This window comes from Bacteroidia bacterium, assembly GCA_040880525.1.
Classification (GTDB): Bacteria; Bacteroidota; Bacteroidia; order CAILMK01; family JBBDIG01; genus JBBDIG01.
On sequence record JBBDIG010000057.1, the window covers coordinates 1 to 57,671 of the forward strand.

General features: G+C 45.9%; 52 protein-coding genes and 1 tRNA gene (1 of these 53 running past the window's edge). 29 read left to right on the plus strand and 24 right to left on the minus strand.

From position 1 onward, the window contains the following. Window positions 1–154: 154 nt before the first annotated feature. The 4 genes from WD077_15330 (at window position 155) to WD077_15345 (ending at window position 6,039) form a co-directional block, all read left to right on the plus strand. Window positions 155–703, plus strand: coding sequence for a hypothetical protein (locus WD077_15330; protein ID MEX0968603.1), 549 nt, complete (start codon window positions 155–157; stop codon window positions 701–703). 187 nt (window positions 704–890) lie between these two features. After that, on the plus strand, window positions 891–3,296 hold the full coding sequence (locus WD077_15335) for a TonB-dependent receptor (GenBank protein ID MEX0968604.1): 2,406 nt from the start codon (window positions 891–893) through the stop codon (window positions 3,294–3,296). Between the two features lie 41 nt (window positions 3,297–3,337). Further along, window positions 3,338–4,675: a phosphatase domain-containing protein gene (locus WD077_15340; GenBank protein ID MEX0968605.1), complete on the plus strand. Its 1,338-nt coding sequence runs from the start codon at window positions 3,338–3,340 to the stop codon at window positions 4,673–4,675. A 194-nt stretch (window positions 4,676–4,869) separates the two neighbouring features. Next, window positions 4,870–6,039, plus strand: coding sequence for an ATP-binding protein (locus tag WD077_15345; GenBank protein ID MEX0968606.1), 1,170 nt, complete (start codon window positions 4,870–4,872; stop codon window positions 6,037–6,039). A gap of 15 nt (window positions 6,040–6,054) precedes the next feature. Here WD077_15345 and WD077_15350 read toward each other — a convergent pair whose 3' ends face one another. The 13 genes from WD077_15350 to gldA all read right to left on the minus strand — a co-directional run bounded on the left by WD077_15350 (window position 6,055) and on the right by gldA (window position 20,547). Then, on the minus strand, window positions 6,055–6,381 hold the full coding sequence (locus WD077_15350; protein MEX0968607.1) for a gliding motility-associated C-terminal domain-containing protein: 327 nt from the start codon (window positions 6,379–6,381) through the stop codon (window positions 6,055–6,057). Next, window positions 6,357–7,271, minus strand: coding sequence for a hypothetical protein (locus tag WD077_15355; GenBank protein ID MEX0968608.1), 915 nt, complete (start codon window positions 7,269–7,271; stop codon window positions 6,357–6,359). Before WD077_15355 ends, WD077_15350 begins: the two co-directional genes overlap by 25 nt. 101 nt (window positions 7,272–7,372) lie before the next feature. Next, entirely contained in the window at window positions 7,373–7,561 is a 189-nt protein-coding gene (locus WD077_15360; protein ID MEX0968609.1) for a hypothetical protein, read from the minus strand. A 641-nt stretch (window positions 7,562–8,202) separates the two neighbouring features. Continuing rightward, on the minus strand, window positions 8,203–10,614 hold the full coding sequence (locus WD077_15365; protein ID MEX0968610.1) for a PKD domain-containing protein: 2,412 nt from the start codon (window positions 10,612–10,614) through the stop codon (window positions 8,203–8,205). A 582-nt stretch (window positions 10,615–11,196) separates the two neighbouring features. Further along, entirely contained in the window at window positions 11,197–11,703 is a 507-nt protein-coding gene (locus WD077_15370) for a hypothetical protein (protein ID MEX0968611.1), read from the minus strand. A 602-nt stretch (window positions 11,704–12,305) separates the two neighbouring features. Further along, window positions 12,306–12,938, minus strand: a complete 633-nt coding sequence (locus WD077_15375; protein MEX0968612.1) for a DUF4190 domain-containing protein — start codon at window positions 12,936–12,938, stop codon at window positions 12,306–12,308. A 74-nt stretch (window positions 12,939–13,012) separates the two neighbouring features. After that, window positions 13,013–13,486 carry a pantetheine-phosphate adenylyltransferase gene (coaD, locus tag WD077_15380; protein MEX0968613.1) on the minus strand — a complete coding sequence of 158 codons (474 nt, stop codon included), beginning with the start codon at window positions 13,484–13,486 and terminating at the stop codon, window positions 13,013–13,015. Window positions 13,487–13,574: 88 nt separating this feature from the next. Beyond that, window positions 13,575–14,912, minus strand: coding sequence for a dihydroorotase (locus tag WD077_15385; GenBank protein MEX0968614.1), 1,338 nt, complete (start codon window positions 14,910–14,912; stop codon window positions 13,575–13,577). Window positions 14,913–14,922: 10 nt separating this feature from the next. After that, entirely contained in the window at window positions 14,923–16,041 is a 1,119-nt protein-coding gene (gene dnaN / locus WD077_15390) for a DNA polymerase III subunit beta (GenBank protein ID MEX0968615.1), read from the minus strand. Window positions 16,042–16,112: 71 nt separating this feature from the next. Further along, the gene (locus WD077_15395) at window positions 16,113–17,105 is read right to left on the minus strand and encodes a DUF4340 domain-containing protein (protein ID MEX0968616.1); all 993 of its coding nucleotides are present in this window, start codon (window positions 17,103–17,105) and stop codon (window positions 16,113–16,115) included. Next, entirely contained in the window at window positions 17,105–18,814 is a 1,710-nt protein-coding gene (gldG, locus tag WD077_15400) for a gliding motility-associated ABC transporter substrate-binding protein GldG (protein MEX0968617.1), read from the minus strand. The genes WD077_15395 and gldG overlap by 1 nt, the downstream gene beginning before the upstream one ends. Continuing rightward, a complete protein-coding gene (gene gldF / locus WD077_15405) occupies window positions 18,808–19,536 on the minus strand; it encodes a gliding motility-associated ABC transporter permease subunit GldF (GenBank protein MEX0968618.1) in 729 nt (242 codons plus the stop codon). The genes gldG and gldF overlap by 7 nt, the downstream gene beginning before the upstream one ends. 78 nt (window positions 19,537–19,614) lie before the next feature. Next, window positions 19,615–20,547, minus strand: coding sequence for a gliding motility-associated ABC transporter ATP-binding subunit GldA (gldA, locus tag WD077_15410; protein ID MEX0968619.1), 933 nt, complete (start codon window positions 20,545–20,547; stop codon window positions 19,615–19,617). Between the two features lie 118 nt (window positions 20,548–20,665). Between gldA and WD077_15415 the strand changes: the two genes are divergently transcribed. After that, window positions 20,666–21,181: an Lrp/AsnC family transcriptional regulator gene (locus tag WD077_15415; GenBank protein MEX0968620.1), complete on the plus strand. Its 516-nt coding sequence runs from the start codon at window positions 20,666–20,668 to the stop codon at window positions 21,179–21,181. 8 nt (window positions 21,182–21,189) lie between these two features. On the opposite strand, the gene WD077_15420 is transcribed toward WD077_15415, so the two are convergent. Then, on the minus strand, window positions 21,190–21,753 hold the full coding sequence (locus WD077_15420) for an HAD family hydrolase (GenBank protein ID MEX0968621.1): 564 nt from the start codon (window positions 21,751–21,753) through the stop codon (window positions 21,190–21,192). 20 nt (window positions 21,754–21,773) lie between these two features. Here WD077_15420 and WD077_15425 point away from each other — a divergent pair, with 20 nt between their 5' ends. Continuing rightward, window positions 21,774–22,511: a polyprenol monophosphomannose synthase gene (locus tag WD077_15425; protein ID MEX0968622.1), complete on the plus strand. Its 738-nt coding sequence runs from the start codon at window positions 21,774–21,776 to the stop codon at window positions 22,509–22,511. On the opposite strand, the gene WD077_15430 is transcribed toward WD077_15425, so the two are convergent. The 4 genes from WD077_15430 to WD077_15445 all read right to left on the minus strand — a co-directional run bounded on the left by WD077_15430 (window position 22,508) and on the right by WD077_15445 (window position 27,492). Further along, window positions 22,508–23,725, minus strand: coding sequence for an FAD-dependent oxidoreductase (locus WD077_15430; protein MEX0968623.1), 1,218 nt, complete (start codon window positions 23,723–23,725; stop codon window positions 22,508–22,510). The genes WD077_15425 and WD077_15430 overlap by 4 nt on opposite strands. Before the next feature lie 239 nt (window positions 23,726–23,964). Then, the gene (gene pbpC, locus WD077_15435) at window positions 23,965–26,355 is read right to left on the minus strand and encodes a penicillin-binding protein 1C (protein ID MEX0968624.1); all 2,391 of its coding nucleotides are present in this window, start codon (window positions 26,353–26,355) and stop codon (window positions 23,965–23,967) included. Between the two features lie 34 nt (window positions 26,356–26,389). Continuing rightward, window positions 26,390–26,941: a DnaJ domain-containing protein gene (locus WD077_15440; protein ID MEX0968625.1), complete on the minus strand. Its 552-nt coding sequence runs from the start codon at window positions 26,939–26,941 to the stop codon at window positions 26,390–26,392. Window positions 26,942–26,943: 2 nt separating this feature from the next. Further along, window positions 26,944–27,492, minus strand: a complete 549-nt coding sequence (locus WD077_15445) for a hypothetical protein (GenBank protein MEX0968626.1) — start codon at window positions 27,490–27,492, stop codon at window positions 26,944–26,946. Between the two features lie 49 nt (window positions 27,493–27,541). Here WD077_15445 and WD077_15450 point away from each other — a divergent pair, with 49 nt between their 5' ends. Then, window positions 27,542–28,519 carry a hypothetical protein gene (locus WD077_15450; protein ID MEX0968627.1) on the plus strand — a complete coding sequence of 326 codons (978 nt, stop codon included), beginning with the start codon at window positions 27,542–27,544 and terminating at the stop codon, window positions 28,517–28,519. 310 nt (window positions 28,520–28,829) lie between these two features. Continuing rightward, on the plus strand, window positions 28,830–29,093 hold the full coding sequence (locus WD077_15455) for a hypothetical protein (protein MEX0968628.1): 264 nt from the start codon (window positions 28,830–28,832) through the stop codon (window positions 29,091–29,093). A 122-nt stretch (window positions 29,094–29,215) separates the two neighbouring features. Here the strand turns inward: WD077_15455 and WD077_15460 are convergent, their stop codons facing one another. Continuing rightward, window positions 29,216–30,358: a PorV/PorQ family protein gene (locus tag WD077_15460; protein ID MEX0968629.1), complete on the minus strand. Its 1,143-nt coding sequence runs from the start codon at window positions 30,356–30,358 to the stop codon at window positions 29,216–29,218. After that, the gene (locus tag WD077_15465; GenBank protein ID MEX0968630.1) at window positions 30,355–31,008 is read right to left on the minus strand and encodes a hypothetical protein; all 654 of its coding nucleotides are present in this window, start codon (window positions 31,006–31,008) and stop codon (window positions 30,355–30,357) included. The genes WD077_15460 and WD077_15465 overlap by 4 nt, the downstream gene beginning before the upstream one ends. Window positions 31,009–31,139: 131 nt before the next feature. Between WD077_15465 and tyrS the strand changes: the two genes are divergently transcribed. From tyrS to murI, 20 genes are all read left to right on the plus strand, one after another. After that, window positions 31,140–32,417, plus strand: a complete 1,278-nt coding sequence (gene tyrS, locus WD077_15470) for a tyrosine--tRNA ligase (protein MEX0968631.1) — start codon at window positions 31,140–31,142, stop codon at window positions 32,415–32,417. A gap of 53 nt (window positions 32,418–32,470) precedes the next feature. Continuing rightward, the gene (locus tag WD077_15475) at window positions 32,471–33,016 is read left to right on the plus strand and encodes a DUF4468 domain-containing protein (GenBank protein MEX0968632.1); all 546 of its coding nucleotides are present in this window, start codon (window positions 32,471–32,473) and stop codon (window positions 33,014–33,016) included. A 53-nt stretch (window positions 33,017–33,069) separates the two neighbouring features. Further along, window positions 33,070–35,001, plus strand: a complete 1,932-nt coding sequence (locus WD077_15480) for an OmpA family protein (GenBank protein MEX0968633.1) — start codon at window positions 33,070–33,072, stop codon at window positions 34,999–35,001. A 443-nt stretch (window positions 35,002–35,444) separates the two neighbouring features. Beyond that, entirely contained in the window at window positions 35,445–36,962 is a 1,518-nt protein-coding gene (gene otsB / locus WD077_15485; GenBank protein ID MEX0968634.1) for a trehalose-phosphatase, read from the plus strand. A gap of 20 nt (window positions 36,963–36,982) precedes the next feature. Then, on the plus strand, window positions 36,983–39,412 hold the full coding sequence (locus WD077_15490; GenBank protein MEX0968635.1) for a glycosyl hydrolase family 65 protein: 2,430 nt from the start codon (window positions 36,983–36,985) through the stop codon (window positions 39,410–39,412). A 98-nt stretch (window positions 39,413–39,510) separates the two neighbouring features. Continuing rightward, window positions 39,511–40,860 (plus strand): NADP-specific glutamate dehydrogenase, encoded by a 1,350-nt coding sequence (gene gdhA / locus WD077_15495; protein MEX0968636.1) that lies wholly within the window; start codon window positions 39,511–39,513, stop codon window positions 40,858–40,860. A 32-nt stretch (window positions 40,861–40,892) separates the two neighbouring features. After that, entirely contained in the window at window positions 40,893–41,345 is a 453-nt protein-coding gene (locus WD077_15500) for a GatB/YqeY domain-containing protein (GenBank protein MEX0968637.1), read from the plus strand. Next, window positions 41,342–41,881: a CvpA family protein gene (locus WD077_15505; GenBank protein ID MEX0968638.1), complete on the plus strand. Its 540-nt coding sequence runs from the start codon at window positions 41,342–41,344 to the stop codon at window positions 41,879–41,881. The genes WD077_15500 and WD077_15505 overlap by 4 nt, the downstream gene beginning before the upstream one ends. Beyond that, window positions 41,878–42,462, plus strand: a complete 585-nt coding sequence (locus tag WD077_15510) for an aminodeoxychorismate/anthranilate synthase component II (GenBank protein ID MEX0968639.1) — start codon at window positions 41,878–41,880, stop codon at window positions 42,460–42,462. Before WD077_15505 ends, WD077_15510 begins: the two co-directional genes overlap by 4 nt. A gap of 36 nt (window positions 42,463–42,498) precedes the next feature. Beyond that, complete coding sequence (locus WD077_15515; protein ID MEX0968640.1) at window positions 42,499–43,278, plus strand: alpha/beta hydrolase; 780 nt, start codon at window positions 42,499–42,501, stop codon at window positions 43,276–43,278. After that, complete coding sequence (locus WD077_15520) at window positions 43,275–43,934, plus strand: CBS domain-containing protein (GenBank protein MEX0968641.1); 660 nt, start codon at window positions 43,275–43,277, stop codon at window positions 43,932–43,934. Before WD077_15515 ends, WD077_15520 begins: the two co-directional genes overlap by 4 nt. Before the next feature lie 41 nt (window positions 43,935–43,975). Further along, window positions 43,976–44,857 carry an NAD kinase gene (locus WD077_15525; GenBank protein MEX0968642.1) on the plus strand — a complete coding sequence of 294 codons (882 nt, stop codon included), beginning with the start codon at window positions 43,976–43,978 and terminating at the stop codon, window positions 44,855–44,857. 80 nt (window positions 44,858–44,937) lie between these two features. Then, entirely contained in the window at window positions 44,938–45,756 is an 819-nt protein-coding gene (locus tag WD077_15530) for a DUF6089 family protein (GenBank protein ID MEX0968643.1), read from the plus strand. Between the two features lie 8 nt (window positions 45,757–45,764). After that, window positions 45,765–46,613 carry a DUF6089 family protein gene (locus tag WD077_15535; protein MEX0968644.1) on the plus strand — a complete coding sequence of 283 codons (849 nt, stop codon included), beginning with the start codon at window positions 45,765–45,767 and terminating at the stop codon, window positions 46,611–46,613. Window positions 46,614–46,692: 79 nt separating this feature from the next. Then, the gene (locus tag WD077_15540) at window positions 46,693–47,508 is read left to right on the plus strand and encodes a DUF6089 family protein (protein MEX0968645.1); all 816 of its coding nucleotides are present in this window, start codon (window positions 46,693–46,695) and stop codon (window positions 47,506–47,508) included. Between the two features lie 37 nt (window positions 47,509–47,545). Further along, a complete protein-coding gene (locus tag WD077_15545; GenBank protein MEX0968646.1) occupies window positions 47,546–48,301 on the plus strand; it encodes an isoprenyl transferase in 756 nt (251 codons plus the stop codon). After that, window positions 48,298–50,754 (plus strand): outer membrane protein assembly factor BamA, encoded by a 2,457-nt coding sequence (gene bamA, locus WD077_15550; GenBank protein MEX0968647.1) that lies wholly within the window; start codon window positions 48,298–48,300, stop codon window positions 50,752–50,754. Before WD077_15545 ends, bamA begins: the two co-directional genes overlap by 4 nt. Before the next feature lie 71 nt (window positions 50,755–50,825). Next, window positions 50,826–51,362, plus strand: a complete 537-nt coding sequence (locus tag WD077_15555) for an OmpH family outer membrane protein (GenBank protein ID MEX0968648.1) — start codon at window positions 50,826–50,828, stop codon at window positions 51,360–51,362. Window positions 51,363–51,396: 34 nt separating this feature from the next. Then, window positions 51,397–51,915 carry an OmpH family outer membrane protein gene (locus WD077_15560; GenBank protein MEX0968649.1) on the plus strand — a complete coding sequence of 173 codons (519 nt, stop codon included), beginning with the start codon at window positions 51,397–51,399 and terminating at the stop codon, window positions 51,913–51,915. Continuing rightward, on the plus strand, window positions 51,905–52,723 hold the full coding sequence (gene murI, locus WD077_15565; GenBank protein ID MEX0968650.1) for a glutamate racemase: 819 nt from the start codon (window positions 51,905–51,907) through the stop codon (window positions 52,721–52,723). Before WD077_15560 ends, murI begins: the two co-directional genes overlap by 11 nt. An 18-nt stretch (window positions 52,724–52,741) precedes the next feature. Here the strand turns inward: murI and clpX are convergent, their stop codons facing one another. The 4 genes from clpX to WD077_15585 form a co-directional block, all read right to left on the minus strand. Next, complete coding sequence (gene clpX, locus WD077_15570) at window positions 52,742–53,974, minus strand: ATP-dependent Clp protease ATP-binding subunit ClpX (GenBank protein MEX0968651.1); 1,233 nt, start codon at window positions 53,972–53,974, stop codon at window positions 52,742–52,744. Then, a complete protein-coding gene (clpP, locus tag WD077_15575) occupies window positions 53,975–54,670 on the minus strand; it encodes an ATP-dependent Clp endopeptidase proteolytic subunit ClpP (GenBank protein MEX0968652.1) in 696 nt (231 codons plus the stop codon). A gap of 11 nt (window positions 54,671–54,681) precedes the next feature. Beyond that, complete coding sequence (locus WD077_15580) at window positions 54,682–56,046, minus strand: trigger factor (protein MEX0968653.1); 1,365 nt, start codon at window positions 56,044–56,046, stop codon at window positions 54,682–54,684. Between the two features lie 42 nt (window positions 56,047–56,088). Next, window positions 56,089–56,170, minus strand: a tRNA-Leu gene (locus WD077_15585). Window positions 56,171–56,490: 320 nt separating this feature from the next. On the opposite strand from WD077_15585, the gene WD077_15590 reads away from it, so the two are divergent. Further along, a protein-coding gene (locus tag WD077_15590) for a bifunctional (p)ppGpp synthetase/guanosine-3',5'-bis(diphosphate) 3'-pyrophosphohydrolase (GenBank protein ID MEX0968654.1) crosses the window boundary here: on the plus strand, window positions 56,491–57,671 show its 5' portion. Its footprint extends 1,051 nt past the window's final position; only the first 1,181 of its 2,232 coding nucleotides appear in the window; it begins with the start codon at window positions 56,491–56,493; its stop codon lies beyond the right edge, outside the window.

The following is a 57,671-nucleotide window of genomic DNA, read 5'->3' on the forward strand; positions in this document are numbered from 1 at the left end:
GCGGGGGCGCCCCCGCCCAGGAAGCTGCCCGGACAGAGTTCCGATTACACACCCACTGAATTAGGTAGACCAATCGTTCTTTCCAGACCATTTTATAACCGGACACAGAGTAGCACGGTCTTCTTAGTAATTTTGCACTTTCCTATATATACCCTTGAAATTCTTCAATTCCATAACTGCATTGCTCCTTGTGCTCCTGATCTGCACCTCGGGAGGATACCTTGTTGTCGCTAAGTTCCAACAGTGGCAAGTGAGGAAAGAGATGAAAAAGCGCATCGAAAAGGGCGTTCCGGAGGATCAACTTACGCTGCTGAAATTTCACAGATACCAGACGGGGGCTGCCTCCACGGAAACATTTACATGGACAAAGCACGGCAGGGAATTCCGTCACTATGGCGAAATGTATGACATCGTGAGGCAAGAAGAATTAGGTGACACTATGTACTTTTACTGCATCCACGACTTTAAGGAATCGAAAATATACGCCCGGATTGACAAGCTCACGGGGCTGGAGGTGCAAACAAATCCTTATCAACGGCAGCGCTCACAGGTATTTTCCCGGTTTCTTACATTCGTATATCTTGCTGAATATGGAGAATTTAATTCTACCATAAATTCTGTTGATCTCCATTATAGGGTCTACAGCTTTTCCATTTCTACTTGGATAAAAGCACCGGAATCACCACCTCCGCAGGTTGTCTGACCCCTTCCAACTTTTCTGTGTATGGCATTTCCTGCAATTTCTTGCTAAGGGGTGAATGGTCATATTACGCTTTTTTCTATTATGAATTAATGCAGGAGCAATAGATGAAAACCGTAGTGTTTTCATCTAATCTTCTTCCATTATTTTAAAATAGGATTCTCATTTAAATTTTAATTTAGAAACAAGCATGAAGATTATTTTAATGCTCTGTCTCTTCCTGGGCTTTGCTTTGGCCGGGAGTGCCCAGATTTTGACCATCAAAGACCGGGAAACCAATCAACCTGTGGAAATTGTAAACCTGATAAGTGAAAACCCACGGGCCTATGCCATAACCAATGCAGAAGGCCAGGCCGATATTTCGGAATTTAAAGGTGCGGCTCATATTCACATCACCCGGCTTGGCTATAAAGCCGTGGTAAAAAGCTTTGCTGAAATTGAAAATTCATCCTTCATTATTCAACTAGAACCTTCTGTTCTTAACCTGGATGAAGTGGTATTTTCAGCAACGCGGTGGCGGCAATCGTCTGGCAATACGCCCTCAAAAGTCGCGACCATTTCCCCACGGGAAGTAGCGCTGCAAAACCCGCAAACGGCTGCTGATCTGCTGGGGATTTCAGGCAAGGTGTTTATCCAAAAAAGCCAGCAGGGTGGCGGCAGCCCCATGATCAGAGGCTTTGCCACGAATCGCCTTCTCTACACCATTGATGGCGTGAGAATGAACACCGCGATATTCCGTAGCGGCAATATCCAGAACGTAATTTCCCTGGATCCTTTCGCCATTGCAAATACTGAAGTGCTTTTTGGCCCTGGCTCAGTAATGTATGGCAGCGATGCAATTGGTGGTGTGATGAGCTTTCAGACGCTCTCACCGCAGCTTTCTTTGAAGGACAACCCACTGATTGCAGGCACGGTCGTTACACGATATTCATCCGCCAACAATGAACGGACAGCGCACTTCGATATTAATGTTGGCTGGAAAAAGTGGGCGTTTGTAAGCAGCATCAGCTCATTCGATTACGACCACTTGCGCCAGGGCAGCCACGGGCCTGACGATTATTTAAAGCCCGTTTACGTGCAGCGCATTGGCAGCATGGACAGGATAATAACCCAGGACGACCCGCTGCTCCAGGTGCCATCAGCCTATTCTCAAATAAATATAATGCAGAAGGTGAGGTTCAAACCAAACGAAAAGTGGGATTTTGTTTATGGTTTTCATTTCTCAGAAACATCACCCTATGGCCGCTATGACAGGCACAACAGGTTGCGGAACGGACAGCCCCGGTACGCAGAATGGAACTATGGCCCGCAAAAGTGGATGATGAACAACCTGAACATTACCCACAGCGGGAACAATGAACTGTATGACGACTTTACCCTCCGGCTGGCGCAGCAAACATTTGGAGAAAGCCGTATTGACCGCGTATTGAATGACGCCACCAGGACTACCCAGGCTGAGGAGGTGATGGCATACTCCGTCAGTGCTGATTTCATAAAGGCAACGGGTGCTAAAAACACGGTGACCTACGGTGTGGAATATATCCTGAACGATGTGGCATCTACGGGTGTGGTTAGGAATATTGAAACGGGAAATGTAATGCCCGGGCCAGCGCGCTATCCGCAAGCGCAGTGGCAGAGCATGGCCGCGTTTGTACAAGACCAGTTTAAGGTATCCGAGAAATTAACCTTGCAGGCGGGGCTGCGCTACAACCGGTTTGCATTGGATGCCGATTTCGATACCACCTTTTACCCATTTCCATTTACCACCGCCAACATCAACAGCGGCTCCTTAACAGGTAGTGCAGGTGCCGTTTTTCGTCCGTCTGAAACCTGGGTTTTCAGTGCCAGTTTCGGTACTGCCTTCCGCTCGCCCAATGTGGATGATTTGGGCAAGGTGTTCGATTCTGAGCCAGGGGCGGTTACCGTTCCTAATCCTGGTCTGGAAGCGGAATATGCCTATAATTTCGACCTGGGCATTGCAAAGGTTTTCGGGGACCGGCTGAAGCTGGACATAACCGGCTACTATACGCTTTTGGAAAATGCGCTCGTAAGGCGGAATTTCTCGCTGAACGGCCAGGACAGTATTATATACCGGGGGGAACTGAGCCGGGTACAGGCCATTCAGAATGCAGCCGTAGCCAACATATATGGAATTCAGGCCGGCATTGAATTCAGGCTTGGTGCCGGATTCAGGTTCTCGTCTGACCTGAACTACCAGCAAGGCGAGGAAGAACTTGATGATGGCTCCTCAAGTGCTTCACGCCATGCAGCACCAATGTTTGGTGTTTCGCGGCTAAACTTCAAAGCAAACGATCTGAGCCTGCAACTCTATGCCATGTACCAGGGGGAAAAGTCGCATTTGGAGCTGCCTGCTGAAGAGCAGCAGAAAACTGAAATCTATGCTTTGGACGGGAATGGCGATACCTATTCTCCCTCATGGTACACGCTGAATTTTAAGGCGCAATACCAGTTTACCAAAATGCTTGGCGCCAGTGCAGGGATCGAAAACCTGACTGACCAGCGCTACCGGCCATTCGCCTCAGGTATTTCAGCGCCCGGCAGGAACTTCATCTTGACTCTTAACGCCCGGTTTTAAAATAGCAAAGGCCGAATTTTGAGTAAATAATTCCTGGTGTTTTGTTTTATGACCCCGAAGGGATAAAGGCTTTTAAATACTCGTTTCCGGTATTCTCAGCAGGAGGAATCGGGGAATTGCTTTTTATGCAACATTCTGCCAATCTATATCCTTATTTTATTCAAAAGGAAAAATTAATTGTGGTCAGGCTAAAGAAACCATTAAGACGATTAGCGAAGAAGGTAGGGAATCCAATCAGAAAGTTGAGGCTGGGGGCGAAGCAAACCTTTGGCTGGCTGGAGACACCGAAAATCCTGCCTTTCAGAGGATTTGGCAATCAGGATGAGATTTGCGTCAGGGGGATGGTTTTGGAAGACCGCGGGCTGGCCCAGCCGGAAGAGAGCGATAAGATCTGGCAAAATATCCTGGCCATGTACAAACGCTTCAAGAGTGACGTAATCCCTGGCGTACAGGTGAAGGTTACTTTTTATGGATATGAGGAAGTGGTGGAAACCGATGAACAGGGATTTTTCGAAGCACGATTTTTCCTGAACGGAGATATCAGTGATGAAACGGCATGGCACCCTGTGCAGATTGAGTTGCTCGATAGGATCATGGTAAACCAGGAGCCTGTGGTTGCCTTAGGCGAGGTGATGATCCTGCAGCGGGAGAGCAATTTTGGAATCATCTCTGACGTGGACGATACGATCCTGATCTCTCACGCCACCAATACCTGGAAGAAATTCAGGTTGCTGATGCTGAAGAATGCCCACACGCGCCTGCCTTTTGAGGGCGTGGCAGCTTTTTACCGGGCGCTGCAGGAGGGGAAGAACTGTCTTTGCTTTAATCCAATATTTTTTGTGAGCAGCAGCGAATGGAACCTCTACGACCTGCTTGCCGACTTCTGTGCTGTGCAGGGAATTCCAAAAGGACCATTTTTGCTCAAAACACTCAAGGACGACTGGTATAAGGTATGGAAATCAGGCGGTGGAAATCACGACCATAAACTTGTGAAAATACGTCACATCCTCACGACCTTTCATGGCCTTGACTTTATCCTGATCGGAGACAGCGGCCAGCACGATGCAGAGCTTTATAGCCAGGCAGTGGAAGAATTCCCCGGAAGGATAAAGGCAATATACATCCGAGACGTGAGCCACAACAAGCGGCACCGGGAAGTGCAGGAAATTGCACGCACCATGCACACGAAAGGAGTTGAAATGCTGGTAGTGGAAAATACAGAGGCTGCCGCAGCCCATGCCATTGCCTGTGGATATATAGCCCATTCAGCGATGGAATCAATTAAAGAAAACCGGGAGCGGGATCTGGAAGCTCCTCGTCAGGAAGGGTTGAGCATAGAAGAGGAAGCTCCTGGAAAAGCACTAAGCACCGAAAGTTGATTTTGGAGCAAAGCCATCGTCCCTGAGAAATTTATCCATCAAGTTTTCCGGTGATTCTACTTGCCCCGGAAATGCGTGGCGATCTTCCCTTAGCCTTAAAATCCCTGCATGTATTATTACATTTATGCAAATTGCAGGGATATTTTATTTTTTCCCTGTAAATTGCATCTAAATTGGACAAATTGCAGGGATAAATGGAACAGATTCAAAGAACGGCTGCGGAAGGTATACGCAAGAAGCTGTCACGCTCCCCGGCTGTGGCGATATTGGGACCCAGGCAGGTGGGCAAAACCTACCTTGCCAGGCAGATTGCTAAAGAACTTTCCAAACCGGCTGTGTGGCTGGACTTGGAAGATGCGGACGACCTCAATAAGCTGGATGATCCGGGCATTTATCTTCGGTCGCAGCAGGATAAGCTGGTGGTAATTGACGAGATACAGCGAAAGCCGGAGTTGTTTCCCTTGTTGCGGGTATTAATTGATGAAAACCGCCAGTCCGGCCGCTTTTTGCTCACCGGATCGGCTTCCCCGGACTTTATCCGCGATAGTGCTGAATCTCTTGCCGGGCGGATAAGTTATCTCCATCTGGGAGGAATATCGCTGTTGGAAGCACCGGAAATTGCGCTTAACACCCGCTGGCTCCGGGGCGGCTATCCCGATGCTTTGCTTGCCCCCGATGATGAAGCTGCCTCAGAATGGCTTGCTGATTTGCTGGAGGCCTACCTGTTTCGTGACTTGCCGATGCTGGGACTTTCTGTACCGCAACCTGTGGTGCGAAGGCTCTGGACCATGATCGGCCACAGCCAGAGTTCCATCACCAATGTCAGCCTCCTTTCGAAATCGCTGGGCATTACCCGGCAAAAAGTCATTGAGGTGATTGAGTATCTTGAAGCAGCCTTTCTCATATTCAGGTTGGAGCCATTTTATATAAATGTAAAAAAGCGGCTGGTGAAATCACCTAAGTTCTACGTAAAGGACTGTGGCCTGCTGCACTCGCTCCTGCACATCCGGCATTTTGACGCCCTTGCCGCACACCCCGTGGCCGGAGGCTCGTTTGAAGGAATGGCCATTGAGATGATAGTGCAATCAATGCCAGGCAATCTACAGCACTATTTCTATCGGACGCAGGACGGTGCTGAGATTGATTTATTGCTTGTGAACAGCCTGCAACCTGTTGCTGCCATTGAGATAAAGCGAAGCAATGCCCCCAAAACCACCAAGGGACTGACCGAGGCCGTGAAGACCCTGGAAGTGCCAAACACCTTTATCCTTACCCCGGGAAGTGACGACTATCCGGTTTCAGAAAATGTACGGGTCTGCTCCATCCATGATTTTCTGAAAGACTACCTGCCGCGACTTTCTTAACTACCTCTCCTTATTTCAGCGGATAAGGTGCATTGTCCCTGTAATGGTTTCAGCGGGCAGGATTGGCAGGGCGGGCGTGTAGCGAAGGGTATAGGCATAGGTGCCTTCGGGCAGGAGGTTTCCGGCCGATTTACCGCCCCAGCCATTTTCCACATTATTGGTGAAGAATACTTCCATGCCCCAGCGGTTGAAGATGCGGAGGGAGTATTGCTGTGGAGCGCATTCCAGTATGGGACGCCATAGTTCGTTCCTGTCATCATTGTTGGGGCTGAAGGCGCTGGGCACAAAGGCGCGGCAACTGCATTGCTTTTCGTAAATCAGGGTTTCATGGGTAAACCGCATGCATTGGTAATTGTAACGCTGTAGGTGCCACCGGTGCTCACCTGCCTTTCCTTTCCTGTTGATCCATTATCCCATAATAGGCTGCCATCAGCATGGCCTACATTGAGGGTAACGGACTGGCCGGTACAAAGGAGAATTGAATCTGGGAGGATGTTTTGAGGCTCGGCCTCGAACCGGACAAAGACTTCGCCTGATGCCTTGCAGGATCCCTGGGTAGCGGTGACGCTGTAACGGCCGGATTGCGAAATGACATAATCCGGCTCGGTTTGGCCATCCTGCCACATGTAGTCCGGCCCGTCAGGAAGGGTGATATTAAGGTTGCTGCCGTGGCAAAGCACCGTATCCTGTGGTAACTGGAAGGAGAAATAGCCTGAGCCGTCCACCACAATGCTGTCGGTGAAGGTATGGCCGTCAATGGTAACGTTGCACCAGTAAGTGCCGGGCGAATCCACTACAAGGCTGTCGCCCGTGCTGCCGTCTGACCAGAGGATTACGGCATCATCAAAATTGAAATAATGCCTAAGGACAATTTGATCGCCATGGCAAATAGAGGTGTCAGGGCCAAGCTGCAGGGTTTGCACGGAGATGTCGTCAAAATGGTAATAAATCTGTGGCACTAATAAAATTGGGAGATGGTTGGTCATGCCGGCCTTTGCAAAGTTGCTGATAATGAAAACCTTTTCCCATCCTTCTGCCCGGTGCAGGCCAGATACCGTCATCCATCCTGCCGTGTCATCCAGGTAGTTGTCCGGGGGGTTGGCAATATGCGGCAGACTGTTCAGATCAATCAAATACGTGTCCCGCAAAAAAATATGTTCCTTGTAAAATTGAAGTCCTACATCTGAGATGGCATTGGAGCTATTACTAATGACTTTTAAGTTTACGTGCATTCGGACATGGTAAAGCATATCTTTTTGAAGAGTGTCTTTCAATTCTCCTGTCACTTCGGAGCGGCACTCATGATTTCTATTACCACAATTAAATCCAAGCATTAGCACATTAACAAATGCCCTGCCTGTGCGAGGGTACTGAAATGCACCATGAAGATGAGGAGGCCGATATCCGGGATCGATGGCGGAATCACTATAATATTGGTAGGAGCGCCCAGGTGTGGAAACAGTCCAATATTTCGCTCCACGGTCCCAATAAAATATCGGACGATTTGGATCTTCTTCTTCAAATCCCGGGTTTAGCACGAGGTTTTGGGAAAGCCCCCACCCCGGCAACAAGCATAAAAAGAGCAGGGGAATTACCCCCCGCTCTTTAAATAACTCTAAAAGGTTAATCCTGCACCACAAGAAATGGGGACTGGGTTTCATGTTTTCAGATTAAAGAATCAGCAAATTACACTTTTTTAATTTTTCTGTTTTAAAATCATCAAAGAATCTTGCACAATGCCGTATGGATTCTATACCGTACCGCCTTCTGGGGATAAATTTTATCTGGTATTTTAGTATTAAAACCCTGGTTTTTAACTCTGATCAATCTTCCATCATTGATTCCCGGACTAATCGGTTCGATAACACTCGACAACGGTGAAGATACACCCCATGGATACGAAAACATGTATTTAGCTTCTAAAACAATAACTTCATTTGCTGTGACTATTTGGGCAATTTGTGGTGTATTGATTTATGATAAAATATTAAAATTGAGAAAATAGAATAAAGAACGCTATCAGCTATCACTGTCTCGTCCTGAAATCCTGGACCGCACGCGTTACGCTTCGCTAAACGCGCGCGAACGGGTGGCGTCCAGAGAAGCGCATAAAAAAAGCCCGGCAAAAGGGGCCGGGCTTTTCTAAATGAATAATTGTGAAGTTTACTTTATCACAACTTTCCGTACAGCTTGTCGGCCGTCAGCATTTATTTTTAATAAATAAACACCAGGTGCAAAGCCTGACAGGTTAATTTCTGCCTGAGAAGAAGTCAGCAGTGTTTGATGCATCATTTTCCCGGTCATATTGTAAAGCTCCACTTGCACTTTGGCAAATTGGGTTCTTTCCAAAGCAACGGTAACGGAAGAGGAAGCGGGGTTGGGGTAAATATCAAAAGCCAATGAAGTGGCACTTTCGATAATACCTACCCTTTTACAAGAATCCCCGGTCACAACCACCTCGATGCTTTCAGTGGCTGTTTGGCCACAACCATTGGTAACGGTGGCTTTTACCATATATGTTCCGGGATTAACGTAAACATGCTTTACGCGGATCTCCTTTGATTTTGCCGTATTGCCATCCCCAAAATCCCAGGCTACTTCTCCACCTTGTGCTTCAGGATAGAAGTAAACAGGCTCACAAGTGATGATGCTGCTGTTGCCGGTAGAATCTGTCCAGGAAATGTCAATTTCGGCTTCCACGCCATTTCCGATTTCAACTTCCAGCGTATTTGAAGCTGTGCTGCCACAACCATTGGTTGCTGTAAGCGTAACCGTGTATGTGCCGGGGGCACTGTAGGTATGAGTAATTATTGGAATAAAATATTCTTCTTCTATTTCTATTTCAACAAAATCAGTAGTGGGTGCAGTGCCATCCCCAAAATCAATGGAAACGTCCATGTTGCCCATATAGTGGAAAAATGTCACCAGATCGCCAGGGCAGTAGCGACTGTAGCCGGCATGGTCAAAATCAATATCGCTGGTAGATAACGGTAAGTTGCCGCCTACCTTTACCATCTTGCTTAATGTAGTGTCATTGCCGCAACCATTGGTTATTTTCACGCTTACGTTATAAGTGCCGGTATCAGCAAAACTATGGCGGGGGTAACGGCTTGTGGCACTGTTTCCATCGCCAAAGTCCCAGGCGTAATCGTATGTGCTGCCATTGTCGGTAATGGCATAAAACTCAGCCTGGTCACCGGGGCATATCCCGCTGGGCACATAAATTTCGGCATAGTCAATCCTGAGGTCAGTAACCACATCAACGGTTGTGGAAACCGTAGTGTCCATTCCACATTTGTTGGTAATCTTTACGCTTACGTTGTAAGTTCCGGCTGTTGTATAGACGTGCTCAGGGCTTTGGGATACGGAAGTGTTTCCATCACCAAAGTTCCATTCATAAGAATAGGTTTCGCCATATGAGACACCTACCCAAAAATCCATACCATCTCCCGGACAAGCGGATTCCGTTCCGGATATTCCGTGAACGTCAGTTATGTGCAGGTTATCTTTTACCTCTACCGTAGTGAATACAGTGGTATCATTACCGCACGCGTTGGTTACGGTTACTGACACATTGTAGCTTCCGGGCATGTTGTATAAATGGCTTGGCCCTTCTTTTTGAGATGTATTGCCATCGCCAAAATCCCAGGCATAAGTATGGGAGTTCCTGTTAGACATTAATACCCAGAAATCAATTTCGGCACCCGGGCAGATTCTAGCCGGGGCAGATATTCCCCATACGTTGGAAACGGGTACATCATTGCCAATATATACCATTGCAGAAACGGTAGTGTCGTTGCCGCAGTAGCTTATAATCTTTGCATTCACGGTATAATTTCCGGTGTTGGAGTAACTATGTTCGGACCACATCGCTTCATTATAAATGGTGTCAATTGTGCCATCCCCGTAATTGTAAATGATACTTTGCGGGGTTACGTCCATTGAAACATAAAAATCCAGCAGGGTATTGGGGCATGCGATGGAGGGGCCATTTATCCCGGTCCAGGACTGAAATGTGAATTGGTCCACAACCCTGATTTCCCTTTCAAGTACCTGAGTGCCACAAGAATCGGTAGTGGCAGTAAGGCGAAGAGTGTATGTGCCAATACCAGAGTATGCATGGCTAGGGTACTCTTCTGTGGAGGTGGCGCCATCACCGAAATCCCAGGATACATTTTTGACAGGTACCCATTCATTAAACCCGCTTGTATAGGCATAGGGCGAAAAAGGCTGGCCCACGCAAAGTTCTTCAGTTTCTGGCACTCCTTGTATTTCAAGGCCTTTCAGGATCAACTGTGAATTATACCATCCAATATAATTCATACCTCCACCGGTAGTATCCCACACCGTAAGGTTTGGAAAATAATAACCCGGACCTAAGGTCACTGTAGGGTTTTCTTCAGAGTACTGCTTATTGCCAATGCTCCATTCATAATAGTTGCCCTGCGTGCTGGTATTGGTAAACTGCACGGATAGTGGCGCACAACCCGAAGGAAGGTTGTAGGTAAAGCTTACCTGGCCCCATAACGGAAAGCTTAGCAGGATTGCCGTGAATAGTGTACTTAATAGTCTCATCTTGTTTTTTATAAAATTAAATAATTGAAACACACTTTATTTTTCGGTACTTCCGCAGCCCGCAACCATGTGGATCGCACGATCAACCGGGTTTTCCTATTTCCCTTTTGTTTTGGGTTTAACGTAAAAACCAGTTTCAGAACGATGCCTTATTGAAATGGCCGGCCCGAAAACCGGCTGCAATATTACATACGGCAATTACCAAAAACAAAGCATTTTTCGTCTTTTATACCAAAACAGAAACTGATACTTAAATTCTCTCAGAGTTTAGTATTTAAAACTGCAATGGATTGATAATAAGCTTTGAAGACAAACCAACAAAGTAGGGCGGGTTTGCAGATGGCCGCTTTTTTGGTAAGGCCTAACGTGTTACAAACCAGAAATTGCTTCACATGAAGGGCTGTTCTTACATCCCACCTTCCTGGGTCCTAAAAAAATTGCTGACTTTTGTGCTTATTAAATGTATAGATTAGGTCGTGCTCCATCCCCTTAAGCAAGCGTCTCTCAGAATGTAAAAAAAGGCGCCTCAGTTTTGAAGCGCCTTTTGAAATCCTGCAGATAGCAGTTTATGCGTTTCCCCGATTACAGTTTTACTGAAATACCGAATTTACCACCGGAAAATGCATTACCCCCGCCCAGCTCGAGGTTTACGCCAAATCTGTCAGTGAAGTAATAGCGTCCACCAACTTGTGCACCCAAGCCCAGGCCAGACCTATAGTGTCCGGGATAGTCATGTCTTGTATTCCAATAGTAGAACCCAATATTCAGCCCGGCATAGAAGTCCCAATTGCTGGGGATATTCAAGAGGCTATTGAAGTGATAATTAACATTTCCTGAAACTCCGATTACGGAATGATTATACCTGTTACGATCGTTGAAGCGTTCGTTGAACGAGCGATAGGAAACTTCACCTCCCAGGGTAACATCCTTATGAATGGCATGATCGAGGCCAATATAAAGTGGTATCCCCCAGCTTGACAAGCCTACCCCCAGGTTCAATTGTGTTTGTCCTTTCGGAAGGGGGCTTTGGGCAAAAATTGTGGAAGTGGTTACAATTACTAAAATAATTGCTAAGTAAGCTTTCTTCATTTTAATTTAAAATTTTAATGTGATGTGAAATTTAAGATTCCCTTTATAGATTGTTAATGGGCCAGCGAGATGTTGCCAGGCTGAGTAGTAAGATGGGGTGACTGTATTTACATCAAGGTTTTTACAATCTGAAAATGAAACGAGAATACCTCGAAACTTTCAATCGTTTTTATGTACATTTACTCAATTAATTTTGCATTCTTGTTGCCCTGGTCGATAATATTTCCGGCCTGCAAAGGTGAGATTATAAAAATTGAATATTGTTACACAAATAAAGGAATGACTTACAAAATTCACACATCCGGGTAAACGCCTGGCTCAGTCGATTGGCTCTGCCCAGTGAAGGAATGCTGGCAGGGTGTTGCCGGGTTTCACTCTCGAAATTAGCACAAGCCTTTCTTACCTGATAGTATGGTGGTAATCACGAACTGTCTCGTACAGAAATCCCGGCCCGCACGCGTTGCGCTTCGCTAAAAGCGCGCTAACGGGAGCGCTAACTGAGACTGGATAGCGCGAACAGAACGTGACAATCAGAAAAGCATCAAGTCCTTTCAGTTGATTTAAGAACCAAGAAAGGAAATGCTGACATTTATTCGAATAGTCTAAAAAAAACTCAGGAAGATTAATATAACCAATGCAATAACGAGCAGGATTACAATTATTCCCATTATCAATCCTGCTATGGCGAAACCAGTACCTTTCCGATCTTCATCACTGGTACGGACTATTCCAATTATTCCAAGAACAATAGCTACCAGCGATAAGAGAATTGATAGGCCGGGGGAAAGTACGAGGAGTAACAATGCCAGAAGTCCTAAAATAAAAGCAATCAGGGAAATTGCATCTAAGCGCGGTTCAGGGTCAGGTTCTTCCTGGGCGGGTATTATATCCTCACGGGTAAGCTGGTGATGGCCCATTAAGATTTGCAGAACCTGCTCCTCCATCATTTTCCGATACCCAAGAAAATTACCGGTACTGGCTTTTTCGGAGCTTGCAACTGATGTGGATGGTTCCAAAGATGGATGGACTGGAGCATCCTTTTTCTCTTTCTTCACTTTACCTGGGTCTTCCGTTTTTTCTGCAATTGCCAGGGGAGCAACACCGGGCAAAGAAGTACCGGCTTCAAATCCAGAATGCTCAGCATTACTATAAACGGCTTCCCTGGAGGTGGAGCAGGAGGAAAGGATTATGACGCATAAGAGGGTAAAAGCATGGTGGAGTAAGAATTTTTTCATGGTTTGGGCCTTCAATTAAAAAAAAAGAAGAAGAGCATGAAAACAAACTTAATAAAAATCGCTGAAGAAACTATCTATAGGTTTTCGTAAATATGGGCTGTTCCTGGCGGGACGAATCCACTCACATCTCCCTTGTTCTTCAATATTTCCCTTACGATGGTGGAGCTGATGTGGGTGTATTGCGGACTGCTGATGAGGAAGATTGTTTCGATGCCGGAGTTCAGTCCGCGGTTCATTCCTGCGATGGCACTTTCATGATCAAAGTCGCGGGCGCTGCGCAATCCCCGCAGGATAAATTTTGCTCCACGATGCCTGCAGTAATCCACCGTCAGGCCCTGGTATGTTTCTACCTGTATGTGAGGTTTGTGCTTCAGGGCTTCTGCTATCATTTCCTTTCGTTTCTCCAGCGGAAACATGTATTGCTTTGTGGTATTAATTCCGATCGCCACAATTATTTCATCAAAGAGATCTGCAGCCCGTTCCAGTATATCAAGATGGCCCAACGTAATTGGATCAAAGCTTCCGGGGAATATAGCAATTCGGCTCATAACAAGGGAAATTTAATTTGACTTTTAAATATTAATTGTTTTATTAAAATTATGATTTAGGTTTAAAAATTTAAATAAAAAAGATTAATTACCGGTTAAACTGCAGGCGCTGCCCTGCAGTTTCCCCCCATGTTCCGTTTTCCCAAACCGGTTTTCCATTTACCCAGGTTTTCAGCACCTGCCCGTGGAATATTTCACCTTCAAAAGGAGACCAGCCACATTTATAGTAAATATTTTTAGCCTCTACCAATGTTGGTTTTTCGGGATCTACAAGCGTTAGGTCAGCAAAATATCCTTCGCGTATAAATCCTCTTTCCGCCACTTGGTAAACCATTGCCGGGGCATGACACATTTTTTCCACGACCTGCTCGAGGGTTATTTTTTTTTGATGCACAAACTCCAGCATGGCGGGCAATGTATGCTGAACCAAGGGAATTCCGGCCGGGGCTTCCAGATAGGGGCGATTTTTTTCATCCGGTAAATGAGGCGCATGGTCGGAGCAAACAATATCAATTTTATTTTCCAGCAAGGCAGCCATCAGCGCCTCCCGGTGGCGGGCCTCTTTGATAGCAGGATTGCATTTCAACTTGCTGCCCATTTCATTATAATTGCTGGCATCAAACCACAAGAAATGAACGCACACCTCAGTCGTGATCTTTTTATCAGCCAAAGGAATTTTATTGGTAAAAAGTGAAATTTCCTCGGCTGTAGTCAGGTGCAGGATGTGGAGCCGCGCACTATTTTTCCGAGCCAGTTCCACGGCTTTTTGCGATGACAAAAGGCAGGCTTCGACACTGCGGATCTCAGGATGGGCAGAAAAAGGGATATCCGCTCCATACCGCTTCTTCGCCTGTTCCAGATTTCTGAGAATGATCTCTTCCGTTTCGCAATGAGTGGCAATGAGCATAGGCGATTCGCTGAATATTTTTCCCAGCGTTTGCTCATCATCTACCAGCATATTGCCGGTAGAGGAACCCATAAAGACTTTAATTCCACAGATCTGACCGGGATCGGCCTTTTTTATTTCTTCGAGATTATCATTGGTGGCGCCCAGATAAAAAGAGTAATTGGCAAAAGCCTTTTGCTGCGCCAGCGCAAACTTTTCTTCAAGCAGCGAAAGGGTCACTGCGTTAGGAACCGTGTTGGGCATTTCCATAAAGGAAGTTACGCCCCCGGCAACGGCCGCCCTGGATTCTGAATAAATATTAGCCTTGCGGGTTACGCCCGGTTCGCGAAAATGGACATGGTTATCAATAACACCGGGGAGGAGGCATAATCCCTCCGCTTCCACAATCTTGTGTTGGTGAGAAGGCGCGGTAATGGAGTCTGCGATTTTCTCTATGCGACCGTCCCGGATCAGCAGATCGCCTTGCTGCGTTTTGCCCTCATTTACGATGCGGGCATTCCGGATAAGGGTGGAACCCATTGCTTCGGTTTTATACGTTCACTACGATAGGCATCAGGAGCATCAGTATTTCTTCGTTCTCCTCTGAAGGTTTAGGACGCAAAACGCCTGGCCGGTTGTATTCCGAGAGTGCGATGGTAACCTCATCTGAATCGAGGATGCTCAGCATTTCAATAAGGAAACGGGCGTTGAAGGCAATTTCCAGGTCTTGTCCATCATACTCGCACTGGAGCCGCTCGTGCGCTTCATTTGCGAAATCAATATCCTGGGCATTAAGCTGCAGTTCGCTGCCGGCAATGGTGAGCTTTACCTGGTAGGTGGTTTTATTAGAAAAAATGGAGATTCGCTTGAGCGCATTCATAAACTGCGTGCGGTTCATGGTGAGCATATTGGGCGCTTCCTTCGGTATGGCAGCGTTGTAATCCGGGAACCGTTCGTCAATCAGACGGCAGATGAGCTTTATATTCCGGAAGGTAAAAAGTGCATTGACGCTGTTGTACTCCATCTTCACTTCCTGGTCTCCATCTGGCAAAGAATTGCGCAGAATGCCCAAAGCTTTTTTGGGTACAATGAAAGTATCTTCAGATTCAGAACCTGTCTCCAGACGCTGGTACTTCACGAGCTTATTACCATCAGTAGCCACAAAGGTGATGTCATTTTCAGCCAGCTTAAAGAGCAGCCCAGTGAGTGCCGGTCTTAATTCATCCGTGCCTACGGCAAAAATGGTGGAGGTGATAGCGCGCTCCATCACACCTGCCGGGAGTGAAATATTGGAAGCATTCTCAACTTCGGGAAAACGGGGAAAGTCTTCAGGATTTTCTCCAGCAATCTTGTACCGTCCGCTATCAGAGGTAAGTTCAATGGAATTATTTTCCTCGCTGATGGTAAAAGTAACGGGTTGATCCGGCAGCGTTTTGAGGATGTCCTGAATGATCCTGGCCGGAATGGCAATGCGTCCGTCTTCTTTGGCTTCCACATCCATCACGCTGCGCATGGAAACTTCGAGGTCGGTGCCGGTGATCGTGAGGTTTCCCTCCTCAACTTCAAAGAGGAAATACTCTAAAATGGGAATCACAGCATGGGTGCTGATGACCCCGTTTATCTGCTGTAGATGTTTCTGAAGTGCTGAACTGGAGGCTATAAATTTCATGGTATTGACGCGTTTGGGCGTTTAAAATTCAATGGTTAAAAATGTAAATCTGAAAGCGAGGGCAAATATATTTATTTCTGCCCTGCGAGTTCGGGGTAGGTTTTCAACAACCGGGAAAATGTTCCTTGCTGCACCTGGGTAACCTCCCGTGGTGATTCTTCGAACATCAGGTACATCCTGTCCTGGTAAATAGGATTATCGCGGGCGGTAGCTGAAGGAAAGACACGCATCCTCCGGGTTTGGTTGTTATGCGATGTTACGGCAATACGGGCGATAGGAACGGAATTCCACAGCGAATCTGCCCGTTCATTCCGCACGCCCGGTACATACCCCTCGAACTGCAAATTTTTCAATCCTCCCAGATATGTTCGTGCAACGGGCGGTGGCAGGGTCTGGCTCATTTCTGTTCCGGCTGAAGGATTGGCAAGGTGATATTCACCCTCTTTGGTGGCATGAAGGATAAAGGAAAACTCAGGCTGCTGTGGATATTCTATTGAAACAGATGCGATATTTCCGGGTGACAAGGGTACGATCTCCTTCGTTTTCCAGTCTCTCAAATTCGCATCAAACCGGGTATTGAGATACCCATTGAAACCTGGAATATGCACCACATAAGGATCTTTGGCTCCACCTATTTGCATGTAGGTACCCAATTCATCCTGAGTATTTCCTCCTACATAAAAAGTTTTAAACAGCTCGTCATCTTTATAGATCTCCACCTTAGTACCTGTTGTAGCCAATTCCTTAATTGCCACTTCCCTGTAGCTTAGCGGCACAGGGTTCTTGACTTCCATTTTCCTGATAGTGGTCAATAGAATGTCAATATAACTTTGGTTGGCGAGGAACTGATCATTCATCATCCAGCGATTGTCGGGCTGGCGGGTAAGTGTAATGCGGTTTCCCATCCTGTCTGCCAGGAAAATCCTGTCCACCGCTGCCGTATCTTTTATCGTAAAATCCTGCCTGTCAGGCCGTTCTTTAGTTTCTTCTTTATTTATAAAATAAAAAGCAAGCACTGCCAAGCAACTCAGCACGAGCATGGGTATGATCAGCTTTTTTATCATCAGCTATATTTTCTTTTTCTAACGTAATTGTAGATAATGCCGAACAGTATAAGGAATACCAGCGGCAGCACGGTGTTAATCACCTGCCATATCACTTTATTTTCCTTAACGCGGGCCTGGTCCAACATGCGCATGCGTATCTCTTTGGTGCGCAGTGCCAGCAGCCCCGAGTGGCCGGCCAGATAATCTATGCAATTAAGAATAAAGGTCTTGTTTCCAAAAGTTTGGTTTGTGTACCGGTCATAGCCCAGTGGCAGCACCTGCCGTCCGTCAGGCGAAATCTGGCTGCTGGCCACATCTCCATCCGAAACCACGATCATTGCCGTAGTATCGCTTTTTTCACGGACGTCCCCGTACTGGCCCGACTCCAACGTCTGAGGTGCCAGGCGGTTTCTGAATACCGAGGTGAAATTCCCTTCCAGAAGAATTGCCACCGGGATCTGTCCTTTATTGAACAATGCAGGATTAGGATTTTCCCTCACCATTTGCAGGTTTATTCTCACCGGGTTATAGACAAGCCGTGAATTCGGGGATGTACTCAACAAGACCGTTTTCTCAACATTTTCCACTTTAACCGTATCAAGAGAGTTGCTGAATTTCAACATCACAGGATTGCTGTTTTTTACGATGGGGTGCGGTGCATCCTCTCCGGCAAGCGGGTAGAAGACCCATTTCTTAAGGGACGTTTGTGGCCTTCCACCGGAAGTGCCCGTAACGATCGGGATAAATCCGGCCTGCATGCTCTGCACAAGGTCAGGATTGATGCGTACTCCATAACCAAAGAGCAGGTCTTCAGTGATATTAAGCGGATAATCGTTGGTGAGGCCCGTGCCGTCCGGACCGAGCGACCGCAGGTCAGCCTTCAGGCGGTCAATAAGCCAGAGCACTTTTCCGCCATTCATTATGAACTGGTCAATTTTAAATTTATCTACTTCACTAAACGTGGTATCGGGCTTGGCTACTATGGCGACCTCATACTCCTGAAGCTTTTCTACCTTATACTGCGTGAGGTTAAGATCAGAAACACGGTAATAATTTCGCAATTCCTGGCGCAAGTCAGCCGTATGGATGGTATCAAGTTCTCCGTGGCCGTGGATAAAAGCCACATCAGGTTTCCAGGTGTTGCGGACTCTTCTCAGGGCGTTCGCCAATTGATATTCCAGGCCTACTTCAGAATTATGAAGAACTTGCAGGGGCGCCATTCCCATCTGATTCTCAAAAAGGCTCACCGGAACAGAGCGATTTCTATAGGTAAGAATAGCTCCGGGAAAAATCACTTTCCGGATGGTTTGCTCGTCTCCGGCTACTTCCAGGTCTACCGGCTCCAGTCCCTGCCCCTGAAGCTGTTCCATAATGTAGCGCTTGTCTTTGGCATCTTTACCCGCCAAAGGATCTATGAATTCATACTGCACCATTCCACCTGAATATACCTCAAGCTCATCCAGCAATTCCCTTGTAGATTCCTGCAGCTTGCGGAAACCTGCAGGCAATTCTCCCTCAAGATAGACCTTAATATATACGATGTCGTCCAGGCCCTGCATCATTTGTTTTGTGGAGTAGCCGAGCGTGTACCGGTTGTCCTCTGTCAGATCAAGGCGGCTGTAAACAAAGGTTGATATTACGTTGAGCAGGAGAATGATGGCAATCAAAATGGTCAGATGCACCAGCGCCTGCACTTTATATTTCCGGCTGTTCTTTTTCTTTACCATTTTCTGCTTTCAATGATGGTGTTGGTGATGCCAATAGAAAGCCCGATGAGGCTGAGAAAATAGACGAGGTCGCGGGTGTCCAGCACTCCGCGGCTTATTGAGGTATAATGGCTTTGAATATTAATAGCCTCCAGTACCGGATCCAATGGACTCATTACGGTGAAACTTCGGAGCCACTCCAGCAAGGCATAAAAAAGGAAGCACAGGAACAGGCCGGCAATAAATGCCACGATCTGATTATCCGTAATTGAAGAGGCCAGCAATCCCAATCCCACATAGCAGCCTCCCAACAGGAGGAGTCCGATATAAGAACCTGTTGTAGCTCCTATATCCACATTGCCCACAGGGGCGGCAAGCACATAGATGGTATAGAAATAAAGCAGGGTAGGCAATATGCTGAAGATCACCAGCACCAGGCCGGCAAAATATTTACCGAGGACAATGCGGAGGTTGCTCACCGGTTTTGTGGCAATGATCTCGATGGTTCCGCTTCGTCTCTCCTCCGCGAAGAAGCGCATCGTAATGGCGGGAACCAGGAACATGAAGACCCAGGGAGCTACTTCAAATAGCTGATCAAGCGTGGCATAACCGAATTCCAGTACACTGCTGTCCGGTAATATCCAGATAAACAAGCTGTTCATCACCAGGAAAACGGCAATGACAATGTAGGCAATAAGGGAACTGAAGAAAAGGTTGATCTCCTTTCTGAGAATCGCGATCATCCGGGTTTGTTAATGATTATCTAAAAAATGTGATGAATAAAACAGGAAGGACAAAAATTGTATTTGTAGATGAAAATGTTAGCCATCACTCAGTATCCTGTTTCCGGAAACGGTCAATTCCTGGAATATTTTCTCAAGGCTCTCGCCTTCCTTTTGCATATCCAGAATGATGTTCCCGGTTTCCATGGCATAATGAAAAATCCGTTCCCTTACTTCATATCCTGCCTCTGCGCGAATTGTATATACGAGTCCCTGCTTTTGCACACTTTTCACCTTTTTAATTTGTTTCAAGGCATCCAGATTCGCCTCATGTTTGAACTGAACCCGGACAAATTCATGCCCCTGAGATTGATAGATAAGTTCTTCGGTAGTGCTGTCTGCCACCAGTTTACCACGGTTTATGATGACTACCCGATTGCACATGCTCTGAACCTCCTGCATAATGTGCGTACTAAGAATGATGGTTTTGCTTTTTCCTATTTCGCGGATCAGGTTGCGGATCTCCACAATCTGGTTAGGATCCAAGCCGGAGGTAGGTTCATCCAGGATCAATACTTCCGGATCATGAAGCAGGGCCTGCGCTAAGCCTACCCGTTGCCTGTATCCTTTGGAAAGGGCGCCAATTTTTTTATGCTTCTCTAGTCCCAGGCCGGTCATATCTATCACTTCAGCAATGCGGTCGGTCGTTTTTCGCAAACCGTACAGGTGACCGATAAACCGGAGGTATTCTTTCACGTACATCTCATGGTACAGCGGGTTGTGCTCCGGGAGGTATCCGGTGGCTTTTCTTACCCCAAGGGGATTGTCATAAATATCATGTCCGGTAACCGAGGCGGTGCCGGATGTTGGCAGAATATATCCGGTCAAAATTTTCATAGTTGTGGATTTCCCAGCTCCATTCGGCCCCAGGAAGCCTACAACATCGCCTTTTTGTACTGAAAAAGAAATATTATCCACAGCGTGCTGCGTACCATATAATTTAAGTAATTTTTCGACTTGAACTGTTGCCAATTTTTTCGCTGTTTTTAACGAAACAAAATTAAAAATTCTCGCTTCGTAGTAATTTTATTCCCACCAAAAGCTCCTTTTGTTCTTGAAGTGTTTAAAATTGATCCTTTAATATAACAATATGCCAAAGAGCAAACTCGACCGGATTGATCTGGAATTGTTGAACCTGCTGCAAACGCAGGGAAATATGACGATCAAAGATCTGTCAGCAAAGGTGGGCCTTTCTGCAGGCCCACTTCATCGCAGGCTGAAAATTCTTGAAAAAAATGACATCATTAAAGGCTACCGGGCCCTCTTTAATCTTGCCAGGATCGGGTATGATCAGCTTGCCTTTCTGGAAGTAACCCTGAAATCGGGGGAAAATTCAGATGGAAAATTTGATGAGCAAATAACGAAGGTGAATAACATCATCGAGGCATACCGTATTGAAAAATCGCTTGCCCTTAGCGGATCCCGTTATTTGCTCAAAGTAGCCTTGCGCCATGAAGAAGATGCGACTGATTGGGTGGCAAAGAATATTTCCCAGAATGGCACGGTAGCCACCGTTCAGGTTTTGCCTGTGGAGCAGGTAATTGATGATTCAGGGTTTTTCAGCCTCAGAGAGTTTTATAACAGGCGTGTTCCCCTGAAAAAATAGCCTGTTGGTCAGACAATGAGATTAAGATAACTCCCTAGATTATCATTGGGCGTTATTAAGATGGCATTTACCCCTGCGCCAGCAGCAGCTTCGCAGTCCCGGTCTTTATCCCCGATCATATAAGAACTCCCGGTAGAAATGTCATGCTGCTTCAACGCCCGCTCTATCATCAGCGAGTTGGGCTTGCGGCAGAGGCAATTGCCGACCGAAGGATGATGCGGACAGTAGTAAACATCAGCAATATGTATATCCTCAGATTTCAGAGCATCCACCATATACCGGTGAACCTGCTGAAGTTGTTCAAGATCGTATAGCCCTTTCGCAACGCCACCCTGGTTGGTGATGACGATCAGCTTATATCCACGGGATTGCAGTTCTCTGAGCGCTTCTGCCAGACCGGGATTGAATTCAAAGTCTTCGATTTTCCAGGTATATTCCCCACGTTCACGATTGATCACACCATCGCGGTCAAGAAAGATGGCTTTTTTTGGCTGTTGTGTGAATTTTTCTGAAGTCAAACCGTTGTTGATAATTAATATATTTGCAGCGCCCTCTCCTGATGGGCGATTCATCTTCAAAAATAGAGAATTTCTTGAGCGACTCCCTGGTCATTATCCCTACATACAATGAGATTGAAAATGTGGAAAAAATGCTCAAGAAGGTCTTTACCCTTCCCAAAGAATTTCACGTGCTGATTGTTGATGACGGTTCTCCGGATGGCACGGCTGAGGCCGTAAAAGCCATGCAGAAAGTTTATCCGCAGTCGCTCTTTTTAAAAGAAAGAAAAGGAAAAATGGGCCTGGGCACGGCATACATTTCCGGATTTGAATGGGCGCTGAAAAGAGACTACGATTTTATCTACGAGATGGATTGTGATTTTTCGCACAACCCGGAAGATCTCATCCGGCTCTATGATGCCTGTACAACCGGGGGTGCTGATGTCGCGATCGGGTCGCGATATGTAACCGGGGTAAACGTGGTGAACTGGCCAATGGGCCGCGTACTCATGTCCTATTTTGCATCGTATTATGTGAGAATGGTTACCCAAATGCCGGTGATGGACACCACCGCAGGGTTTATGTGTTATACCAGGAAAGTGCTGAAAGCCATTGATTTCAAGAAGATAAAATTCAAAGGCTATGCGTTCCAGATTGAAATGAAATTCACGGCCTGGAAGTATGGATTTAATATAGTGGAAGTTCCCATCATTTTTACTGATCGCACAGAAGGCACATCAAAGATGAGCAAGGGAATTTTTAAGGAAGCCGTGTTGGGCGTGCTTCACATGCGCACCAAGAGTCTATTCAGAAAATATAAGGTGGAGAATTAAAGATCGCTCAGCGATTCTGCCGCTTCGAGTTCTTCGCCATTCAGCATCTTTTTCTCCTTTATCCATTCCTGCGCTTTTTCGCGCTCTTCCTCTGGCCGTCCCATTACGAATGCGGCCATTAACCGGCCATTGCTGAGCCACCAGGTGCTGAAGCTGTTGCTTTCCACATCTCCCCGGTATACGATCTCATCGGCCTCTTCTTCATCGCCCCAATATTCAAAAGAAAGATCGAATACTTCAGAAAAATAATACGGCAGATAATTGTAGGGCTCGCGCTTTCCCATTATTACATTGACGGCATGGATGGCTTGGGATTTGGCATTGTCCCAATGATCCAGCCTCCGGTCTGTATTAAATAGCAGATCCTTATAACGGGTTATATCTCCAGCCGCATAAACATCGGGTTGATTTGTTTCGAGGTATTCATTGACCACAATCCCTTTGTTGATTTTTATGAGCGTGTGCCGGAATGGCTCAATAGCAGGATCCACACCGATGCCTGCAATCACAAGGTTGGCGCCTACCTGCCGGCCGGATTGTAACACCACAAGCGTCACTTTCCTGATACCGGAAAAAGAGGCAACTGATTCATTCGGCATCATTGAAACTCCCCGCTCCTTAAAATATTTTTCAAAGAACTGCGACATCTCAGGGGTGAAGAATTTTTCCATTACTCTTCTTTCAGGAAACACCATCGTAACCTCCATCCCGTTCTGAGCGCAAACCGCTGCAGTTTCCATGCTGATATAACTACCTCCGATGGTTACGGCCTTTTTGCCTTTTTTCATGCTGCTGCGAATATCCCGCGAATCATTCATGGTACGCAGATAATGCAGCCCTGGCAGATCAATTCCCGGCACATCAAACTTCCTGAGCCGGGAACCGGTGGCGATCAGGAGCTTCTCGTATTTTATTTCTTTACCGCCTTCGGTACTCAATATTTTTTGTGCGAAATCAGCGCCAGTGATCAGCGTGTTGAGCAACACGTCAATTCCATTCTCTTCATAAAAACTGCTCTTATTAATATAAAGATTTTCCTTTTCCTCATTACCGGCTAAAAATCCCTTGGAAAGCGGGGGCCGGTGGTAAGGTTCTGTATTGTCGTCCGAAATGATGGCGAGTTCACCCTTACCTACTCCGAGTTCTATAAATTTTTGTGCAGCAATCCCGGCAGCGACACCTCCACCGGCTATAATGTATTTATAAGATTTCATGAAGGTTTTGATGTTTTATGAAGGAGGAAGTCCGGCAGGAGAAATTTGAATCAACTCAAGACACTATTCCACACAACGCAGGTGCAAAGATATTTAAAAATGATGGCCTCGCGGGCCATCGCTATTTTTGGTCAGGGAATTACCGATGGCCAGGCAACCGGATCCAAAACTTTCTGCAGCTTTATTCCCACCTGCCGTGACGGCAACTGCGGTTGTTTTTCAACTACTCATTTCCGTCTTCAGTCAAGATCTCTTTCGATAATCCTGAATTTCAATTCAAGCCGCTCACCGTTGCTATCGGTCAAAGAAAGCAAGTGAGGGCCTGGTGCAGGATTTAAGGCTATTTGATGGATGTGCCTGGTATTTCCTACATACTTATCGTCAAGGTGCCAGAATATTTCCGCGTGCTGATTACGATGGGCTACTTCAAAAACCGTCCGGCCTTCCTGGCCGCTCACTTCGCGTGGCACGTAAATACGGGCAGGTTCTCCGGGATAGATCAACTCCATTGCCTGAACGGAAGCGGTTCCCCCGGATCCATCGCAGTCTTTCCTGAACGGAGGAAGCGGGAGGTAGTCAGAATTGTGGTTACGGAAATACCACTCCTGCACCGGAGGCAAAATGAACCAGGATTTGTGGATCATGTCTGATGGAGATTCGCAATGGCTGTTTACCTGATATTGCTGAGTGCCATCCAGATGAAGTAAAATATGATAGGGGCATGGATCCGTTCGCTCTGCAGCGGAGGGCAGAAGCAGCGTATCAATTTCATCACAGGCGGGGCCGGGCAAATATCCGCTTTGCCTGCATGTAGCCGTTTTTTTCAGGTCATCGAAAGGAGTGGGAAACCAGCCGGTTTCGGGAAGAAGATCAAAAATCTCAAAAAGGAGCGGACCCGCAGTGGCTATGCCGGTAAGATCGGGGCGGCCCTCACCATCCGCATTGCCTACCCAAACTCCCACCACGTGCGTTGGCGTGATGCCAATGGCCCAGCCATCCCTGAATCCATAGCTGGTGCCGGTTTTCCATGCTATTTGGCGTGATGAACTGAATTGCCGCCAGAAGAACTCGTCTTCAGGGCGCTTAACCTCCTGCATCGCGTTGAACATTTGCCAGGTGGCGCCTGCTCCGATTTCGCTTTCATTGCTCCATGTTTTTTCTTCGCTTTGCCATTTTCTGCTTGTTTCTAAATCAGTGGTCAATGGATGCAAGTCGTTTTTTGCGTAAAGGCTGCCCGACTGATAATGATTCAGCCTCCTGGCGAGAGATGCGTACATGCCGGCCATATCCCATAAAGTTCCCTCCGAACCTCCCAGGATCATTGTCAGGCCATAATGCCCGGCAGGTTTGTCCAGCGTAGTCATGCCAAGTCTTTGGAGCAGGTAGTGAAATTTTTCATAGCTGTAATCCCGAAGCATCCTCACGCAGGGTACATTTAATGACCGCGCAACTGCCTCTGATGCCCTGACTGCACCTTGAAACTTTTCGTCAAAATTCTTAGGGACGTAACCACTGATCTGTGTGGGAATATCAGGCACCAGCGTATTAGGAAGGAGATATCCTTCATTCAGCATGGCAGCGTAGAGAAGCGGTTTCAGCAGGCTGCCGGTGCTGCGTGCTGCCTTTATCATATCATTCCATTGGCCTTTTCCGGCAACCACCATATTTGTATTGCCGGAGTAAGCCAGCACTTCCCCTGTTTCAATATCGGCTACAATAGCCGCAGCGTTATAAATATGGTTTTGCGAGAAAGTTTCCTGATGACGCTGCAGGATGCTGTTCACCCGCTGCTGCAGGTGCAGGTCAATAGTGGTGGCGTGCAGGGCTGCCGTGCCTTCAACGGCTGCAGTTCCTGCCAGCAGATGCGGTGATAATGAGGGGAGTGGAAGTGGTTTTTCCAGCAGTAACTCCGCTTTTGCCAAGTCTCCGTCCTGCTGTGATATGACGTCCCGGTCAGCGAGTTTTTGCAGCAGCCTGTCCCGTTTTGCCTGCAGCGCAATCCTGTTTCGACCGGGATGCATGAGCGCTGGCGCGTTTGGAAGGACTGCAAGTGTTGCCGCCTCACTCCAGGAAAGATTGGCCGCACTTCGTCCGAAATAGCGCCAGGCAGCCGCTTCAAGCCCTACCACATTTCCCCCGAATGGGGCAAAAGATGTATACAGGGCAAGAATTTGATCCTTGGAATATTTTGTTTCAAGGCGCACGGCCATGACCGCCTCCAGGATTTTTTCGCCAATGTTGCGATCCTGTCCTCTCCGGCTCAGCCGTATCACCTGCATGGTAATGGTGCTGCCGCCACTCACCGCTCTGCCATGCTCTATATTTTGCTTCAGCGCACGGCAAATAGCCATTGGATCTATGCCTGCATGATATCGGAACCTTTTGTCTTCAAAAGCCAGGAGGGCGGCTTCAAACTTTTCGGGTACCGTCTCCATTTGAGGAAATCGCCATTGGCCGTCCGCAGCGATGCGTGCGCCCAGCATATTCCCCTGCCGGTCCAGGATTACGGCTGACAGAGGATCATCAAAAAGGGGATGGGGAAGGCAGAAGATAAAGAAAATGATAAACGGAATACACACGCCAAAAGTGATCAGCAGCTTTTTATGACGGTGGCGCAGTGTCTTCAACATGCCGGATTTCACTTTTATCAAGCGGGGCGTCATCTTATTCAACCGCGTTTCGATTGAACCATATCCGCAATATTTTAAGGATGATCTTGATGCCTTGAAAGAGCAGCGCAGTTCCAAGGATAATGGCGGCAATGGTGAATAAATAATTTTGGGCTGATTCCACCATGTTCTGGTAGGCATAAAAAATCAGCATGAAACCCCCGCCAGATATAATTAAGAAACCGATAAAAGAAATGGACTGATGAAAGTGGAAATGGAGGGCGGAGGAGAAGGAAGTTTCAAACTCGCGGTAGGGCATGGCGGAATAACCTTCTGACTGCCGGGAAGCATTAGCCTGCCACTTTCTCATTCGTTCCTGCTCCTGAAATTGCTCCTTTTTTTCCAGGATGCGGTCGTATAATTCTCGTTTTAGCGGATCATTCAGGATTTCGTAGGACATATACACCAGCCGGAAATGATCCTCAGCACGGGGCGAATTGTTGCGGTCAGGATGCACGGATTTGGCTCGTTGCCGGAAGGCGCGTTTGATGGTCTGCGCATTCGCATCTCTTTCCACTCCTAAAACCTTGTAATAATCCAATGCCATAGCTATTCCTGCATTTCAGGATTCAGAATCATATCTCCTTTTAAAAATATCATTTTATCTAAAATAAAATATCCAAAGTATCCTTCCTGAAAATGAATTTGCACCTCCGTGGCCTGGGGCAGATAATCAACCTCAAAGAGTTCTTGCATAAAGATATAATTATAGCGGCCATACGGACTTTCAGGCATTACCGGATATACGAACATGTTCATCATTTCTCCAATTTCCGTTACTTCATAAGATTCCACTTTACCCTCCGGTTTTGGGAAAAAATAATTAATTGCAAGAAACAGAGAGCAGAGAATAAAACCCCATCCAATATAATTGTAAACGAGCATCTCAATGAGATAGCGATCGAGCCAGCGCAGGAAAAGAAAATGAATACCCAGGGTAATGGTTCCTCCTGCCAGAATGATCAGGAAAATGATTTCAGGAGGAATGAAGGTGCGGGTGCTCAGCACCGCAATGCCGTAAAGCCCGCCAAAAAAGCCCGTTACAAAAACCCAGAAGGTATAATTGCTGAATTCTCCTTTTTCTACTTTTGCCGGCATACAGTATTTTAAAACTTGATATGAAAAACTCGTTTAAGATCGGAAAAGAATGCTGAAGAACGCCAATTGTAGATATGCCATTGTGGTTGTCATCCTTCTTTTCATTTTACCCGGCTGCAAAGATGAGGCGGATTATAGAGTCATTCTTCATCCAGAGGGTGAGTTTCTTGACTTGCCCGCCAAGCCGCAGCAGGAGCTGCTGGACTATGCCAAAGATGTACTAAGGAAACGCCTCATTACTGCGGGCTTTGCAGCAGAAGATTTCATCATTGCGGAAAAAGACGGGGCGATAGAAATTCAGATTGACAAGCTGGAGGAAGATACCGCCACAGGCTGGCTGGAGCCGTTGCTTACCATCCCCGGAAATTTCCGCATTGTGGAAACGTATCATCATGCCGATGTGATTGGTTCCATCCTCACCGCTGATGCCTACCTGGCGCACTTGCAGGGAGATACCGCGGGCCAGGGACCCTTGTTGAGCAGGATCAAAATGGCCTCCTACCAGCTTGCTGAAGGAGAAGAAATTTCGCCTACTCCCGTTATTGGATTTGCTTTTCCTTCTGACACTGCCAGCATTTTCCGTTCGCTTAAAATTGATTCAGTAAAAGCGATTCTGCCTGCCGCGCTGGAAATCATTCCCGGAGTTACCATATCTGATTCCCTGATTCCGCTCATAGCTGTTCGCAGCCACTACAGGAATGAGGGCCTGCCAGCGCTCACCAAAAATTTTGTGCAAGATCTGAGTATTGGAACCACTGAAGGAGGAGTGGTGGTCATCAATTTACAGTTTAATGAAAATGGCGGGGAATACTTTTATGAGCTTACGATGAATAACTTTAGGAGTTTTATTGGCATCGTGCTGGATGAAACCGTAATTCATTATGCCATGATCCAGGGAGGGATTCCTGAAGGAAAGATCAGCATCATTTCTCCTTACGGCTTTAATCAGACCCGTGCAATTGCCGCTGCAATGCGCATCAGCAGCCTGCCGTTTCCGATGGCTTTCGAGAGAAACATGAGGGAGTGATGCTACCCCCATTACCGAAGCGGTGGTAATACCGCTATAGGAAGTATCAACTCACCATCCACAACCGTTGTGGCAAAACCCCATCTGGAAAGGAGAAAATATTGGCTGAGACGGAACAGTTGCGGTAGCCTCATGTAGGTCCGATTTGTTATCGGACAATTCCACGATAGCGGAATATCAGGACCGGATAAGAGATCGGAGTCATTCAGTCGTGGTAGCTAGCCCGTTGCCGGGCTTGTCCCAATGCAATTGGGACCTACATTAAACCCTTACCACCGCTATTGAAAGCCTCCCGTTGAAACCGGGGGCTATGGATAAAGACTTACAAAAGCAGTCTTGTGCCGGAAGGTGTTTACCTGTAAAAAGTGCGGGCAATCTCCGGCATTGGCAGCAACCAATGGCTGGAGGTACTCACGGGAATGATGATGCTGTTGTGGTGAGGAAAGAAGAGTGCTGTTACTTCTTTTTCTTTGCTGCTGTCGGTGGTTTTGGGGCGGCTTCTGTTTTAGCTTCCGGTTCTTCAGCTATTGTTGCTGTGGCTTCTTCTTTTTTCCGGGGCCTTGATTTTCCATAGCTGCCTCTGAAGGTTTTACCTTTTCTCGTTTTACGATCTCCTCTGCCCATACGTATTTTTTAATGTTGATTTGAATTTCAATATTAAACTAAATACAAATGGAAATGGATAACGTTCGGGATTTACTGTGCCTCTTCTTTCCGGTTGATGCCAATCCGCAGGGAAACAATATGAGAATAAAGCGCTACAGACTGATCGCCAATATCAGTAAAGGCATAATCCAGCGCAAATTGCTGAAACTTAAATCCCACGCCAATACTTGGTTGAAATGTCAGGATTTCTCTTGGATCCTGAAATCCTGTAGCAGAATCTTTATCGGAAGGCAAATTCGTGGTAGTACGCTGGAAATTGGTTACTCCACCGCGCAGGAAGATCAGTTCATTGTAGTCAACCTCAAAACCGAAATGCAGATCAATACTGGAAAAGTCGCTGCGCACCAGCGTGTTTCGTTTTCCGTCAAAAGTAAAATCAGCGCCCAATTCCGCCAGCATGTTGAACTTATCTGAGATCTTCACATCTTTCATAATTCCGGTATTGATCCTCGGTAAAGTGATCTCTGAAGAGTTCACCGGGATCTCGTTTTGCGTAGCCGTAAATACTTCTTTCTCCTCTTCGGTGAAGTTAAAACTCCAGGCATTGAAAGTAGAAGTAATATCCCGGCCCATTGCCCCTACTGTCCAGCCTTCGGCAAAATCATACTGAATGCCTGCATCCAGCCCAAACCCCCACGCAGTGGCAAAAGGTCCGATCCTGCGATGAATCACTTTGGCACTTCCTCCCAGCCTGAGCTTTTCATTGGCCAGCTTACGGGAAAAGGAAAGAGCAAATGAATAATCAACTGCAGAAAATTCAGTAATCCTGTTATAATCAATGGAGCCGTTGGCGTCAATGAGCCGCAACGTGTTGGGGATATTGTCTATCCCGAATCTCACCATGCTGAATCCCAGGTAATTTTTCTCGTCAAGTTTTGTTACCACCGCTCCATAGTCAAACTTGGCAATGCCAGCGAAATATTCACTGTGCATGAGGTAGAGCTGAATATCGTTATCAATGAGGCTGATGCCTGCCGGATTCCAGTATGTAGCAGATGCATCCTTTACAGATGCTGCGGCAGAGTTTCCCATACCGAGCGCCCGGCCTCCCACACCAATGTTCAGAAATTCATTGCTGTATTTTGGTGTACGATCCCTGTCCTGTGCCTTCACTCTGGGTGAAAGAAAAAACAGGCAGGTTGCGGCTAAGATAATGTAGTGTTTTGTGTTCATAAATGCTGAATGTTTAAAACCTCCGGAGTCAGCCTCATTTCAGCCTCTGATAATAACTGGCTGAAAACAGTGTAATATGCTCCTTGAATAACTGGCTGTTTGACGCGTGAAAATATATGGTTTATAGAAGTCGTAAAATCTTTATTGTTTTGATAATTAAAAAGGAATTGGTGTTCCCGGAAGCGTTTAAAGAACTTCCAGAAGCCATCAATATTGCTGAAACCCAGAAAATCCTGCAAGGCGGCCATTTGCTGTTGCGTCACTTTTTCCAGGTCAGTATAATAGAGGGGGAGCAAATCCGGAAATTTCTTCATCAGTATCCGGTCCACGAGCAATTCGAGTAAAATATGGCTTAAGAAAAAGGGCCTGAACGGAAGTTTGTCAAATTGATATTTCTTTAACAGTTCCTTTAGCATTTTTCCCTGGGTATTAAAAAATGAGGACTGATGAAATTTGCGGTCCGACTCCAGGTGAGTGCAGCAACCTTCCGTGAGGAACCGGACCTTTATGGTGGGAGCATCTGCGGCATTAATATGCCTTATGCGCCACTTCCGGTTGAAGGTGGTGAAAAGATCAGGCAGCGATAGCCCGGTATTGAAGAGTGGGTTTTGCAATTGTCGGTCAAAATAATAATGTCCCAGGAAATTCATGGGTGGTCAGGAATAATGAAGCAAAATTAAAGAAGTGGCCTGTACGGAGCGTGAGGGCGATTTGCACAAATGATGCAAACTTCTTCATGCGTAAGCCAAAGCATATTTTTGCACAAAAAGAAGAACTGCTGATGAATCTTGTTGAAGAGTTAAGATGGCGTGGCCTGTTGCAGGATATTATGCCAGGGACAGAGGAACTGCTTGCCAAAGAGCCGGTAACCGGATATATTGGTTTCGATCCTACCAGCCATTCGCTTCATATTGGTAACCTGGTTCCCATTATGCTGCTGATGCATTTGCAGCGACACGGCCACAAGCCGGTAGCGTTGGTAGGTGGCGCCACCGGAATGATTGGTGATCCTTCCGGTAAAAGCGAGGAACGCAACCTGCTTTCCGAAGAAATGCTCCGGAAAAATCAGCAAGGCATTCGCAGCCAGCTTAGCCGGTTCCTGGATTTTGAAAAGGGAGACAACGCTGCAATCCTGGTGAATAATTATGACTGGATGAGCGGTTTTGGGTTCCTGGATTTCCTTCGTGATGTGGGCAAACATCTGAGCGTAAATTATATGATGGCAAAAGATTCGGTGAAAAAGCGGCTGGAAACCGGCATATCTTTCACGGAGTTCAGCTATCAACTGGTACAGGCTTATGATTTTTTGCACCTCTTCCGCACCCAGAACTGCAGCCTCCAGATGGGCGGCTCAGACCAATGGGGAAATATGACGACCGGGGCCGAACTCATCAGGCGAACGATTGGAGGTGAAGCTTTCGCCTTAACCGCACCGCTGGTTACAAAAGCGGATGGTTCCAAGTTTGGGAAGACAGAACAGGGGAATGTATGGCTGGATCCTGAATTGACTTCACCCTACGCTTTTTATCAGTTTTGGATGAATACCTCAGATGAAGATGCGAACCGCTACATCCGCATTTTCACATTTCTTTCGCAAGAAGAAATTGAGAGCCTCGCTTCCGCACATTCCGTGGCACCCCACCAGCGGCTGCTCCAAAGAAAGCTGGCCGAAGAAGTTACCCAACTTGTGCATGGCACAGAGGAGTTGCACCAGGCGCAAAAAGCTACAGAGCTGCTCTTTGGCCGCGGAGGCGCAGAAATGCTTCGTGACCTCAATCCCCGAACTTTGTTTTCCGCGCTGGAGGGAGTTCCGCAATATCAGGTACAGCAACAGCAGATTTCAGGGGGCATTTCTATTACCGATCTTCTCACGGATCTTTCCACTATTTTTCCTTCAAAAGGTGAGGCCAGGCGATTTATTAAAAATGGAGGTTTGATCCTGAACAAAGAAAAAATTAATGACCCTGAAATGCAGGTGAATGAAGCACATTTTATCCAGAACAGTTATGTAATGGTGCAGAAAGGCAAGAAGAACTATTTCCTGATCCGCCTGAATTAATGCACCATCTTTGTAAAAATGGCTTCAACATTTAAATAATATCACTATCCATTATGCATAAATTTCCTTTTCTGCTGCTGTTCATTTTGATGGCTGCCACATTTAATCTTAAAGCACAAACAGATTGCGCTATTCCGCTTGATGCGGATGATAATACCTTTAAATATGGTGAGGTTGTAGAGGTAGCTGGCGTGAATAAAGATGAGCTTTTTGAACGTGCAATGGCCTGGATCAAAAATGAATATGTGAATGCTGCCAATAAACTGGATGCAGACGCGAAGGAAAAAGGAGTTATAGACCTGGATGGACGGTTCAGGGTGGAGGAAAGAAACTCCAAGGGAAAACGGCAAGGCGATATGATCGTTGAATACAGGCTTAACATCCTGTTTAAGGATGGCCGCTATAAATATGAGTTCTATAAGTTTCACCTGAACAAAGGTTATTTTTTCGCACTTGAACGCTGGCTGGATCCGAACGTAACCGAAGCCGGAACAAAGACTGAAGAATGCGAGCAGGTGAATGATCACATTCTGGAAAAGATCGCGGCCATGAAGGAGGCTATAGCCAATCCGGAAGTTGAAGAGGAGGAGGAATGGTAATCATTCCTTCAAACCGGCATTTTCAGTATATTACTTATTCTTACTATTGTTAAATGAAAAAGCTCCTCCCGTGGCTGGTTCTGCCGTTACTCTTCATCTGTGTTTCATCTTTTGCACAGAATTATAAAGACACCCAAACGTCTTCGCCCCGGGCCAGGCAACTCTATCTTAAAGCGGTATCCTATTTCCTGAAGCATCAAACCACGGAAGCTGAGATCCTGCTGAAAAAGGCCATCGTTGAAGATTCAGCTTATGCAGATGCACGAATGCTGCTCGCTGATATTTATCATAAAAATGGACAATACGAGGAAGAAAAGGATCAACTGCGAACCCTCAACCGGATGCAACCGGATTTTGCAGACGCCTACCTCAATCTGGGAGTGGCACTTTACCATGATGCGGAATATGAGGAAGCCGTAACGGCACTGGAGAATTTCATCAGCAAAAAGAATCAGGACAGCCGTTTTATTCCGGTAGCCAAAAGAAGACTGGAGGAAGCGCAATTCAGTGCAGACCAGGTGAAAAACCCGGTACCATTCAAGCCGGAAAATTTAGGACCTGGCGTCAACACGGAAATGGATGAATACTGGCCGGCAGTTACGGCAGATGAAAAAACGCTATTCTTTACACGGTTAAAGCCAATGGAATCAGATGCCGGAGGGATGTTTCAACAGGAGGATATTTACATCAGCCAATTCAATAATGGGAAATGGGATAAATCGCAGTTCCCGCCCGGCAGCCTGAATTCACAGGATAATGAAGGAGCCATCACTATTTCACCTGATGGAAAGTGGTTGATCTTTACAGGCTGCAACAGGCGCGATGGAATGGGCCGCTGCGATTTCTATATAAGCAAGCTGCAACATGGCGCCTGGACGCAACCACGAAATATGGGTACTTCTCTGAACACGCGTGATATGGAAACCCAGCCATCCCTCTCTTTCGATGGCCGCACGTTGTATTTCAGCAGCAACCGGCCTGGCGGCAAGGGTGGGTTGGATCTCTGGAAAAGTGATTTCGATCCGGAAGAGGGCTGGCAGGAACCGGTAAACCTGGGAGATGAAGTGAACACTGAAGATGACGAGCAGTCACCTTTTATTCATCACGATAATAAAACACTTTACTTTTCCTCCCGCGGCCATATTGGCCTCGGCCAGGCAGATCTTTACAAATCTGAATTGCAGGAAAACGGAATGTTCGGGAATGTGACAAACCTCGGGTATCCTATTAATACCAATAAGGATGAGATCAGCATTTTCGTTACCAGCAGGGGAGACAAGGCGTTTATTTCATCGCAAGCCAACAGCCTGGGCGGGCGCGATATTTTCTCCTTCGACCTTTATGAAGAAGTGCGGCCGGAACTGGTAACCTATCTGAAAGGAATGGTGTATGATCTGGAGACCAAAAAACCCATATCGGCAAAGGTTGAACTCCTGGATGTAAACACAGGTGAGCCAATAATTGAAGGCTATAGCGATGAACAAACCGGAGTGCTGCTGGCGCTGCCGGGAAACCGGAATTATGCGCTTCATGTATCAAAAGAAGGATACCTTTTTTACAGTGATCACCTTGCCCTGAAAAACTATAAGTCTCCAGAGCCTTATGAGCGTGATATTAATCTGAGCAAAATAAAGGAGGGTGAGAAGATCGTCCTTCGAAATATTTTCTATGATGTGGATTCATTTAATCTGGAGGAAAAATCCCGGACGGAACTTCAGTTGCTCATTGGCTTTCTGAAGGAGAATCCAAACCTGCGGATAGAGATCAGTGGTCATACGGATAGCGATGGTTCTGCCCCTTATAATCAAACGCTCTCTGACAAACGCGCGAAGTCCGTGCTCGATTATCTTGTTCGCGAGGGCGGAATCAGAGAAGAGCGATTGGTCTCCATCGGGTTTGGCGAATCCAAACCTATGGCAGAAAACACAACGGAAGAAGGGAAAGCCCTGAACCGAAGAACGGAGTTGAAAATCATTTCGCTCTGATCCAGGATTCGCTCCTTGATAATGTATTTTTAATTATTGATATAGAATTTAATTGTTTATTAAAAATTGCTTATTAAATTATATATTTTTATACACTGATCGCTGTTTATATTTAACATTATTTTTATAAATTAACCGGACACATTTTAATTAAACAATATTCCGGAGAAGAATTTTACCTCAAAAGCCAAGAAGCCTGAACTGAGCAGAGACGACTATTCCGCAGGAGTTGTCTGAATATAATTACTCCGTTTATTTTTTGGAGAAAGACTAATCCCTGGATCCTTCATTCAGATATCAGGAGTGCTAAAGCTTCAACTTTTCCGGGGCCTGAAAAAAAGAGCGAATAAGAACAAAGTGCTCCCGGAAGTTATTAAACAGGTTGAAAACATTCACATTTTACTTGCTTATTAATAACATATACAAAGGAATATCGAGGCCGAATGAAAAAAATTAAAGCGGCAATAATAGATCTGGATGGAGTTATTACCCAAACTGCGACAACTCATGCAATGGCCTGGAAGCAGATGTTTGATGCTTATAATCAAAAGCGCAAAGAAAAGGGCGAAATGCCCTACCGGGAATTTTCCATCGAGGAGGATTATTTCGAGTATCTGGACGGGATGCCGCGCTATGACGGTGTAAAGAATTTCCTGCAGTCGCGGAATATTTCTCTGCCGTGGGGAAATGCAGTTGATGATCCTGATAAAGAAACAATTTGCGGGCTTGGAAACTGGAAGAATGTGCTTTTTAATGAACTGCTCAAAAAAGGAGAGGTGAAGATATTCGAGAAAAATGTGGCAAAGCTCCGCGAATGGAAGGCAGCCGGAATACGCCTGGCTGTGATCTCCTCCAGCACAAATTGCCGTCAGGTACTTGAACTGACAGGGCTTGAGTCAATCTTTGAAGCAAGGGTTGATGGGGTGGTTTCTGAAGAAAGAAAGCTGAAGGGAAAGCCCGCACCGGATATTTTCCTGGAGGCAGCTAAAGAATTAAATACCAGACCTGATGAAGCCCTGATCGTAGAAGATTCGCGGGCAGGTGTGGAGGCGGGCAGGAAAGGCGGATTTCAGCGAGTGATCGGCATTGGCGGAAAAGAGCAAATGGAGATCATGAAAAAACTTGGCGCCACCGAGGTAGTAGAAAGCCTGGAGCAGCTAGACATCAACAAGCGGTCACAAAAGGCTCCGGAAGATTTGCCCTCTGCCCTTGAGAATTTTGACCGGCTGGCTGGAGGGATAGGAAATGAAGGGGTAGTCCTTTGTCTGGATTACGATGGTACCCTGACCCCGATCGTAGCTGATTACACAAAAGCCATTATTTCGGATAAAATGCGGGAGCAGGTGCGAAAAGCTGCGGCCGCTTTTCCTGTGGCAATTATCAGTGGCCGGGATATATTTTTTATTAAGGAAAAGGTAAACCTGGATGGAATTTTTTATGCGGGAAGCCACGGGTTTGAAATCGAAGGACCGGATAATTTTCGCCATGAACTAAAGGAAGCTGAGGCATTGCTCCCCGTTCTTGACGATATAGAGAATAAATTAAACCAGGAACTCAAGCAATTTAAAGGAGTAAAAATTGAACGGAAAAAATATGCGCTGGCCGTGCATTATCGCAATGCATCTGAAGCCGATGTGCCTGCAGTAAATTTAATTATTGACAAGGTTTTATCATTAAATAATAAAATAGAAAAAGGACGGGGGAAAAAAGTAATTGAATTAAAACCTAGAATTAAATGGAATAAAGGCAAGGCCGTAGAAATGATAGCCAAACAGCTCGGAGCAGAAATGATAATATATATTGGTGATGACGTTACGGATGAGGATGCTTTTCGCAGCATTACGAATGGCGTGGGAATATTGGCAGGCACGCATGATGAACCTTTTACGGCTGCAGATTACAGCCTCCGCGATGTGGATGAGGTTCAGGAATTTTTGAAGAAGCTTTCAGAAAACCTGTAACTGATATTAAAATTAAAATAATGGAACCTTGCTGGAAAGTGACATACAACGACTATGAGCCGGAGCAGGAAGGATTGAGAGAGGCGCTTTGTACGCTGGGCAATGGCTATTTCGCTACCCGTGGCGCACACGAAGAGAGCCGTGATGACCAGATCCATTATCCGGGAATGTATCTGGCCAGAGGTTATAACCGCCTCAAGTCAGAAATTTCAGGGAAGGTTATTGAAAATGAAGACCTCGTGAACTGGCCCAACTGGCTGGTTTTAAAGTTCAAACCTGAAAACGGGGAATGGATGCGCCTTGATGAGGTGGAAGTATTGGAATACCGGCAGACGCTAAACCTACGGGAGGGCATACTGGAGCGGTATATACATATAAAGGATAACGCAGGCCGCGAAACCATGATCGAAAGCAAGCGCCTAGTACACGGAAAATTCCAACATCTGGCGGCTATTCAATGGAAACTTACGCCAAAGAATTGGTCAGGAAACATCATCCTGCATTCTGCGCTGGACGGATCGGTAACCAACAATGGAGTGGCGCGCTACCGTGAATTACAAAGCCGGCACTTGAAAACACTGAAGCTGGGAACTTTTGAAGAGGAGGGGATTTTTCTCAAAACGCAGACCCTCCAGTCAGAAATCGTAATGGCGCAGGCGGCAAAAGTGCGGGTGGAGTTTGCACAGGAAATTCCTGCTGTAACCCGCGAATCCATTCAGGAGGAGGATTACATAGCCCACGAACTGAAGTTTTATGCCGCAGAGAATCAGGAGGTGATCATAGAGAAGGTCGTTGCGATTTACACTTCCCGCGACTATGCCATATCCGATCCGCTCACCGAAGCCACGACAGCCGTTTTGCGGGCTGGCTCGTTTGATGAATTAATGCAATGTCAGCGCAATGCATGGACAGAGATATGGGATCGTGTGGATACGCGGATTCTTAGCGGACATGAGGAGGAGCAGATCGTATTACGATTGCACATTTTCCATTTGATGCAAACGGTCTCAATATTTTCGGCAGATCTGGATGTGGGTGTACCGGCCCGTGGGTGGCATGGAGAAGCTTACCGGGGCCACATCTTTTGGGATGAGCTCTTCATCTTTCCTTTCCTTACCTGGAGCATGCCCGAACTAACGCGCTCGCTGCTGATGTACCGTTTCCGCAGGCTGCCGGAAGCCCGGTGCAATGCGGAGGAAAACGGCTATGCAGGCGCCTTGTTCCCCTGGCAGAGCGGAAGCAACGGGCGGGAGGAGAGCCAGAAAATCCATCTTAATCCAGAATCAGGAAACTGGATCCCGGATGATTCCCAGCTTCAACAGCACCTTAATGCAGCCATCGCCTTCAACGTATGGCATTACTTCAGTATCACAAATGACCTGGAATTCCTCCATTTTTTCGGGGCCGAACTCATGCTGGACATAGCGAAGTTTTGGGCAGCCAAAGCCACCTGGAGTGAGGAAAAGGAGAAGTTTGAGATCAGGAAAGTAGTGGGGCCGGACGAATATCACACCGCGTATCCCGGCAGCAACGAGCCCGGTATTGACAACAACGCCTACACCAACGTGATGGCGATATGGTCATTGGAACATGCCGGAAAAGTGCTGGAGCTTCTGGATGTCAGGCGGAGAGAAGAATTAATGGCGCATCTTGAATTAAACGGAGAAGACCTTCAGCGCTGGGATAAAATAAGCCGGAATATGTTCATTCCTTTTTTGGAAGAAAATAAGATCTTAAACCAGTTTGAAGGATTTGAAAAACTTGAGGAACTGGACTGGGATCATTATCATAAAAAATATGGAAAAGTATTGCGCCTCGATCGCATCATGGAAAAAGAGGGAGATGACGTAAATAAATACAAAGCCACCAAGCAGGCCGATGTTTTAATGTTGTTTTACTTGTTTTCAGCGAAGGAATTGACAGCGTTGATTAATCGCAATGGTTATGATTTCGATCCCCGGAATATTCCCGCAAACATTACCTATTATGAAAGCCGGGCGGCTCATGGCTCCACGCTCAGCAAATTGGTGCATTCTTGGGTTCTGGCCCGTTCTGACCGCGGCAAGTCATGGCTCAACTTCCGTCAGGCCCTGATGAGTGATTTTCAGGATGTTCAGGGTGGCACTACGGCTGAGGGTATCCATCTTGGCGCAATGGCCGGTACCATAGATCTGGTGCAGCGTGGCTACATGGGCCTCGAAATGCGCAATGATAAATTGTGGCTAAATCCGCAACTCCCCGATGAACTCACCCTCATTGAATACACCTTGCGCTACCGTGGGTTCTGGATAAAAGTACAACTCAATACAACTGAACTTACCCTGACCTGCCAGGGCAGTTGGTACAATCATACCCTGGAAATTATGGTAAAAGAACAGCCTTTCAGTCTCACTGCCGGAGAAACAAAAACCTTCAGCCTCGCGCACGATGCAGCAGAAGAAGTGAGGTAAATTCTGACCCGTTTTTTCTTACCTGCTTTGTCATCAGATGTCATATTTTCGGGCCGTTTTTTACACCCGCTTAACAAGGCGTATAACGCAATATATAGATGAAAGATCTGCTGGAGATGGTGAAGGAGAAGAATCCGCATGAAAATGAATTTCACCAGGCTGTAGAGGAACTGCTGGAATCAATTCACCCGGTGCTTGGAAAAGAAAAGAAATATCGTGATCAAAAGATATTTGAACGGATCGTGGAGCCCGAACGGGTCATTATGTTCAGGGTTCCCTGGAGTGATGATAAAGGCGAGATTCATATTAACCGCGGATTCCGTGTACAGATGAACAGTGCCCTCGGTCCCTTCAAAGGGGGATTGCGCTTTCATCCGTCCGTAAAGCTTGATACGATAAAGTTCCTGGCATTTGAGCAGATATTTAAGAATGCGCTTACCACGCTGCCCCTTGGTGCAGGAAAAGGAGGGGCTGATTTCGATCCAAAAGGAAAATCGGACATGGAGGTGATGCGTTTCTGCCAGTCCTTTATGAATGAATTATACCGCCACATTGGCAATGACACTGATATTCCGGCTGGCGACATTGGCGTGGGGCTGAGGGAAATAGGATTCCTTTTTGGCAAATACAAGAAGATCAGAAATGAGTTTACCGGAGTGCTCACCGGCAAAGGCATGAGTTGGGGCGGAAGCCTCATTCGCCCTGAAGCCACCGGATATGGCGCTGCATACTTTGCGGCTGATATGCTGGAAGTTCATAGTGACTCGCTGAAGGACAAGAGTTGCCTGGTGAGCGGTGCCGGAAACGTTGCCCAGTATTGTGCTGAAAAACTGATAGACATGGGTGCACGGGTAATTACATTTTCTGATTCTGCCGGCTACATATATGATGGGGAAGGCATTGATAAGGAGAAATTGAATTTCGTAATGGATCTCAAAAATGAACGAAGAGGGCGGATTGAGGAATACGTTGAAAAATATCCGCAGGCGGAATATTTTGAAACCGACACGGACAAGGATGGAAATCCGATGTGGGATATAAAGGCAGATTGTGCCTTCCCCTGCGCTACGCAAAATGAGATTGGAAAGAAGGATGCGCAAAACCTGTTAAGAAATAAAGTGAAGTTGGTATCAGAGGGCGCCAACATGCCTTGTACGCCAGAGGCGGTTTCCATATTTCAGGATGCCGGAATTCTCTTTGCTCCCGGCAAAGCGGCCAATGCAGGAGGTGTGGCAGTTTCAGGATTGGAAATGGCGCAGAACAGCGCCCGAATTGGCTGGACAAGAGAAGAGGTGGATGTGCGGCTCAGGGTGATCATGCGCAACATTCATAACACTTGCCTGCTGAAAGCGGAACAATATGGCCGGAAAGGAAATTATGTGGACGGGGCCAACATAGCCGGATTCACAAAAGTGGCGGATGCCATGATTGAACAAGGAGTGATTTAAGTATTAACATTGAATTAGAACGATTTAAAATTATGGCATTACTTGATAAGATAAATGAGGACCTGAAGCAGGCCATGCGTGAAAAGGATCAGGCCAGGCTCAGAGGGCTGCGTGCGATAAAGGCAGAATTGCTTTTGGCGCAAACAGAGAAAGGCGGCACTAATAAAATAGATGAGAAAAAGGAGCTGCAAATGTTACAGAAGCTGGCAAAACAAAGGAAGGAATCGCTGGAAGTTTACGAGCAACAGGGCAGGCCGGAACTGGCACAGGACGAAAAGGAAGAGCTTGAAGTGATCCAGGAATATCTTCCCAAACAAATGGCCGAGGATGAAGTAAGGGAAAGGTTAAGGGAGATCATCAGCAAGTCGGGAGCGCGCGATGCTTCGGAGATGGGCAAAGTGATGCCGCTGGCCATGAAAGAATTGGGCGGAAAAACGGACGGCAAAACAATTTCACGAATTGCAGGTGAGTTGTTAAAAGGATGAATATTCTTGATATCCTTGTGTTGCTACCCGTGGGCTTGTTGATGGTGCGTGGTTTCAGCAAGGGCATTCTCGCTGAAATATTCTCATTGATCGCCCTTATTGCGGGAGTGATTGGATCACTGAAGCTGGCACATGAGTTTGTGAATTTGATGCCGGTTAGCTGGCAGGATTCCAATATGTTTAAGCTCCTCTTGTATCTTGCAGTATTTGCCGCAATATTCATCGCTGTAATATTCCTGGGGAAAGCCATTGAGGGTGCATTAAAAGTGATGCAACTCAATATTTTTAACAGGATTTTTGGTTTGCTATTGGGGCTGGTAAAGGCGCTGTTTATTGTGGGGCTGCTCTTCTGGCTTTTCGCGCTGGCCGACCTAGTACCTGCTGAAACCCGGAATGGATCCACTCTTTATCCTCTTCTGGAGGATTTCTCTCCCTGGCTGATTGACAGTATTACGGCTAATTTGCCGCACTTTCAGGATATGGTGAAGGAAATAGAGCAAAGCTTTTCAGGCCATTTCCATTTTGAATTGTCATGATACTTTTACTAGATTGTTTCGATTCATTCAGTTACAATCTCTGGCATTATTTGCAGGCCGGAGGTGCGCAGTGCATTGTGGTGAGGGAGGACGAAGCGGATATTGGGAGATTGTCAGATATGCCGCTGTCAGGCATCGTCATATCTCCGGGACCCCAGTCGCCACAGGATCATCCTTTTATTTTCCGGCTTCTGGAGGAGATGGCGGGGAAGGTGCCGATTCTGGGAATCTGCCTTGGGTTCCAGGCTATTGGGCAATTTGCCGGGATGGAACTCATCAAGGCACCAGTACCTTTTCATGGAAAAGTATCGCAGATATTTCATAATGGACATGCCATGTTTCATAATATAACTTCTCCTTTTTCCGTCACGAGATATCATTCGCTTTGTCTTAAAAGTGAGCAAAATGATATGATTGAGATTACAGCAAGAACAAAGGAGGGTTTACCAATGTCTTTGTCAGTCAGGGATCATTTGATATGGGGCCATCAATTTCATCCTGAATCTATTCTTACCACGGATGGCCAAACACTTGTAGAGAACTGGCTCCGGGCCGTTCCGTTAAATTTGGGAATTTTATAATTCTGTTATCTTTGAAAACCTTTAACTGCCCGTGTAATGGAGTTTCGCGTTAAGCAAGAAAACAATTTTGAATACGTAGAAGAAGGGGAAGGACAGGTTATACTTTTGTTGCATGGGCTTTTCGGAGCGCTGAGTAATTTTCGTGATGTTCTTTCCTATTTCTCTAAGCATTACAAGGTTGTAATACCCATAATGCCGATATACAAGATGCCGATGATCAAGGCTACTGTCGGTGAACTCAGCAATTTTATCCATCGTTTTATGGAATTCAAGCAGTATCAGCAGGTCAATGTGCTGGGTAACTCGCTTGGTGGCCATGTGGCACTTATTTACACGCTTCAGCACAGTTCACGCGTCAGCAGCATGATCCTGACCGGAAGTTCCGGATTGTACGAAAGTTCGATGGGTGGAACATTTCCTAAGCGCAACAATTATGAGTTTATCAAGGAAAAGGTAGAGTTTACATTCTATTCTCCGGGCACTGCCTCAAAAGAGTTGGTGGATGAAGTATTCGGAATTGTAAATGACAGAACACGGGCAATGAAGATCATAGCGATGGCCAAATCAGCAATTCGCCACAACCTCCGGAAAGAAATTACCAAGATCAATGTCCCTTCATGTCTTATCTGGGGCTATAATGATCAGATCACTCCTCCTGAAGCAGCAGAAGAATTTAATGACCTTTTACCCAATTCTGAGCTGCACTTTATAGATAAATGCGGGCATGCACCGATGATGGAAAGACCTGATGAATTCAACCAGATCCTGGAGCAATTCCTTTCGAAAGTATTGATACATTCAGGAGACCAATTATGATTTCACGCGATCTCATAACGCAGTCCATACCGGTTCTCCTGATATCAAGCAAGATCAGCAGAGCGCGGCAGCTTTTTCTGGAATTCGGCATTAGCCATCTTCCGGTTGTCAGGAAAGGAAAATTCCTGGGAATGGTGGCTTCAGTGGCCTGTGTCTCACATCCTGATTCCTCTCAGACCATCAAAGAACTGGAAAATGATTTCATCAAAGCCAGCGTGCCGGAAGACATTCATTTTCTGGATGTTGTAAAGATCAGTGTTGAAAATCATTTAAGTGCTATAGCCGTTTTAAAGGATTATGAGTACGCTGGAACTATAAGAACCGATACTTTATTAGAACACCTTGCCCTGCAATATTCCTTTAATGAGCCTGGCGGCATTATTACGCTCGTAATGCCTGTACGAGATTTTTCCTTGTCTGAGATTGCTCATATCGTAGAATCGAATAACGCAAAAATTCTCAGCTACTATCTGAGTCAGAATGCGGATGCCAGCAGACTGACGGTCACATTGAAGCTTAATTCCTTATTCATGAAAAATATCATTGCGACCTTTCAACGCTATGAATATGAGGTGAGCGTGTTTCACTTCAACGAGTTGCAGCAGGATGATCTCAAAGATCGTTTCGATCATCTTATGAAGTATCTGAACATTTAGCAGCCTCTTTGGCTATAACAGGCTAACGAGCTTTGAAGTGTATGAAGATCGCTGTATTTTCAAGAGAATATAAATCCTCAACCGTACTCACTCTCCAAAGACTGTTCGACAGTCTCGCCCGCAATAACTTCAGGATTTTCGTTTTTGAATCACTTGCCAGAGAACTGAAAGAGAAAGGCGGGGTAAAGTATGAAGGAGAGGTACTGCAAGGCTATAAGGATCTTGTAGCCAACAGCATTGACTATGTGTTGAGCGTAGGCGGGGATGGAACCCTTCTTGAAACTTTGCTATTAGTAAGAGATTCAGGAATCCCGGTGGGAGGCATTAATACCGGTCGCCTGGGATTTCTCTCGAATACACCGGAGAGTGAGGTCGAGACTGCAATAGAGGATTTACGTGCAGGAAACTATTATATAGAAGCACGGACTCTTTTGAAATGTAATTGCGACAAGGAGCTTTTTAAAATGAACTATGCGCTAAATGACTTCACCATTCATAAGCGGGATAATACCTCAATGCTCATCATAAAAACCTTTTTGAACGGAGACATGTTTAACACCTATTGGGCAGATGGGATAATCGTTTCCACGCCAACCGGATCTACCGCGTATTCGTTAAGTTGCGGTGGGCCTGTTATCTTCCCTGGCTCAAAAACTTTTTCCATAACCCCCGTTGCACCCCATAATTTGAATGTAAGGCCCATTGTGATTTCAGATGAAAGCATTATCAGTTTTGAAATTAGTGGCAGAGGAAGCAATTATTTGGTTTCATTGGATTCAAGATCAGAAATTATTGACTACTCATGGCAATTGGCGGTGTCCAAGGCAGATTTTACGATGAACCTGATTCGCTTTCATAACCAAAATTTCATCAGTACATTGCGGAATAAACTCATGTGGGGCATAGATTCGCGGAACAATTAAAATCATAAGTCTTTGGTGAAATGGAAGAATCATGTAAATTTACCGCCTCTTTAAAAATTGGGAGAAAAAACATCTTTAATATGAAATTGATAAAAACAATTTTGTGCATCGCAGCTACAGGAATGTTGATGACAACCGCTACTGCTCAGGACCATGAAGTAGGTCTTTTTGTTGGAGCAGCCATTTATCAGGGAGATTTAACGGCTCCTGCACTCACGCTTAGTGAGACGAAACCGGGATTTGGAGGTTTATATCGCTATTACTTCAATCCCAGGTTAAATTTCAAAGGAAGCCTTTATACCGGATGGATATCCGGGGATGATAAAAATCATCCTGAAGATGGTAGGGAAAAAAGGAATCTGAGTTTCCGGAGCAATGTAACGGAACTCTCGCTTCAAATGGAGCTGAACATTTTGCCTTATATAAGCGGTAGCCAGAAATATAAATTCGCTCCTTACGTTTTTGGAGGTGTGGCTGGCTTTTACTTCAATCCCAAAACTGATGATGCGGCAGGAAATACGATCGCACTGCAACCTCTGGGTACGGAAGGCCAAAACCTTCCGGGTGGAGATCCCTACTCGCTGTATCAGTTCGCCATTCCTTATGGAATTGGTGTGAAGTACAACTTAGGAAAGCTTTGGAACCTCGGTTTTGAGGTCGGCCAAAGGAAGCTTTTCACTGATTTCCTTGATGATGTGAGCGATGATTATCCTGATATGGACGCTTTGGAGCAGCGCGACCCCAAAGCAGCCGAGCTTTCTTCAAGGGCTCCGGAACTGGGACTGAATCGCCATACCGAAGGCGCTCAGCGAGGAGATCCAAACGATATGGATATGTATGTATTCGTGGGCTTCACCTTGACAAAAACCTTCAGAAAGTATAGCTGTAAAGATTTTTAAAATAATAGATGTATAAAATTCTCGCATTCCTTCTTTTACTGTGGCTTCCCAATATTGCACAATCACAATACTGGGAAGCCGGAGTTTTTTTAGGCGGTTCTAATTATACCGGAGAGCTTACGCCTGGTGTGGTGGTTTGGAGCGAATCTCATCTGGCCGGTGGAGGTCTGGTGAGATACAATATATCCAGGCGTTTTGCCCTGAAGGGCCATATTTATTATGGTTCGATCTCAGGATCAGATGAAAATGCCAAAAGGGAAGAAAACCGGATCAGAAATCTTAATTTCAGAAGCTCGTTGTTGGAGTTTGGACTTCAGTTCGAATATAATCTCATGGAGTATGAGACCGGGACTAAATGGAATTTCGCACCGTTCATATTTGCCGGGTTGGGTGTATATCGCTATAATCCTCAAGCTATTATTACCACAAGAGCAAGCGATGGCAGTTTCGAAGAAGAATATGTGGAGTTGCAGCCTTTAGGAACCGAAGGCCAGGAATTGACGCAGTATCAGAATAGAAAAAAGTATAATCTCACGCAACTGAGTATCCCCTTTGGGGCCGGCCTTAAATTTTCCATAAGCGGCCACATGAATATTGGAGTGGAGATTGGCCCGCGGTTCACTTACAATGATTATCTGGACGATATCAGTCAGACCTACGTGGAGGATCAACTCCTTAGAGCGCAAAACGGGCCACTTGCTGCGAGGTTGGCGAACCGGACAGGTGAAGTACTGGGAGAACCACTTGAAGTTGGGCCTCACGTGGACAGGGGAAACTCATCCACTTTTGACTGGTATCATTTTGCAGGATTTACCGTTACCTATTCCTTCTACAGGGATGTATGCTACGGGTTTTGATCCAATTGTCACCATTTTTTGTTATTGTCTGAAAATTGCATTTAAGCAATTTTTTTAGCGAAGTACTGTTAGCGTATACATGCTACGAATTATTCCCATCCTGCTTTTCCTTCCTTTTTTGTTCTATCCTGACCTTATCCGGGCGCAGAAATATGAGTATGGTTTTCTTGTAGGAGCGGCAAATTATCAGGGGGATATGGCTCCGAGGCCCATCCTGAAAGAATCTCATCCTGCAGGTGGAATATTTTTTCGAAATAACGTCTCTCCTTTTTTTGCCTGGAAAGTGGGTGTACATTATGGTCGTATTTCCGGCAATGACTCAAACCTGGAGTATCTTCAAACCCGGAATTTAAGTTTCTTTTCGCCCGTCCTGGAAGGAAGTGCGATGCTGGAATTTAATTTCCTGGCATTTGCTACTGGTTTGAAGCCGCGGGAGTTTACACCGTTTCTGTTTATTGGTATTGCCGGGTTTCATTTTAATCCTAAAACAACTTTCACCGGGCAGGAGGGAGAGCAAACGACCATTGAGCTTCAGCCACTCAACACGGAAGGTCAAAATTTAGGGGGAGGGAAAAAGTACAACCGATGGCAATTCAGCATTCCCCTGGGCGGAGGATTTAAGTATACCCTTACAAGGCATTTCAACGCTTCAATTGAGATAGGTTTCCGAAAAACTTTTACCGATTATCTTGATGATGTGAGTACCGAATATTTTGATCCTGATCTGCTGCTGGAAAGAAATGGGGCCGTGACGGCAGGCCTGGCGGATCGCTCAGCAGATCAAATCGGAACCGCAGGTAAACAGCGGGGAAATAATGATCTTACAGATTGGTATATATTCAGCGGCATCACGATCGCCTACCGAATCAAAAATCCTGATTGTCCCGTCTTTTAGCTAATTTTGACCTCCTTTTCGCAGACGCCAAATCTTCATGTCTGATACTCTTTTATCTCAACTTGATAAGAATAAACTGCCCCACCATATTGCAATCATTATGGATGGGAACGGGCGCTGGGCTCAGGAAAAGGGACAGAACCGCATTTTTGGCCACAGCAATGGTGTGGTCGCAGTCAGGAATTGTGTGGAGGCTTCCGCAGAATTAGGAGTACGCTACCTCACTTTGTACGCGTTTTCGACCGAAAATTGGCAAAGACCCAAAGCTGAAGTGACAGCCCTGATGGAACTATTGGTTCATACTATCAGGAAGGAAATCAAAACGCTTAATGACAACAATATTAAATTAGAAACTATAGGCGATATTAATCGTCTTCCTGCCGGTTGCTACCAGGAGCTAATGGAAGCTAAAAAAGCTACGAAGCACCATCAACGGCTCACTCTGATCCTTGCGCTTAATTACAGTGCACGATGGGACCTGATCCAGGCCACCAGGAGAATTGCAGAAGAGGTGGAGAATGGAAAGCTCAGGATAGATGAAGTAGATGAAAAATGTATTTCTCAGCACCTTACAACTGCCCCGTTCCCAAATCCGGAACTTCTAATACGAACAAGTGGAGAATACAGGATCAGTAACTTTTTGCTATGGGAATCCGCTTATACTGAATTGCATTTTTCTAAAAAGCTTTGGCCGGACTTTTCGAAGGAAGATTTATACACTGCAATTGGCGACTTCCAAAGAAGGGAGAGAAGATTTGGTAAAACCAGCGAACAACTTATTCGTATTCAATGAAATTATTTTCAGTTTTAATTATAGTTGCTTTCACTTTCACGCTTTCGTCTGCCCAGATCGGAGACTATTCAATGCCATCTACTTACACCATAAAAGGTATAGAAGTTAGCGGAGATGAATCTTATAGCAGCAATGTCGTGATTGCCTTTTCGGGGCTCACGGTTGGAGAAGAAATCAAAATACCGGGCAATGAGATCGCAAATGCCATAAGAAAATTATGGAAGCAGAATTTCTTTTCTGTTGTTGAGATCAATGCCGATTCAGTGGATGGACGGGATATTTACCTGAACATATATGTAGAAACCAGCCCACGCCTGGCACAATTCACATTTGAAGGACTAAATAAGTCACAATCAAATAAGCTCCGGGATGAACTGAATATCAAAAGGGGAGATATTGTAACCCGGCAATTGCGGGAGAATACTTCTTCCCGGATTAAAAACTACTATATAGAGAAAGGACGCTATTTCGCTGATGTAGAAATAGTAGCTAAGCCTGATTCGCTTTTCAACAACAATAGTGTCCGGCTCATTATCCATGTGGATCGTGGGGAAAGAATAAGGATAAAAGAAATTGAGATCCTGGGAAATGATGCGATCCCGGATAAAAAGCTGGAAGGGAGCATGAGAGAGACCAGGGAAAAACAGTTCTGGAATCCCTTCAGAAGCTCAAAGTTTATTCCTCAGGAATATGAAAATGATAAGCGACAACTCATCAGCTATTACAACAGTGAGGGCTATCGGGACGCCTCCATCATAACTGACTCTGTTTATAGAATGGATGAAAAGAACCTGAAGATAGATATTACCGTAAAAGAAGGCGACAAATACTATTACCGTGATATAGCTTTTACGGGAAATACCAAGTACAGTACAAAAATGCTGATGGATATTATAGGGATAGACAAAGGAGATGTATACAATCCTACCCTTCTTGAGCGTAATCTTTCGCTGAATCCTGAGGGATACGATGTCTCTTCTTTATACATGGATAACGGTTATCTCTTTTTCCGGTATAATGTTGTGGAAGTGGGTGTAGAGAATGACAGCATTGATATAGAGATCAGGATAATGGAGGGGCCACAGGCCACGGTGAGCCGCGTGACGGTGAGCGGCAATACAAAGACCCATGATCATGTAATACTCAGGGAAATCCGGACAAGGCCCGGAGATAAATTTAATCGAAGCGATATCATCCGCTCTACAAGAGAACTGGCGCAGTTAGGGTATTTTGACCAGGAGCTGTTAGACGTAGCGCCAAAACCAAACCCAGAGGATGGAACTGTAGAATTGGAGTACAAAGTAGTGGAGAAATCCACGGACCAGATTGAGTTTCAAGGAGGTTGGGGTGCAGGTCAGGTGATTGGAACGATCGGCCTTTCCTTTAATAACTTCTCTATTCAGGATCTTTTTAATAAAGATGCGTGGAAACCTATTCCTTCGGGAAATGGACAGCGCATCAGCCTCAGGGCCTCATCGAACGGACGTTTTTATCAGAACTATTCATTTTCATTTACGGAGCCCTGGTTTGGCGGAAGAAAGCCCAACGCCCTCACCACTTCATTTTATCATTCAAGCTTTACACCCAGCGGACTGGGAAAGGACGACTCGCTCTATAACAGATTGCAGACTTCTGGCGCTACCCTGGGTTTAGGCAAAAGATTGAAATGGCCTGACGACTGGTTTACGCTTTATCAGGCCATTTCCTACCAGCGCTATTCACTTAGAAATTATAGCATTTTTCCTGGTTTTTCCAACGGGACATCAAATAATATAAACTATAATTTCATCCTGAGCAGGAACTCTTTGGATGGCACTATATGGATCAATAGCGGGTCAAGCTTCTCTATTGCCGGTGAAATTGCTCCGCCTTATTCCCTGTTTTCAGATAAAATTTATGAAACGCCTGCTGAAAAATATAAATGGCTGGAATACCATAAATGGAGTTTTGATGCAACGTGGTATGCCCCGGTAATTGAAAAATTTGTGTTAAAGGCAGAAGCACGCTTTGGTTTTCTGGGACTTTATAATCGCGAATTGGGTATTACGCCTTTTGAGCGATATGAATTGGGGGGTGATGGCCTTAGTAATATCAATCTTGATGGCCGGGATATTATCGCACTTCGGGGATATGCAAATGGTGCCGTGACGCCTACTTCTACACAAGGTGCAACGATCTTTGACAAGTTTACGCTGGAATTGCGCTATCCATTATCCCTCAATCCCTCCGCTACTATTTACGGGCTTATCTTTGCCGAAGCTGGAAACAGCTTTATGAGTTTTGATGAATACAGTCCTTTTGAGGTCAAGCGATCCGCAGGAGTAGGCGTTCGGATTTTCCTTCCGTTCTTCGGACTATTTGGTGTTGATTATGGTTTTCCATTTGATCAGCCGCATATCGGACAACGAAACCGGAGTGGGGAATTCCATCTTTCTATTGGCCAGCAATTCTGATGTTTGCAGCATTTTCATCCAAAACCATTTGGTACATTTTCTGTAAAATCACCGATCCAATAAAAAAATCTATGAAAAAAATATTTGCCGCAGCCCTTGTCTGCCTAGCCTTTTCCATCATTTCTGTACCTGCCCAGGCACAGCGTTTCGTCTATATTGATACGGAGTACATCCTTGACAATGTACCGGATTACCGCTCTGCACAAAAGCAACTTGACGCAATGGGCGCTCAGTGGCGAAAGGAAATTGAATCAATGATGGAGGAAATTGATAAAATGTATAAAGATTATCAGGCAGAGCAGGTTCTGCTACCCGAAGAAGCCCGGAAGAAAAGAGAAGACGCTATCGTTCAAAAGGAAAAGGAAATGAATGATTTTAAGCGGAACAAGTTCGGGCCAGAAGGTGAATTATTCCAAAAACGGGAAGAACTTATAAAACCGATTCAGGATAAAATATTTGATGCTGTGCAGGAGCTCGCAAAAGAAGAATCACTGGATTTTATTCTTGATAAATCCGGCACTACCACCATGCTGTATACAAATGCCAAATATGACAGGAGCGATGAAATTCTTGATATAATGGGCATTCAGATAGACGTGGAAGAGTAGAAATATTTTAAACACATAATTTAAACTATAACAAATGAAATTAGTATTCAGGACGCTCTTTTTCTTTGCTTTAATTGTGCCATTGGCCGCTACAGCTCAGCAAGAAGCGAAAGTTCAAAAAATCGGATATGTCAATGTAAATGAATTGCTCCAGTCCATGGCGAGAGTGCAAACTGTAAAGGATGATCTTGAAAAACATGGGACGCAGTTGGAAACCCAGATCACGAATATGGCCGGGGAGCTTGACAGAAAAGTTGAGGCCTATTATAATGAGGTTAATACCATGAGTGATGCAGTTCGCAAGGATAAAGAGCGCGAAATCACTCAGCTCCGGGAAAGGATCGAACGCTTTCAGCAGGAAGCTCAGGACGATTTAACAGCAAGGGAAAAGTCGCTGCTGGAGCCCATCCTTAAAGATGTTCGCGAAGCAATTAAGAAGGTAGCCACAGACAATGGTTATACCTATGTTATTGATACGAGTAGCGGATTGATGCTTTTTAATGATGAATCCTATAATCTTATGGCATTAGTAAAAGCACAACTTGGCGATTAAATCAGCAGACAACAGGCCGGTTGGAATATTCGACTCAGGTATAGGAGGCCTGACCATTGTTGATTCAGTGGTCAGGCTTCTTCCTTCAGAGCGCGTTGTGTTTTATGGAGACACGGCACATCTGCCCTATGGAGATAAATCCTCCCATGCCATTCGCACCTATTCCCGCAATATTGTGGAATACCTCATTCGGCAAGATTGCAAAGCGATAATCATTGCTTGCAACACGGCTTCTGCTGTGGCCTTTCGCGAACTGGAGCGAAGTTTCGGAGGGGAAATGGCCATTATAAATGTGATTGACCCGGTGGTAAAATTCACCTTGCAGCAAGTTACCAATGGAAGTATAGGCGTAATCGGAACCCGCAGAACCATCCGCACCGGCATTTACCCAAGAAGATTGCGTACCCTGAGAAAGAATGTCCAGGTCACTGCCCACGCCACCCCTTTGCTTGCACCCATGATTGAGGAGGGCTTTTTCAATAACAAGATCAGCCAGACGATCATCAATAATTATCTCTCCCGGCCAGGTCTTAATGAGATAGAAGCGCTTATCCTGGCATGCACACATTACCCGCTTATCCGCCCGGAGATTGAAAGATACTATGGGGGGAAAGTGAATGTAATTGACAGCACAGATGCGGTGGCGCAAGAGTTAAAATCGGAGCTGGAAAAACGAAGGCAACTTGCGGATCATTCGTTTCCGGATCATGACTTTTTGGTATCTGACTTTACGGCCAGTTTTCAGGAAACGACAAAAATATTCTTCCGGGAAAAGGTGAAGCTGCAGGAAAGGCGGATATCCGAATGATGCCCGGCTTGATATTCCTTACGCCACTTTTAGTAGCGCCAGGTTGGATTCGCTCAGCTTTGTTTTCACATTGTCAATCGTGAGCCGAAAATCCTGAATATCATCCTTTGATGGAATCTCATACATGTGATCCAACAGAATGGATTCCAGAAGCGAACGGAGCCCGCGCGCGCCTAATTTCAGATCCATTGCCTGCTCTGCCAGATAGTCTATCACGTTTTCATCCACCTCAAATTTTACTCCCTCCAGCCTGAAGAGTTCCTCATATTGCTTGATCAGCGCATTTTTCGGCTCCAGCAAAATAGATTTCAGCGTTGCCTTATCCAACGGATCCAGGTAGGTGATGACCGGTAATCTGCCGATCAATTCCGGGATGAGGCCATATTTCTTGAGATCGTGCGCATTTGCATAGCGGAATATATTGTCTTTATCCAATACATTTTCCTTCTCAAATAATGTCTTAAATCCAATGGCCTGCGATTGCATCCGCTTCATAATGGAGCGCTCTAAGCCGTCAAAAGCCCCACCGCACACAAACAATATATTGTTGGTGTTGATGGCTACTAAATTCTGCTCAGGATGCTTGCGTCCACCCTGTGGCGGAACGTACACAATAGAACCTTCAAGCAACTTGAGCATGGCCTGCTGCACTCCTTCACCGCTCACATCGCGCGTAATTGAAGGATTGTCGCTTTTCCGGGCAATCTTATCAATCTCGTCAATATAAACGATCCCCCTTTCAGCCGATTGAACGTCATAGTTAGCAGCCTGTAAAAGCCTCGTCAGGATTGTTTCTACATCCTCACCCACATAGCCGGCTTCGGTAATTACCGTGGCATCTGCAATGCAAAAAGGCACTTCAAGGATGCGGGCGATGGTACGGGCAAGCAATGTTTTGCCGGTGCCGGTTTCGCCCAGCATAAGAATGTTTGATTTATCAATCTCAATCTCATTCGCTTGCCCCTTCATGATCCTGGAAAGACGCTTATAGTGATTGTAGACGGCAACCGAAATCACCTTTTTTGCCTGGTCCTGCCCAATCACGTATTCGTCAAGATGCTCCTTTATTTCGGTGGGTTTCATCAGGCGGATCAGCGAGGCCTTCTGCGTTCTGCTGGCCTGCTCAGCCTCAATGATCTTTTCAGCTTCGGCCACGCACCGGTCGCAGATGAAACCTTCTTTCCCCTCTATCAGGAGGTAGACCTCTTCCTTGTTTCTCCAGCAAAAGGAGCAATATTTATCTTTCTTCATTTATTTCTTCTCAGGTGAGCTTTCCTTGGTCAGCACTTCATCCACCATTCCGTATTCTTTGGCTTCTTCTGAAGTCATCCAATAGTCTCGGTCTGAATCTTTTTGTACTTTATCGAAATCCTGTCCGGTTCTTTCCGCAATGATCCGGTAAAGTTCCTCTTTTGTCTTCAGAATTTCACGAGCTGATATTTCTATATCTGATGCTTGTCCCTGCACACCTCCCATCGGTTGGTGGATCATAACCCTGGAATGTTTGAGGCAGGAACGTTTGCCTTTTTCTCCGGCACACAAAAGAATAGCTCCCATAGAAGCCGCCATGCCGGTACAGATGGTCGCCACAGATGGATTGATATACTGCATCGTATCATAGATCCCAAGACCTGCATACACAGATCCGCCCGGACTGTTTATATAGATTTGAATGCCCCGGTTATTATCCAGTGATTCCAGGAAAAGCAATTGCGCCTGGATAATATTGGCCACATCGTCATAAATAGGTACACCCAGGAATATTATCCGGTCCATCATAAGGCGGGAAAAAACATCAAGCTGGGTAACGTTCATTGGCCGCTCCTCCAGGATGTATGGGGTGATGTAATTATATTGTTTCGCATATCCATCCAGCGTCATGCTGCTGATTCCCTGGTGGCCTACTGCGTATTTCTTAAACTCTTTGGCAAACGGGTCTTTACTCATTGTTTTTTGTTTTAATCATGATGTTGCTCTAATTCTCTGAATTGTTCCAGTGAAATTTCCTCTTCGGTGAATTGGGTTTCCTTCTCAAGATAATCCAGTACTTTTTGGTCCCGGATAGCGGCCGTTACCTGAGCGATATTTTCCTCTTTTGAAAGATAATTCTTTAAATATGGATTAATCATTTCGTCTCCGGCTGCGCCCATGCCGTATTGGGCAAACTGGCTGCGTACCATCTCGTAGGCAAATCTCGCGATCTCCTCATTTTCGATTTTTATATCCTGTTCCTTCGTAATCCGTTCGTTGATGAGGTTCCATTTGACTTCCTCTGTAAATGCCTTGAATTCTTTCTTGAATTCTTCCTTTTCCTGATCCTTTTGCTTGTCACCGGCATTTCGTTTCAGCCAATTGGTTAGGAAATTTTCAGGCAGGGTGATCGGAGTATTCTGCAGCAGCGTATCCTTGATCCGGTGGCGCGCCATGTGCTGGCTCTGCTGCTGAAAATAGCGTTCGGTAAGTTCCTTCAATTCTGCTCTGAAAGCTGCTTCATCCGTAATTTCTTTATCAGGAAATATGCTTTTGAAGAATGCCTCATTTAATTCAGCAGGTGTAGAGGAATAAATTCCGTTAATTTTTATCTGAAACAGATCCGCAAGATCCGTGGCCGTATGCTCATCAATTTCCAGTAAGGACTCTAATTCTTTGGAAGTAAGAAGCTCTCTCAGGTTTAAATTAAACTCTGCCTGCATCTTCTTTCCAATAAGTTCCTTCCTCAAATTATCAGGAAAGTCTTTTAACGTCCGCGTTTTTTCTGCTTGTACGCCCCCTTCGAGTGGAGTGGTTTCGTCAGCCATCTCCTGCATTTTAAGGATCACGTGGATCTCATCCTGATCCGGCACTTCTTCATAATCTTCTTTGGATGCTGCCTGCTCGCGCATCAATTCTATTTGCCGGTCCAAGTCTTTTTCCTCTGCCTTTACCTTATGCAGCAGCACACCCTGGAGCAATTGCGTATCAATTTTCACATCGGGCTTTATGCCTATCTCGTAAGTAAACTCAAAGCTGGAATCTGCTTTCCAGTCAATCTTTGAATCATCACTTTTCAATACAGGCCCCATCAGAAGGTCCATGCTTTGATCATCAAAGAAATTCTTTACTCCTTCCTGCACTGCCTTTTCTACCTGCTCCCGCTTCATCTGCTCAAGAAGCAATTTTCTGACAATGCCTTTCGGCACTTTCCCAGGCCGGAAGCCGGGTAGTTTTAAATCTTTTCTGTAAGTGTTGATGTTGCTTTCAATACCTGGTTCATAGTCCTCAGGGCTTACTTTTACTGACAAAACGGCATCTAAGCCCTGCTGCTCCCGGAAATTAATATCCACGATTAAATTTAGAATTTAAAATTTTAATAAAAACAGGAAAAGTGCGGATGGGGGGACTCGAACCCCCACACCTTGCGGCACCAGATCCTAAGTCTGGCACGTCTACCAATTCCGCCACATCCGCTGGATAAAGGCCGCAAAATTACAGTTCTCTTGCGAACTTGCCGCCCGGATTGTCTAAGTCGTCAACAGCGCGGTTTTCCTAAAAAAGATGCCCTGCTATCTAAAAGGACACCACATTTTTTCGGGAAAAAATTCAAGACAAAATTTCCGGGAATTTGGTATCTTTCCGGACGACTGATCTTCAATGCTCAGGAGCGGTAAATATCGTTATTATTGACATGCTGAAGGGAATTGAAATAAGCGGTTTAAAAACCATAATGCAGCATAGTAGTTGAATTTTAAAAGGAGTAGTTCAGGTTTTCTCAATAATGAATATGGAATATGCAGATAAGTGATGCAGAGTTGGAGCGGAACCGGATTCTCAATGCCTACAGAAATCTTCTCCGGAACTGCCCTCCACAGGTTACTAAAGAAGATAAACGGGTCATTCGCCAGGCATTTCGCTATTCGCTGGAATCACACCAGGGCATGCGAAGAAAATCAGGGGAGTTGTATATTTTTCATCCATTGGCGGTGGCAACAATTTGCGCCAGGGAGATCAGCCTGGGAACTACTTCCATTGTTTGTGCTTTGCTGCACGATGTGGTAGAGGACACCGACATTACGCTGGAAGATATTGAAGGAATCTTCGGGGCTAAAATCGCCAACATTATTGATGGCCTCACCAAAATATCCGGTGTGGTGGGCAAGACGAATTCCATGCAGGCTGAGAACTTCAGGAAGATTCTGCTCACCCTGGCGGATGACGTGCGGGTGATCTTGGTGAAGCTCGCTGACCGCCTGCACAACATGCGAACGCTGGAAGCCATGACCAGAACTTCGCAGCTAAAAATCGCCTCAGAAACGCTGGTGCTTTTTGCACCGCTGGCCCACCGGCTGGGACTCTATGCCATTAAAAGCGAATTGGAAGACCTTGCCCTCAAGTATACTGAACCCAAGGTGTATAAAGATATTTCACAAAAACTACAATCATCCAAAACGCAGCGGAGTAAATACATACGAAAGTTCATTGAGCCTTTGCAGGCGGCCTTTGCCGAAGAAAATCTGCGGTATGAAATAAAAGGACGCACCAAATCAATTTATTCTATATATAATAAAATGCGGCAGCAGGATATTCCTTTTGAGCAAGTGTATGATCTGTTTGCCGTAAGGATCATCCTGGACAGCGAAATCGAAACAGAGAAAGCCGATTGCTGGCAAGTATATTCCATTGTGACCGACAGCTATACCCCCAATCCCGAGCGCATCAGGGATTGGATCAGCACACCGAAAGGAAATGGTTACGAATCGTTGCATACAACGGTCATGGGGCCGCAGGGAAAGTGGGTGGAGGTGCAAATCCGCAGCAGGCGAATGGACGAGATAGCGGAGAAGGGATATGCCGCCCACTGGAAGTACAAGGAAAACGAATCAGGCGAAACGGGCCTTGAGGAATGGATAAGAAAGATTCGCGAATTGCTTGAAAATCCTGAAGCCAATGCACTGGATTTTCTCGATGATTT

Excerpts from the sequence above, each read along its gene's own strand:
- WD077_15335 (MEX0968604.1), top strand. The coding sequence starts at position 891 with ATGAAGATTATTTTAATGCTCTGTCTCTTCCTGGGCTTTGCTTTGGCC.
- WD077_15345 (MEX0968606.1), top strand. The coding sequence starts at position 4,870 with ATGGAACAGATTCAAAGAACGGCTGCGGAAGGTATACGCAAGAAGCTG.
- WD077_15350 (MEX0968607.1), bottom strand. The coding sequence starts at position 6,381 with ATGCGGTTTACCCATGAAACCCTGATTTACGAAAAGCAATGCAGTTGC.
- WD077_15355 (MEX0968608.1), bottom strand. The coding sequence starts at position 7,271 with ATGCACGTAAACTTAAAAGTCATTAGTAATAGCTCCAATGCCATCTCA.
- WD077_15365 (MEX0968610.1), bottom strand. The coding sequence starts at position 10,614 with ATGAGACTATTAAGTACACTATTCACGGCAATCCTGCTAAGCTTTCCG.
- WD077_15370 (MEX0968611.1), bottom strand. The coding sequence starts at position 11,703 with ATGAAGAAAGCTTACTTAGCAATTATTTTAGTAATTGTAACCACTTCC.
- WD077_15375 (MEX0968612.1), bottom strand. The coding sequence starts at position 12,938 with ATGAAAAAATTCTTACTCCACCATGCTTTTACCCTCTTATGCGTCATA.
- coaD (MEX0968613.1), bottom strand. The coding sequence starts at position 13,486 with ATGAGCCGAATTGCTATATTCCCCGGAAGCTTTGATCCAATTACGTTG.
- WD077_15385 (MEX0968614.1), bottom strand. The coding sequence starts at position 14,912 with ATGGGTTCCACCCTTATCCGGAATGCCCGCATCGTAAATGAGGGCAAA.
- dnaN (MEX0968615.1), bottom strand. The coding sequence starts at position 16,041 with ATGAAATTTATAGCCTCCAGTTCAGCACTTCAGAAACATCTACAGCAG.
- WD077_15395 (MEX0968616.1), bottom strand. The coding sequence starts at position 17,105 with ATGATAAAAAAGCTGATCATACCCATGCTCGTGCTGAGTTGCTTGGCA.
- gldG (MEX0968617.1), bottom strand. The coding sequence starts at position 18,814 with ATGGTAAAGAAAAAGAACAGCCGGAAATATAAAGTGCAGGCGCTGGTG.
- gldF (MEX0968618.1), bottom strand. The coding sequence starts at position 19,536 with ATGATCGCGATTCTCAGAAAGGAGATCAACCTTTTCTTCAGTTCCCTT.
- WD077_15415 (MEX0968620.1), top strand. The coding sequence starts at position 20,666 with ATGCCAAAGAGCAAACTCGACCGGATTGATCTGGAATTGTTGAACCTG.
- WD077_15420 (MEX0968621.1), bottom strand. The coding sequence starts at position 21,753 with ATGAATCGCCCATCAGGAGAGGGCGCTGCAAATATATTAATTATCAAC.
- WD077_15430 (MEX0968623.1), bottom strand. The coding sequence starts at position 23,725 with ATGAAATCTTATAAATACATTATAGCCGGTGGAGGTGTCGCTGCCGGG.
- pbpC (MEX0968624.1), bottom strand. The coding sequence starts at position 26,355 with ATGTTGAAGACACTGCGCCACCGTCATAAAAAGCTGCTGATCACTTTT.
- WD077_15440 (MEX0968625.1), bottom strand. The coding sequence starts at position 26,941 with ATGGCATTGGATTATTACAAGGTTTTAGGAGTGGAAAGAGATGCGAAT.
- WD077_15445 (MEX0968626.1), bottom strand. The coding sequence starts at position 27,492 with ATGCCGGCAAAAGTAGAAAAAGGAGAATTCAGCAATTATACCTTCTGG.
- WD077_15450 (MEX0968627.1), top strand. The coding sequence starts at position 27,542 with ATGCTGAAGAACGCCAATTGTAGATATGCCATTGTGGTTGTCATCCTT.
- WD077_15455 (MEX0968628.1), top strand. The coding sequence starts at position 28,830 with ATGGATAAAGACTTACAAAAGCAGTCTTGTGCCGGAAGGTGTTTACCT.
- WD077_15460 (MEX0968629.1), bottom strand. The coding sequence starts at position 30,358 with ATGAACACAAAACACTACATTATCTTAGCCGCAACCTGCCTGTTTTTT.
- WD077_15465 (MEX0968630.1), bottom strand. The coding sequence starts at position 31,008 with ATGAATTTCCTGGGACATTATTATTTTGACCGACAATTGCAAAACCCA.
- tyrS (MEX0968631.1), top strand. The coding sequence starts at position 31,140 with ATGAATCTTGTTGAAGAGTTAAGATGGCGTGGCCTGTTGCAGGATATT.
- WD077_15475 (MEX0968632.1), top strand. The coding sequence starts at position 32,471 with ATGCATAAATTTCCTTTTCTGCTGCTGTTCATTTTGATGGCTGCCACA.
- WD077_15480 (MEX0968633.1), top strand. The coding sequence starts at position 33,070 with ATGAAAAAGCTCCTCCCGTGGCTGGTTCTGCCGTTACTCTTCATCTGT.
- otsB (MEX0968634.1), top strand. The coding sequence starts at position 35,445 with ATGAAAAAAATTAAAGCGGCAATAATAGATCTGGATGGAGTTATTACC.
- WD077_15490 (MEX0968635.1), top strand. The coding sequence starts at position 36,983 with ATGGAACCTTGCTGGAAAGTGACATACAACGACTATGAGCCGGAGCAG.
- gdhA (MEX0968636.1), top strand. The coding sequence starts at position 39,511 with ATGAAAGATCTGCTGGAGATGGTGAAGGAGAAGAATCCGCATGAAAAT.
- WD077_15500 (MEX0968637.1), top strand. The coding sequence starts at position 40,893 with ATGGCATTACTTGATAAGATAAATGAGGACCTGAAGCAGGCCATGCGT.
- WD077_15505 (MEX0968638.1), top strand. The coding sequence starts at position 41,342 with ATGAATATTCTTGATATCCTTGTGTTGCTACCCGTGGGCTTGTTGATG.
- WD077_15510 (MEX0968639.1), top strand. The coding sequence starts at position 41,878 with ATGATACTTTTACTAGATTGTTTCGATTCATTCAGTTACAATCTCTGG.
- WD077_15515 (MEX0968640.1), top strand. The coding sequence starts at position 42,499 with ATGGAGTTTCGCGTTAAGCAAGAAAACAATTTTGAATACGTAGAAGAA.
- WD077_15520 (MEX0968641.1), top strand. The coding sequence starts at position 43,275 with ATGATTTCACGCGATCTCATAACGCAGTCCATACCGGTTCTCCTGATA.
- WD077_15525 (MEX0968642.1), top strand. The coding sequence starts at position 43,976 with ATGAAGATCGCTGTATTTTCAAGAGAATATAAATCCTCAACCGTACTC.
- WD077_15530 (MEX0968643.1), top strand. The coding sequence starts at position 44,938 with ATGAAATTGATAAAAACAATTTTGTGCATCGCAGCTACAGGAATGTTG.
- WD077_15535 (MEX0968644.1), top strand. The coding sequence starts at position 45,765 with ATGTATAAAATTCTCGCATTCCTTCTTTTACTGTGGCTTCCCAATATT.
- WD077_15540 (MEX0968645.1), top strand. The coding sequence starts at position 46,693 with ATGCTACGAATTATTCCCATCCTGCTTTTCCTTCCTTTTTTGTTCTAT.
- WD077_15545 (MEX0968646.1), top strand. The coding sequence starts at position 47,546 with ATGTCTGATACTCTTTTATCTCAACTTGATAAGAATAAACTGCCCCAC.
- bamA (MEX0968647.1), top strand. The coding sequence starts at position 48,298 with ATGAAATTATTTTCAGTTTTAATTATAGTTGCTTTCACTTTCACGCTT.
- WD077_15555 (MEX0968648.1), top strand. The coding sequence starts at position 50,826 with ATGAAAAAAATATTTGCCGCAGCCCTTGTCTGCCTAGCCTTTTCCATC.
- WD077_15560 (MEX0968649.1), top strand. The coding sequence starts at position 51,397 with ATGAAATTAGTATTCAGGACGCTCTTTTTCTTTGCTTTAATTGTGCCA.
- clpX (MEX0968651.1), bottom strand. The coding sequence starts at position 53,974 with ATGAAGAAAGATAAATATTGCTCCTTTTGCTGGAGAAACAAGGAAGAG.
- clpP (MEX0968652.1), bottom strand. The coding sequence starts at position 54,670 with ATGAGTAAAGACCCGTTTGCCAAAGAGTTTAAGAAATACGCAGTAGGC.